This is a genomic window from Pedobacter alpinus (genome assembly GCF_042684645.1).
GTDB lineage: Bacteria > Bacteroidota > Bacteroidia > Sphingobacteriales > Sphingobacteriaceae > Pseudopedobacter > Pseudopedobacter alpinus.
The window spans coordinates 1-57,671 of record NZ_JBHULV010000056.1; the positions used below are offsets into that span (position 1 = coordinate 1).

Genomic DNA, 57,671 nt, shown 5'->3' on the forward strand with positions numbered 1-57,671 from the left:
TTAAGCAGAAACTAACATTATGTGAATAACCCTACGATTTTTTACTTTTTTCATGCGTTGACCCTGGGAATTTACTGATACTGGTAATTTATATTAGGATTTATTTTAGTGTTATGGCAGTAAAGACCAGGATGACTTAGCAAATTAATTTAAAAATTTCGAAAAAATATAAGGGTGGGTGTTAATGAAACTTAATTAAAGGATTGAAAAATAATAATACGATGTTTTGATATGAAATTTGACCTTTTTATTAGTTTAGCAAAAAAAGCGCTATCGTAATAGTTATTTCTTTTAGAGATAACATGTATGATAACGCCTTAAATTTTTGCTATTTTTTTTTGCTAATTTATTTCCTAAAAATTTTTAGTTCGGTGGATTTGTTTAGCTGCAATTAATAGCTGTAATGTTGAGCATTGCACAGTGCAAGTGTTTAAATACATCAACTAAAATTTAACAAAAAGGCTTAATGGCGATATTTCTCCTTTTACTTCTGACACCTTAGCCTCTAAAACAATCTCGTAATTACCAGCCGGAATTTCAGAAACTTTATCTAATCCATTTTTTTGGATGCTTGATAAAATGGAGATAAAATCAAAGGTTTCTACAGGCATCAGCATATCTCCAGGAAAAAACGGAATAGGTTTTCTTGGAATAGATGCGATAATTTTTCCGTCCTTTTTAACAGTAGTGATAAACTGAATATTTACAACTTGTTGTTTCTCTGAGTTATAAGGTAAATCGGCTCCTTTTAAACTGAATAAAATTGGATATTGATTTTCTCTGAAAGTGGCATAAATACTTACTACTTTATTGTTTTTTGCTTGAATTTCTACTTTAGATTGCTCTTTTATTTTGATTGCACCTGAAATTGATTGTGCTTTTACGCTTAATGAAGCGGCAATTATTGAAAATATGATTACTAATTTTTTCATGATATTGACTTTAAAACAACTGATTAACCATTGATTAACCAGCTGTTATTTTTGGAATAGCTGTTTAGTTAACTGGTTTGATACTATATAAAATACCAATGTTTTTGTCGCCTTTATTGAATCGAAAAAAACCTTTTCCTGTAGCTGCATTACTTGAATTTCTGGCACCATCAACATTTTTAGCACTAATGTTTGCGTCTTTCAAAAAGATGATTGATTCTGCTTTACCAATATTCTCATCGTTTGGCATTCTACGTAGTTTTACTTCTGCAACTATTTTAAAATAGGCGTTATCATATAAATCTGCCATGGTTTTGTAGCCATATCTAGCAGGCTCAAACTGGAAACGAACAGACGAATTCATAATAGATCTTACGCCCATATTTTTCATCTCAAAAGCGCCAGCTCTGCTTACTTCAAACACTCTTCCGTAGTTGCCAATGTAAGAGAAACCCGTAGGCTGTATTTGGTCATCATTACCTGTGTTTTTGTTTTTCACAAACAATCTTCAATAACCAATACTCATTACATTATCTGTAGTAATGTCTAACTTGTTGATTTTGTAAGCGGCAAGCCAATCAAACTTGAAGTCGTATTTTACGGTTTGAGGTAAAGTTTGGGCAAAAGAGTTTGCCGTTGCAATTAAAATTGCAATCAAAGTGATTTTTAAATTTTTCATGATTTTTTGTTTAAATATTAATTTTTAGGTGGGGTTAAATTGTTCATCATTTGGTTTCTGTCTACCCAATTGTAGCCTTCAACAGATATAGATATAGGGGCGGTTATTTTTTGGATGCTTTCTGCAATCATTTCGGTTGTACCACCAGAAGCTACGGTATTAAAAGCTAAGAAAAAGCCTTGATTATCATTGCTATATACCTTTTTATAAATGGCTCTTTCGGCTTCTACATATTTTGTGCCTGGCATAATGTAGCTTCCTGTTTTTAGGCTGTAACTTATCCAAATTTTAGTCGGATTGCCTTCTTCATCTTTTCCAGAAAACTCCTGACTTAAGTAGCCAGCTATCGTTTTAGATTTTCCAGTTGGTGTTAATTTATACTTTTGAATTTTTGAGAAATCTGGAGCAAAATCTCCAAACATACTCTTCTGATTTGCATTCATATCCATAGTTATCACCATATTTTGAGCTACACTGTATATTTTCTTCTCGTTAGCTTTATAAATCGAATAAAACTTTTGCCCTGTTTCGGGATCTTTTGCGCTGATGGTATAATTTGGACTTGTATCTGATAAGTACATATCGATTCTATCTGTTTTACCTTCATCCTTTATCAAATAAGTGATTTTATAACCTGCAGAGATTTCTAAACTTTTAATATTTGGTTTTTTCTCTCCTATTTCTAAATTAGTTTCTGGCTTGCTGACTTCTTCATTTTCTGGTTCTGATGTGTTAGGATAACTTCCTGTTTTTAAAAATTGAGCATATTCTTTACAAATTTTTATCTGGCTATCAATATTTGCCTCATATTGGGTTAGTTGCTCTTTAGTTAATTGCGTTTTATCTAAATCATTATACTGAGCGTTTAACAATTTAGAAAGTGTATCGCAATTTAATTGCTTGCTAATTTGTTGCATAGCCTCTTTTTGAGCTTTCTCAATCTCGGCAGGTGTTTGGGCTTTTAAAGCTCCAACCGAAACCATTGTCAGTATCAATAAAACTAATTTTTTCATATCAACCAGTTAGTTAGGTTTAATGGTAAAGTGGATGCGCATGGTATTTTTACTGGTCTTTAAGTCGATGTAGTTATCTCCGTTAACCAAATCTTTTAGGTATAAGTCTTTTGATGAGTCACCATTTTTACTTCCTAATAAATAATCAATTTCGGTTTCGCAACCACTTTCACCATCTATCAATGGATTTATTTCCATTAATTTCCCAAAAAACACGATTCTAGTTTGATTATAGTCTGCCGAAGCAACTTGAAAATTACTTTTATAAGTCTCGGTTGATAATTTTAGAGCGTTTAATTCTATAAAGTAGCTACTGAAAAGATTTCCTTTAAAATATTGACTAAATATCCTGCCTAAATCAGAATTAAGAGCAGTTGCAGATTTAAATATTTTTATTTTTATATCTCCAAAAAATTCAGCCTTGTTATTAGAAAACTCGCTTGTTTTCTTATTACAATCCTTATCATCGTCTACATACAATGTCTGGAATTTGACGTTAGTAATGTTATAAGAAGTGGCTATGGGTAGTTTTTTATTAGTACCATCTTCATTAACATCTAAATATTTTTTGATGATAGTGCCATTATTAATCAAATTTCCCGGTTGCAAATTAGTTGGTTTATTTGGATTTAGATTGTTATTGAAAATAGCTTTTTCATAAATAATACTATCTATTGTTGGATTTGAATTTAATAAAGTGCCATTTCTATCATATTCATAAACTTTTCTTACTACTCTTAACCTATTGTTTTGATTATAAAGGCGCACAAATACTTTTTTAGCGTCATATCCATACAGCTTTTTAATTTCAATTGGTAAAAGAGTTTCTAGTCCGCCGTTTGGAATAGCTTTTAAATTATACTCTATATGATTATTATTCGCATCTGAAATTTTAGCTTTGGTATTAGCTATTAAATTTACAAAGGTAATTTTGGTGTACTGAGTATTAGTTATTGGTGTACTTGGTCGCCATGTACCAAATAAGGCTGTAAAATTTTGTCCATAACTTACTTGTACTCCTGTCATCATTACCATAACGATGATCAATAATTTGATAATTTTTTTCATTTCGTTTTTTATTTAATTCTATTGTTTTGAGCCTTAAGTTGATAGCTCACAACTTTGGTTAATTTTTGATTTACCTGATATTTTATCTCGGCGTTCATCGTCGATTTATTATCTAATAAACTGATGGTTAATTGCTTTTTTATGTCGCCCATTGCATAAAAAGCTGTAATGGTGTTGTTCTTTTGTTGGTAACTGGTAATCCCCCAATCGCAATCTTTTGGTACACAACTTTCCCAAACCTTTAGCTTCTTATGTTCTGTATCAAGGCTGATTTTTGTGATGCCTGTATTACTTTTATTAGTTACCAAATAGGTATTGGCTAAAGTTTCTACAAAGCTTTCATCCTGCGTAAGCAATGAAAAATTAAAGCAAATAAAGAGCAACAGCTTAAAACCCATTATTATAGCTTAATAAATTCTACTCTTCTGTTATTTGCTTTGCCTTGTGGGGTTGTATTTGGTTCTGATGGTTCGGCAGCGCCTTTACCATCTGTTTCTAAACGGCTAGCATCCACACCAAAAACGGTACTTAAAGCATTTTTTACTGCCGCAGAACGTTGTTTAGATAAATCAAGATTTAAAGCTGCATTGCCATCACTATCGGTATGACCAATAATTTTTACTTTAACTGTTGGATTTTCCTGTAAAACAGCGGCTATTTCTTTCAAAACTCCATTTGATTCTGGTTTAATCTGATCTGAGTTTACATCAAACAAAATTCCGCGGGTTACAAATTTACCTTCAGTAATTAATTTACTTCTGGTATCAGCAGGTGCAATGGCGTATTTTATGTTGCCTATAAAAACATTGCATTCTCTAAAAAAATTCCTGAAAAAGGCAAAACCGTACACTTGGTTTTCGGTAAAAAAGCGAGGAATATCAATCAATTTATCTTGGTCTACGTAAACTCTCAGCCTTCCTTTTTGTCTCCAAATAGAAACTTTAGCAAAAGTTTTATTATTTACATCCCATTGTGGCATTGGTATTTCGTTAGAAATATCGGTTCCTTGAGTTGGTATAATAGAGATGGTAGCTTGTGCTGCCCCTGGGTGAAGGTAAACTATGGAAGTTCCCTTAGCAAAAAACATATCTTTAAAAAGTTGATCGTTATTGATGTTGAAGTTTAATCCCAAACCCGAGTAATTATTTGATGGATCTTTATCAATCCCAACCTCAAACTCTAGTGTAAAATTCTCTGGTAGGTTTTTAATATTATCAGGAATAAAAGCGCCGTTTTTAGTCATGTTGAGCCATTTACCTTCCTTGCCTTCTAAGGTTACCACTTCGCCACTGGCGTTGGTGTTAATATCAGCAGGAAAATCGCCTACTGCAACTCTGGAGAAATCATCATAATACAAAACCTTTTCTCCAGATATAAAATCAAATTTTGAAGTTGCCGAAATTTTAGCAGAAGGAGAGGTGTTTGCGTTGCTTGTGCCACTTTGATTTGAGGTATTGCTAGTTTCTTCAGTGTTTTCTTTGTCGGCTTTGTTTTTTTTCTCTTTACCTTCAATTACTCCATTTACACTTTTATCCAATTTCTCTTCGCTTTTTCCAAGTGCCTTATCAATGGTTTTTTCAATTTTTTGATCTTTTGCCTCTTTTAATTTTCTTGCGAGTTTTTCTTTTAGTGTTTCCGTTTGAGCCTGAGTTATCGCTACACAAAACATTAAAGTGGTTATTAAAGTTAACTTTTTCATTTGAGTATAATTTATTTCTTTACCCAAAACTATGTTGTTGGTAGCCTCTAAAAACAGCCAGTAAGAATTTGGAGATTATTGGACAGGATTTAACCTTCTTGAGTAAGTATTTGATTTTTAGTTCAAAATATCGGTTTTAGGCCCTCATTATAAAGAATTCCTAAAACCAGCTAAATACTCATTCAAATGCTACATATACTCATTGGGTATTGTTATTAGCCAGCAAATAAATTATTTTATGTGCATGTTCAGATGGATAAGTCCGTTTATTGTTTGTCTATTTAGTTTAGCAAGTTTTGCGCAAAACAGGCAAAACGCAATCCCACTTTCAGCGCTAAAAGGATATACTTATTTTTTTGATATGCCTGATGTCCAAGTTCTAGAAACAGAAAAAGGAGCAAGCATAAAGACGGTTAATAAACAATTATTTAGCAATGAAAAACGGAATATAAAAATCAATCATCAAAGTGCATATTGGTTTAAGCTTAACTTATATAACAATATTGATAGTTATAATGAATGGTACATTTACACCGGCAACAATGATTATGCAGAAATTTATCTTTTAGAAGGTAATATTTTGAAATTAAAAGGCAAAACGGGTACTTACTGCCCTACTCCACAGCTTCAAATACCTAATATTTCTTATTATTTAAATTTTAAGTTAGCACCGCAAAAAACTCAACAGGTTTATTTAAAAATTTACAATAAGAGAAATGTTAATCCCGATTTAAATATTACTATAGAAGATAAATCAACCTATAGTGAAGAAATTTTAAAATATCAAAACGCCAAGTTAAAAGAAACCTTCATCGTGATTTTGTTTATAGGCTCAATAGGTTTTATATTCCTTTTCATGATTTTTCTCTACTTTAAAAGCTACCAAAAACTTTATTTATACTACTCATTATACCTCTTAGGAACAATTATTTATGCACTTACTAGGCTTAACAAAATCACATGGATTGGAAGCATGATAGATTATTTCCCCATTATGCGGTCATATATAAATGAACCTATCCAATTCCTATTTTTTGCGGTTTACAATTGGTTTGTGATTGAGCTTTTAAATATTGGAGATTATGATACAAAGCTAGTTCGTTTCCTGAAAATATTAAGCTATTGCTATTTGGTTTATGCTGGACTTCATTTGTTTATGATGATTACCTTATTTGATTTTGAGCTTAGAAATATCTTATTTATTGGCACCAGAATTATTTTATTTCCATTAAATATTGGCTTACTTATTTGGGTGTATATCAAAGTAAAATCGCCAGTGGTTGATTACTTTTTTTTAGGAGCGCTATTCTATTTAATTGGCGGAATTATAGCTTCTTTGGCTGATGCAAATTTTAGGTTATTTGGCGATTATCAAATTGGCCTATCAGCAGCCAATATTTTTCAGTTAGGGATTTTAGCCGAGGTTTTATGCTTTTCTTTAGCCATTGGCTATCGAATAAAATTAAATGAAGATGAAAAAAAAGAGAGTAAAGATGCTTTAATCAATCAGCTCCAAATCAATCAGAAATTAATAAAAAACTCTAACGAAGAATTAGAACAAAAAATCAAAATCCGTACGGAAGAAATTATCCAAAAAAACCAAGAAATTGAAAAAGAAAAGATTACCACGCTACAGATAAATTACGAGAAAAAACTAGCTGAAGCGGAGATGATGGCATTACGCTCTCAAATGAATCCTCATTTTTTATTTAATAGTTTAAGCTCTATCCGATATTTTATTTTAAGCAACCAAAATGATAAAGCTGCTGATTATTTAAACAGGTTTTCTAAACTGATACGTTTGGTTTTAGAACATAGCAAAAAAGAATTAGTAAGCTTAAGTAGCGAGTTAGAAGCGCTTTCTTTGTATTTAGCTATAGAAGCCAACCGCTTTAACGATCAATTTTTTTATAACATAAATATTCATGATGATGTTGATACCAACGAAATATTTATCCCGCCTTTACTATTACAACCCTTTGTAGAAAATGCTATTTGGCATGGTTTACTACCCAGTTTAAATCCAACAAAAACATTAAACATTACGATAGAAAGTAATCCGGAAAAGAATAATTCTTATCATTTTATCATTGAGGACGATGGAATTGGCAGGGCTCAATCGGCTTTGCAAAAAGGTGAAACCCTTAAAAAACATAAATCATACGGTATGGATTTGACTAAGGAAAGAATAAAACTTTTTAATGAAAATTTCAGTAATTGTATATCTTACGAAATAAAAGACAACTTTGATGGTGAAATGGCTATAGGAACTAAAATATTATTTACAATAAGTTAAATTTGAATATGATTAAAGTTGTACTAATTGATGATGAATTGCATTGTACTGAATCTTTAGAAATTCTTTTAAAAAGCTTTGCAAAGCCTGTTCAAATTATTGGAAAGTTCAACAGCTCTATAGAAGCTTTAACGTTTATCAAAAAAACAGAATTTGATATTTTATTTTTAGATATTGAAATGCCTGGCATAAACGGATTTGAATTATTAGGGCAAATAGGAAATTTTAAATTTGATGTTGTATTTACCACTGCTTATGATCAATATGCGATAAAAGCATTCAAATATAGCGCACTAAACTATTTATTAAAACCTGTTGACGAAGTAGAATTATTAGAATGTTTGGTAAAATGGGAGAATAAATCGCAAAAAAACTTGGCAACAAACCATTTTAATTTTTTTATGGATGTTTTGCAAAACTCGCAAATAACCCGATCTAAAATTGCCCTGCCTACCACCTATGGATTAGAGTTTATAGAGATAAGTGAAATCATAAGGTGCCAGTCTGATAGTAATTACACCCACTTTTACTTAAAAAATAGAGAGAGCTATTTAATTTGCCGCACCTTAAAAGAAGTAGAAACTTTATTATCTACAAATGGTTTTATACGTATTCATCAATCACATTTAATTAACCCCTTGTATTTAAAAAAGTTTTTAAGAAACGATGGTGGCTATGTGGTAATGGAAGACGGGGAAAAAATCAGCGTGTCAAAAAACAATAAAGATAAAATTATTGATATTTTTAATCAGATAGAACGTAATTAATCAAGTTCTAAACTTATTTTCACTAAAGTTCCCGTCTCTTTAGTTTCTAAATCATGTTTATCCACTATAGTTAAATCAATTTTTCTGTTGTATAAACTGGTCCATTGTGCTAAATAATTTTTTGTTATTTCTGTTGCTCTTGATTTATAATCTGCTTGAGATAAATTGAGGTGTTTTTGAATACCAATACCATTATCTTCCACTTCAATAACTAAAATATTTAAATGCTCTGTAAATGATATTTTAATAGTTTTATTTACTGCTTGTTGATGAAAAGCATGTTTAATTGCGTTTTCTACAAACGGTTGTAGTAGCATGGGTGGCAAAAAAATTAAATCACCATTTTTAATCATGTTTTTGTTTATGCTGTAATTAATGCTTTCACCAAATCTTAAGCTTTCCATTGCCAAATACATTTCTAAATAAGTAATGTTTTCTTCTAAACTAATTTGTTTTCTGATGGAGTTTTCAAGTGTTAAACGCAGTAATTTGGAGAATTTTAAAAGATAACTTGACGCTTTATCATTTTGGTTTTGAAGTATTAAATTTCTAATTGCGTTTAAACAATTAAAAGTAAAATGCGGATTCATTTGTGCCTGCAAAGCCATCATTTGCACTTCTAAAACTTGCTTTTGATATTTAATTTTCTCTCTGCTTTCTTCAACCATTTTACCTCCTAAACCCAAAGAGAAAAAGCAAAGCTCAATAAATGTCCCAATTTGAGTATAGTTATTAGGGAGAAGCCCCAAAAATTTCCAACCAAAAACTTGGCTAAAAGTGCCTCCAATGTTTCCTAAATAAAAGAACAAAATTCCCCATAAAATATACTTGTAGAAATTATAATGCCTCACTCTAAATAACTTATAAATAATAAAAGCATAATACGGAATAACAGCAAAAAGCAGTACACTATTTACCTTAAAAGCTATATTTTGAAGCTTTAAATTGGTTGATATTAATAAGATGATATTGACAATAATAACTATCGAAAAAATGTAATTAATAATTGTTAAGCCTTTATTAACAGATTTTAAACGTTCTTTAAGCTTTAAAAATTTAATTAAAAATAGGTGGTAACAAATAAGGTAAGCAAAAACTAAAGTTTCTTTAGATTGGATAAAAACCTGTGGATAATCCCAAATAAAAAACGAGTTGAATTTTACCGGAAAATCGGCAATGATGCTAAAAGCTAATACAAAAATTAAGTAACCTGCATAGCTTAAAAAATCACTCGATTTATTTTGTAAATAAATTAAAAAACTAAATAAAGCCATGATTATTAAACTTCCTAAAAACAATAACGAAATGTAAAGACTGGTTTTAACCGCTTTGTCTTCTTTGTTCTTCAATTCGTAATAAGCTTCGGGATTGTAAATGTGGATAGTGTTATCTGCAGCTTTTAATTCAAAATTATTAATCGAAACTGATAGCTTTAATACTTGATTTGGTAATATCTCTACCTTAAAAGTTTGCAAATCTGGATTGTTGCTTCGTTGATGGTAAGGAGTTAATGGCCCATTTTGTACTTGGTTTTTGCTGTCAACTTTTAAAGTTAAGGCATAATTAAAACCTTGTTGTAACCTAAAAACATCAATAGAGTGATACTTATACAAGTTTTGTGTTCCTACCCTTATATAAACTATAGTTTTTAAGTCGCCTTGGTTTTTTAAAGTAAAGTTTGAAGTGTTTTTTAAAGAATGAAAATAAATTTGGCTTTTTTTAGAAAGAACGGTTGTTTCTATAATTTGTTCCGCAACGCCATCAAAACTCCATAAATTGATTAAGCAGGAAAAAAGAATTGCTAATTTTTTCAAAACCGTAAAAGTTATAGAACTAATTTACACCAAAATTTAATAAAAAGAGGATTACAAAAAAAAGCTTTACAAACTAATCTGTAAAGCCCTTCTCTATCTGTAAAGTTATTTACTTATAAATCTTATTTAAATAACCTGCTAGCCTAATTCCAGCTTTTTGCATTCTTTCTTTATAAATTTCTGAATGATTTGGATAGTAAGTATAATCAAAATCTGAGTTTTCTGCTGCTTCAGCATAAAGTAATGTTGCTATTTGGTATGATTCAAATAGCCAAACAGTTACATCGTCATTTTGCCATTGTTTAATTTTTTCTTCGCTCACATTATCAAAAGCTGTAGCCATTTCTGTAAAACTAAAGCCGTTATATTCTACCAAACCACTATCCCAAAGTGCATGTATGTTTGTTTCTCTACCTCTAAATTTTACTTTAATATCATTTCCTCCTTTATCCTCACCTCTGCCTACATGAAAAGGTTGGTGTAAATCTCCAATTAAATGAATAATAAATTTTAAAGCAAATACCTTTTCTTCTCTACTGCTTTTAGCATCTTTTAGCTGCTTTTCCATTTTTAGTAAAGCATTGTAAACGTTTGCTCCGGTATCTGCTTTTAAAGCCACAACATACTCTTGGTAATTTAAACCTTGTTTTAAATTGATATAGTGCCATGGAGCGGTGTAGGAAAATTCTTTTGCCGACCTCACCTCATCTGCATAAGTGCTTACTAGTGGTATTGTTTCTGTTCCAAGTAAAGCTGTAACCGCTATTTTGGTTTTCGGAGTTAAATGATTTTCTGCAATTTTAGCGATAGACCTATGCGCAACAACGCCCCAAGATACCAGAGACATGCTAGCAATTAATAAAGCGAAAGGAAATATATTTTTTTTAATCATCATGTTGAATTTTCAGTCAAATATAGCTTATCAAGTTTTTATTGCACTATTGTAGCAAATAAATAACATACAGTTTATAGCAGTATAACATCAAAATTACTTTGTCTTAAAGCACAAAACCTTACCTTTAAACTAAACACAAAAAAAATTTTATGTTAAAAGGATTTTTTAAAGTACCTACACCAACAAATGAACCTATATACAGTTACGCTCCTGGAACAAAAGAAAGAGCATTGCTTAAGAATGCTTTAGTAGAAGCTCGCAGTAAAGAAATTGATATACCAATGTATATTGGAGGCAAAGAAGTAACTACAAAAAATAAAAAAACAATATCTCCGCCACATAACCATAAACACAAATTAGGCGAATTTAGTTATGGGGATACAACACATGTTAAGCAAGCGATTGATGCTGCCTTAGCGGCAAAAAATGATTGGGAAAATTTAGCTTGGGAACACAGAGCAGCTATATTTTTAAAAGCGGCCGATTTAATTGCTACAAAATATCGTTACGAATTAAATGCAGCCACGATGTTGTGCCAATCTAAAAATGCTTTTCAAGCCGAAATTGATTCTGCTTGTGAGATGATAGACTTTTTGCGTTTTAATGTAAGCTACATGGCAGAAATTTATCAGCAACAACCACCAATATCGCCCAGTGGAGTGTGGAATAGGTTAGAGCAGCGCCCTTTGGAAGGTTTTATATTTGCGCTTACTCCATTTAATTTTACTGCAATTGCTGGTAATTTGCCAACCTCTTGCGCCATGATGGGCAATGTGGTAGTTTGGAAACCCGCCGATACGCAAGTATATTCTGCAAACGTATTGATGAAAATTTTTAAGGAAGCTGGTGTGCCCGATGGCGTTATAAATTTAATTTATGCTGACGGACCAGAAGTTGGCGAAGTTGTTTTTAACCATCCAGATTTTGCAGGGATACATTTTACAGGATCAACTGCGGTATTCCAACATATTTGGAAAACTATTGGGAACAATATTCACAAGTATAAAAGCTACCCTCGTATTGTTGGCGAAACCGGAGGTAAAGATTTTATTTTGGTGCATCCATCTGCCGATTGGCAAGCGGCTGTAACCGGCATAGTTCGTGGTGCTTTCGAGTATCAAGGACAAAAATGTTCTGCTGCTTCTCGTACTTATATTCCAAAATCTTTATGGTCAGCAATGAAAGAAAAAATGCTGGCAGATGTTGCTTCTTTTAAAATGGGAGGCACAGAAGATTTTAGCAATTTTGTGAACGCTGTTATTGATGAAAAATCTTTCAATAAGTTAGCTAAATATTTAGACCAAGCCAAAAAAGACAAAGACTCAGAAATAATTTGCGGTGGTAATTACGATAAAACAGAAGGTTATTTTATAGAACCTACTATTATATTAACCAGTAACCCAAAATACACCACCATGTGCGAAGAGTTGTTTGGACCCGTTTTAACTATTTATGTTTATGAGGATGATGCTTTTGAAGCTACATTAAAACTGGTTGATGAAACATCTCCTTATGCTTTAACCGGAGCTGTTTTTGCACAAGATCGTTATGCTATAGAGCAAGCCTCGGTAGCTTTAAGAAATGCAGCAGGTAATTTTTACATTAACGATAAATGTACCGGTGCAGTAGTTGGGCAACAACCATTTGGTGGCGCAAGAGGTTCGGGTACAAATGATAAAGCTGGCGCAATGGTTAATCTTTTACGTTGGGTTTCGCCACGTACCATTAAAGAAACCTTTAACCCACCAACAGATTATAGGTATCCGTTTTTAGCAGAAGATTAAATAGATGCTTAACACTTTTTAAAGGCGCAAAGCTTTAAACTAAAAGCTTAAACCGATATATAGAACATTAAACTGTTTGCTGAATTAATAATCAATCTCAGGTTTCAATGAAAATCAATTAATAAAAAAAGCAGGACTTTCATCCTGCTTTTTTTGTATCCTAAGAAATTAATATCGGCTAAGATAAAGTATCAAAACCGATATTTTTTAAAGTTTTAATTTAAAGATAAATCAAACCTATCAGCATTCATTACTTTTACCCAAGCTTTTACAAAGTCTTTAACAAATTTTTCTTTGCTATCATCTTGTGCATAAACTTCTGCATAAGAACGTAAAATAGAGTTAGAGCCAAAAACTAAATCCATGCGAGTGGCTGTCCATTTTACGGCTCCAGTATTACGGTCGCAAATTTCATAAAGTCCTTTATCTTTAGGTATCCAAGTATTTGCCATATCTGTTAAATTCACAAAAAAATCGTTGCTTAAAGTGCCTATTTTATCTGTAAAAACACCATGTTTTGTATCGCCATAATTTGTACCTAACATTCTCATACCGCCAACAAGTACTGTCATTTCTGGTGCAGTTAAACCCATCAATTGTGTTCTGTCAAGCATTAATTCTTCTGCACTTACCACGTAATCTTTTTTACTAAAGTTACGGTAACCATCAGCAAGAGGTTCTAAAGGCGCAAAAGAATCTGCATCTGTCATCTCATCAGTAGCATCTCCACGGCCAGCAGCAAACGGAACAGTAATATCAAAACCTGCGGCTTTTGCAGCTTTTTCTACACCTAAACTTCCAGCTAAAACAATTGCATCGGCAATGCTCATTCCGCATTCAGCCGCAATAGGCTCTAAAACTGATAAAACGTGGGCTAAACGCTGTGGCTCATTACCTTCCCAATCTTTTTGAGGTGCTAAACGAATACGAGCGCCATTTGCTCCACCACGCATATCTGAACCGCGGAAAGTACGAGCACTGTCCCAGGCTGTAGCAACCATTTCTGAAACTGATAAACCAGATTCAGCAATTTTTTGCTTAGCTGCAGCTACATCATAATTAGTATTACCAGCCGGAATTGGGTCTTGCCATATTAAATCTTCTTGTGGTACATCGGTACCAAAGTATCTCACTTTTGGCCCCATGTCTCTGTGGGTTAATTTAAACCAAGCTTTTGCAAAAGTTTCAGAAAAATATTCCTGATCGTTCATAAATTTTAAAGATATTTCCCTGTAAATCGGGTCCATCTTCATCGCCATATCAGCGTCAGTCATCATCGGGTTATGGCGAATATTAGCATCTTCAACATCTACTGGTCTGTCTTCTTCTTTAATATTTATTGGTTCCCATTGCCAAGCACCCGCTGGGCTTTTACGTGGTTCCCAATCGTGGTTAAACAACATCTGAAAAAATCCATTATCCCATTTTGTTGGGTTCGTAGTCCATGCACCTTCTAATCCACTGGTTACGGTATAACGACCTTTACCTGTATTGCTTGGATTTTTCCAACCTAAACCTTGGTCTTCAAAACCTGCTGCTTCTGGCGCTGCGCCTAAAATACTCGCATCACCGTTACCGTGTGTTTTACCAACAGTGTGCCCGCCTGCTGTTAAAGCCACAGTTTCCTCGTCATTCATAGCCATTCTAGCAAAGGTTTCACGTATATGTGCAGCAGTTTTTAAAGGATTTTGTTTTCCGTTAACACCTTCTGGGTTCACATAAATTAAACCCATTTGTACCGCAGCTAAAGGATTTTCCATGGTACTTGGGTCATCCACATTAGTATAACGCTCATCACTTGGCGCTAACCATTCTTTTTCTGCTCCCCAATAAGTGTCTATTTCTGGGCTCCAAATATCTTTACGTCCAAATGCAAAACCATAAGTTTTTAAGCCCATATTTTCATAAGCAATAGTTCCTGCTAAAACCATTAAATCGGCCCAGCTTACTTTATTGCCATATTTTTTCTTAATTGGCCATAATAATCTTTTTGCTTTGTCTAAACTCACATTGTCTGGCCACGAGTTTAAAGGCGCAAAACGTAAATTTCCGGCACCACCGCCACCACGACCATCAGAAATACGGTAAGAACCAGCCGAATGCCAAGAAAGACGTATCATTAATCCTCCGTAATGCCCCCAATCTGCCGGCCACCAATCTTGGCTATCCGTCATTAAAGCATGCATATCTTCTTTTAATGCTGCTATATCTAATTTTTTTAGTTCTTCATAGTAATCAAAATCTTCACCTAAAGGATTTGTTTTTGTATCATGCTGATGCAAAATATCAAGATTAAGTGCATTTGGCCACCAATCTTTTACAGATGCTTTGTTGGATGTATTTCCACCATGCATTACCGGGCATTTAGCTGCAGATGAGTTTTGAGAAGAGGAATCATGGTTGCCTTCAACAATCGTAGTTCCCTCGTCATCTTTTTGTTTCTCTTGACCGTGATTAAACGGGCATTTACCTTCATCATTAGATGAGTTTGGATATTTTTGATTTTCCATTTTTGAAAAGGTTTATAATTAAAGAATATCTATTTATCCAAATTTAACTTAATTCTACTCATAAAGTGCATTACTTTAATCCTATTAATTGATAGAAGTATAGAAAAAATTTATACTTATTTTAAAGAGTATGTTTTTTATGTTTTGTAAGGGAAAGGGGTTACTACTATTTTCCGCTAGCCCGGCTATACGTTACAAGTCCGCATTCCGCAAGCTACATTGTGGGCTTTTCACTACTATCCGGTTTATTTACAAAGGTTATACAAAAAAATAGTCCATTTGATAACAATTTTTTGTTTTCTAAAAAACTGCACAGTTTTTGAATTACAAATAATCTGATATTATAAAACAAAAAAATATTTTATGAAAAACTTTAAAAAACATATTACTATATGCTCATTAGCATTGGCATTTATTTTAATGTCATCTTTTAAAACACAAGATGCTGATGCAATTATTGGTACTTGGAAAGAGCAAGGTGGTACAAAAACTATCCAAATTTATAAGGTAGATGAATTTTATTTTGGCAAGCTAACAGAAAACTTAAGTACAGACGAAAATAAAATAAAACCAGGTACTATTATTATGAAAAACTTTGTTTACGAAAATGGTGTGTGGGAAGGAACAATTGAAATACCCAATAGAGATATGAGTTTGAAAGGAAAAATTGTTTTAGAGAACGAAAATCAGATGAAAGCAATTGCCACTGTAATTTTTGTGGGTAAATCAAAAGTTTGGGATAGGGTAAAATAGGAGCTTTGCTTTATCTATAAAGCGATAACACCTACCAAATTTAAAATCCAAAAAACATCATAATTTTTAAGCAGGATTCTTTAATAAAGAGTCCTGTTTTTTTTGCACCCCTTTACCATTCATTTATCAACCTGAGTTCGATAATTGATGATTAAATTAATATGATTTGGGCGTTTTAACACGCTGTTCGCTGTATCTTTTTGGCTATCATCCTGTAAGGAGTCGAAAGAAAGTAAAAAATGAGGTTAATTCCATCGTTAACGCTTTTGTACATTTCAAAACCAGGCTTGAGACATTATAATCTAACTATAATAATCCAACTCAGGTTATATGGATATATGTCTCAAACAATTTACCCAGCATTTGTAGCAAAGCGTAAGGGTATTTAAGGCAACCTAAAATCTAAATATGACCACCGATAAAACCTTTTTTTAAATAGCCGAACTAAATAGAAGGCTTACATCATTTACTTTCTATTTTGAAATAATAAAGATTTATAAAGCAAATAAAATAAAACGCTCCTCCAACCTAAATATGGCATCAATAAAAGATATTTAATTTAAGATTATACCCTTAAAAACTTTAAAAAATACACCTTCAAAAAAGCACAACTGTTTACTTTAGTGAAACCAATTAATGCCTTTTAATAAGTCAAAATTTTAACTAAAAAACCTTTTTTAATAAACATTTTGATATAATTAAAATATACCCTACTTTTGGTAAACCAATTTTTGGTAAACCAATTAGTCGGTTTTAATAACCGTTGTAAACCAATTTAATAACCAATAATAAATTATGAAGTTTAAAACTTACATTTCAATCATGGCTTATGGCTTTGTGTTTTTATTATGCTTTGCAGCAAAACAAAGTATAGCTCAAACAAAAATTAAAGTTCAAGGCATAGTAAAATCAGTTGAAGGGGAGCCGTTGCCTGGAGTTTCTGTATCTATTAAAGATACAAAAACTGGTACAACTACAGATTTAAACGGTCAATTTACCATATCGACAGAACCAGGGAAAATTTTAGTTTTTAATTACTTAGGCTTTAAAACGTTAGCTAAAGGAGTTACAGATCAAAAAGTAATGAATGTTACTTTAGAAATTGAACGTAGCTTAATGGATGAAGTGGTAGTAATTGGATACGGTACTCAAAGAAAATCTTCGGTTACAGGTGCGGTAAGTAAATTGGTAAACACCAATTTAGACGAGATTCCTACCTCCAGGTTAGACAATGCCTTAATAGGCAAAATTGCTGGGGTTAGTATCCAAAATGTAACTTCAGAAGTTGGTGCCGACCCAGTAATTAGGGTGCGTGGATTTGGCTCTATTAGTGCAAACTCTTCTCCTTTAGTAGTTGTAGATGGTTACCCAGTTCCAGACGGACTGTCTTTTGTAAACCCACAAGATGTAGAATCAATTGAAGTTCTAAAAGATGCCGCTTCTGCTGCAATTTATGGTTCAAGAGGTGCAAACGGGGTTATTTTAATTACTACAAAACAAGGTGTTGCAGATAAACCTCGGTATTCTGTTAAAACTTTCTCGGGAATTAGAGAATCTTACGCTTTAAATCCTATTATGAGTATTACTGAATACGCACAAGGGCTTTATAGAGAAGCTGCTTTGCGAGAGCAAGACCCTTCAGTGCCAGTAAATTCTCGTAATCTAATCACTCCAAACGAAAGAGCGATGTATGTAATCGAGAATCAAATTTTTGGGCAACCTACTAATTGGCAAGATGTGGGTTTAAGAAACAATCCGATAATTAACAACGCTCAATTAAGTATTTCGGGCGGTAAAAAAGATTTGAAGTATTTTATTTCTGGAAATATTACACAAGACCAAGGAGTGATGAAGTTTAGCGATAATACTAGAGCTTCTTTTAGAACAAGATTATCGGGAGATTTGAGTAAGAAAATAAAATTTAATATCAACATAAACCCTTCCTATAACGGAACTACACGGCCAGCAGCTAACTATACGGATTATTTTAGATTCTTTTCTTTCTTACCAGAAAGACATAATGATTTTACAACGGCATTTGTTCGTCAAAATCCTCAATGGGCTGGCATTAACACCGGAGACTATGCGCAAGCTCGTCATTTTAGCGGCTTAAATTATAGCGGTATGATGCCAGATGGTTCTTTATGGACAAGCTCTGGAACGGTAATTCCATGGAGTACCAATAACAATTCGCCAATATCTATTGCCGATAGACAAGATATTACTAGAACACAATATAGAATGTTAGGAAGTGGTGATTTATCTTATGAAATTATCCCTAAATTAATTTTAAAGACATCTATAGGTGGCTATTATACCAATCAGGATGATTTAGATTTTACTTTAAGCAACGCAAGGCAAGATGGAGCGGTAAACGAAGCCGACATTAGAAACCGAGTATTTAAAGATATACTTTGGGAAAATACATTGAATTATAATTTCACAAAAAAGGACCACTCTTTTGGATTTTTAGCAGGTTTTACTACACAGCAAACTTTCACCAACTCTTCAAGATATGTGGGTAGAGATTATCCCGCCGATCAATTAAATACGCAGCCCTCCCAAATTGATTTAGCGCTGTCTGTTCCATTCCAAGATCGCGTTGGATTAATTTCCTATTTAGGTAGGTTTAATTACGATTATAAAAGCAAATATTTATTTCAAACCAGTTTTAGGACAGATGGAAGCTCCAATTTTGCACCAGGGCGCAAGTGGGGATATTTTCCATCGGTTTCTTTAGGATGGGTAGCTAGTAACGAAGATTTTTTAAAAGACGCCAGATGGTTAAGTAATTTAAAATTAAGGTCAAGTTATGGCGCAACGGGTAATAACAGAATCAATAGTTTTGCTTTTACCAACTTACTTTATCCATCTAATTATTCTTTTGGTGGTGGCACCGGATCACTTGGTTTAGGTTTATCTCCAAATGGAACAGTTTTAGCGAACCCAAACATTACTTGGGAACGCACATTTGCCTATAATACAGGTTTAGATTTAAGTGTTTTAAACAATCGTTTTGGTTTAACCGTAGAATATTATAGTTCTACTACAGATCGTTTATTATATAACCAAGCGGTACCAGCCATTACAGGTTCTAATGAGTATGTTAATAACGTAGGTAAAGTCAGAAATCGTGGTTTAGAGTTTGAAATTACTTCAAACAATTACCGATCTAAAAATTTTGAATGGTCAACAAGTGCAAACATATCTGCAAATAGAAATACCTTACTGGCTTTAGGTGGCGAGCCTTTTCAAAACAATTTTGGCGAACGTAACGAGATCTACTCGGCTGTGGTAGGTAAACAAGCCATTCAGTATTTAGGCTTTAAAACAGATGGTATATGGACTTCACAAACTCAAATAGATGAAGCTAGAGCTGCCGGTCAATCTTCTTTGTTAGCTAGGTATTATACACCGGGTGGGTTAAAATTTGTAGATGTTAATGCAGATGGCATTATAGATAATAACGATAGAACAACCATTGGCTCCCCCTTTCCCGATTTTTTATGGGGAGTAACAAATACGTTAAAATATAAAAGTTTTGATTTAAGTGTTTCAATTCAAGGTTCGCAAGGTGGGCAGTTGGTTAATGGAGATTATAATTATTTAGAAACTAAAAGACTAAATAAAAATTTCAATAATGAGAACAGATGGATTAGTGAGCAATTCCCAGGCGATGGTAAAACCCCCTATAACGATTTTGGGTTTAACGGAATGCTAACAGATTTTGTTGTGGAAGATGCTTCTTACGCGTCTATTAGAAACGTGATTATAGGATACGGACTACCAACAAAATTCACCAAAAAAGCAAAAATTAGCAATATGCGTGTTTATGCTTCGGCAGAAAACCTATTGTATTTTATGGGGAAAAATTATAGAGGAATCAATCCTGAGGCTAGAACAACTTCTTCGGCTTATGCCTCGCCACTTATTGATGGTTACCAAAGAGGTGCATTCCCAATAATGCGTACGATAACTTTTGGTTTAGATTTTACTTTTTAAGTTAATTATAAAGGATATGAAAAAGATTAAATACATATTATTAGCCGCTGTACTTTCATTTACAGTAACATCTTGCGAAAAAATTATCGAGATAGATCCAATATCTAACGTAGGTGCAGATGCCTTTTATCGTAACTTTACAGAAGTTAATACGGCATTATCTGGATGTTACGGAGGTTTACATGGTCCATTGTATAACGAATGGATGTTCACCGAATTACGTGGAGACAATACTAAACAAGGTTTAGCTACAAGTTCGGCCGTTCAAAATATAGAATTTAACGAATTGGATATGTTTGTTTTAAACAGTACACATCCACAAGTTTACAATTACTGGTTAGCAACCTATAAAAATATTAGAGCTATAAACTTTGTACTAGCTAGCTTAGGTGTAACCTATAGCAATGGGCAAATTACAGTTGAACAAGGAACTGCAACGTTAACCTCAGCACAAAAAAATCAAATTATTGGCGAAGCTTTATTTTTAAGATCTTATCACTATTTCAATTTAGTAAGATTGTTTGGTGGTGTAGCTGCCGTAACCGCTCCGGTTGCTCCAGAAACATCTAAACAAATCAATAGAAATACAGTTGCCGAGTGTTTTCAACTAATTACTGCCGATTTAAATTTGGCTAAAGATTTATTGCCAACAAATACTTTTAACACCATTGCTAACGCTAATTTGGGTAGGGCAAATGCTTGGGCTGCTAAATCTTTATTAGCTAAGGTTTACCTTACTTTAAACAGAAATTCTGAAGCATTACCATTATTAAACGATGTAATTAATAACAGTGGTTATGGTTTGTTAAATAGCTATGCCGATGTTTTCTCTATTGGTAATGAGATGAATAGAGAAATTATTTTTGCAGTAAGGTACAAAGCTGGTGGCTTAGGAATTGGTTCTCCATTTGCAAATTTATTTGCACCATCCGGTAGCGGTAATGCAGTAATAAATAACGATGGTAATGGTTTTAATTTTCCTACCGAGAGTATAAAAAATGCATACATTACACCAGTTTCAGGTTTTTCTGATAATAGAAAAGCCGTTAATATTGCCCAGTTTACCGCATCTAGACCTTATACCAGAAAATACTTATCTCAAGTAATTAATAGATATGATGCGGAGAATGATTTTCCTGTAATTCGTTTTGCCGATGTTTTATTAATGAAAGCAGAGGCTGTAGGTTTTGATGGGGCCGCTGGGTCATCTGTAACCCTTATTAATCAGGTAAGAGAAAGAGCAGGAGCGGGAGATTTTTCTGGATCAGGTTCTTTTACTTCGGCATTTTTCGTTTATCCCGCATCTGGTGCAGGTGCCATTACTGATGCTGCTTCCTTTAAAACTGCTTTATTTAAAGAAAGGAGATTAGAATTAGCTTTCGAAAATCAACGTTATTTTGATATCATACGTACTGGCGATGGAGCTAATGTGATTAAAAATCATATTGCAGAAGAGTACGATGTTCATTATAGAAATTATCGTCCAGTTTTAACTTTAGACTTTATTCAGTCTAATATAACAACAGATAAATTATTGTTACCTATTCCACAGCGGGAGATAGATACCAATGATCAAATTGTTATAGCGCAAAACCCAGGATATTAAATCATTTTTTAAATAAAAAGATTATGAAAATTTTAAATAAAAATATCTTTTACACTTTTACAATCATTATACTAGGTTTTTTAGCATGTAAAAAAGATAAAACAACCAATGGTTTAAATTTAAAAGACAATGTTACCGCTTCAGATTATGTTTATAATCTGGCTACTAAAAATTTAACACCAAGTGCTAGTATTGCAATTAATGTTAAATCTGAGGTAGGTGTAAAATTTGTTTACAACTATTTAATGAGAACTGGTCTTCCAGATTCCTTAATTAATATTACATACGCTACTGCCGATAATCAAAAGGATTTAAACATAGATATACTTGCTAATATATTTGAACAAACAAATATGACAAATGCTAGCGGTATAAAATCAATGATAAAAAGGTTAGATAATAGTTCTGACGAAGCAATTATTAAGTTAACATCTTTTCAGCCACCATTGCCAATCTTAGCAAACTTCCCGGCTAGTAAACTGCCCGATGCTAATGATAAAATTTTGATTACCGGTAATGCTTCGTCTGAAACGGGTTTAAATAAAATCGAGATTTTGGACGATTCATCAGGTTCTTTTACTGTTGTTACCACAATTGATAATTTAAACGGAGCTAAAACTTATGATGTTAATTACGATTATACCTACAGAGCAAATACTGCAAATGTAAAATTGATAGTTTATGATACTTTTGGAATTACCGCAGAAGTTATCATCAGCGTACCCGCTTTGCCTTATACTTTGTACCAAAATATAAGCATGGGTTCGCAAGGTACAGCTACAGAAACTGTTTTAAATAATCATTTCTTTACAGTTTCAGGCTTAACAGCTGGTACTTGCGATTTGCCAACCAATGAAACTGCCTTAGATTTTCTATACTACGGAACAAATAACGGAGGAACATTTTATGCACCAACCAACGTAACTAATGTACAAAATAATTTCAGGTGTAATGGCGTAAATAATTATTGGGCACCAAATGCAGCATCGTTAAAACCTACTCGTTTTAGAGTTTTAGTACCTGATAATGGTGGCGCTATTGACGCATTATATGCCAAATTTAATGCAAATACCATTGCTGATTTAAATGATGATGGGTTTTTTAATGGTATATCAGTTCCAGGTGGAAGTACCGCTAGGTTTGGACCTACAATTTCTCCAAGTACAACTGCCATTTTTAATGCCACTACAGCTTATTTAATATGGGTTAGAGTTCCAACAACTCCCGCAGCAACGGTATATAAAAATTGTATTATCAGAGTTAGAGAAGGGGTTAACGCTTCAACGGCAGCGCTTTCTACTATCAAATTTGATATTTACGTTCAAAAATAAATTATAATTGGATCATTTAAGTACAGAGGTTTTTATCATCCCTCTGTACTTTTCTGTTTTAGGCTATTGTTAATTGTTTACACCTAGTCTAACGCTTTAAAAATATCGCTTCAAAATTTATGAAAAAAATATACTTAATAATGGTACTTTTCTCAGGTGCTTGTAGCGCAGAAAAAAGTATAACGGCGCAACAAACGAAATATCCGTCTCAGGTATTAAACTTAACAAACTGGAAGTTAAATACCCCTGTAGATACACAAAAACCTGGAAATGTAAATAGTTATCAGCAACAAGAGTTAACTACTTTTTCAGATCCAAATTGGTTTCACTTAAATCAAAAAAAAGATGGTGTAGTTTTTAAAGCCAACGCTGGTGGAGTTACTACCTCTGGTTCTGGTTATCCTCGTAGCGAGTTAAGAGAGATGACAGCAAATGGAACTAAAAATGCTTCTTGGGGTTCTTCTTCTGGTGTACATTCCCTGTTTATTGAACAAGCTATTACTCATTTGCCAGATGTAAAACCACATATTGTTGTGGGGCAAATACATGATGCAAACGATGATGTTATTGTTTTTAGGTTAGAGCGTAAAAAATTATTTATCGATTTAAATGGCGATGATGGACCAACGTTGGATAATAATTATACCCTTGGTAGAAAGTTTACTGTAATGTTTAAAGTGCATGATAATAAAGTGGATTGTTATTATAACGATGCCCTTGTTTACACTTATAATACTACATTTTCTGGTGCTTATTTTAAAGCAGGTGCTTATGTTCAATCATCCTGTAAAGGAAAAAAGAAAGTAACTAATGAAAGTTGCGACGCTTACGGGGAAATGGAAATTTATAAGCTATGGGTTAAACATGAGTAGTGGCACCTCTAAATTTTATGATGATTAATGTTGTTAAAACTCAAAATTCTTTCGATAAAGTTTTGAGCTTTTTGCAGAAAGAATCTGTTTTTTCCTACAAATATAGCTTCCATCAATGTTACGTTAAGATTTATGGCCAATTCTTTAAAATTTTCACCCAACTGGGTGTCTAATATAGTTTACTTTAGCAACACCAAATTATTATAAAATCATAAATTTAATGAAGCGAATAATTGTACTTCCAGTAATACTTTTTGTATTTACAATCTTTAGTAGTAATGCGCAACAATCTCAAAGACTCAATAACGATTGGGAATTTTTGAAGAGCGATTTAGGAGGTGTATGGGAAGCTGTTCGTCCTGTGGTTGCTGGCAGTTCTGAAAGTGTGCCACTTTGGACAAAAATAAATTTGCCCCATAGTTTTAATGCAGAAGATGCAGTTGACCCAGATGTTAATTACTATCAAGGTGCGGGCTGGTATCGTAAAAATCTTAAAATTGAAAACCCTTACAATAACGGACGTACCATTTTACATTTTGAAGGTGCAGGGCAAAAAACTGCCGTTTATGTTTATAACACAAAAGTAGCAGAGCATGTTGGTGGTTATGATGAATGGACAGTTGATATTACTGACGCTGTTGCAGATTTTAAAAAAGACTCTGCATTTACAAAACGCTTTGCAGGTAAAATTCCTATTGCTATCCGTACAGATAATACCAGAGATTTAGAAATGATGCCCTCAGATTTATCAGATTTTAATGTTTATGGAGGCATTTACAGGTACTTAAATTTGGTTTATACACCATCTTTAAGTTTTGATAAGGTTTTTGCTTTGGCCGAAGTTGATGCTGCTGGTAAATTAGGAAGTCTAAAAATATTTTCAAGGTTTTATAATCCTAAAAATATAAATAACGCTAAAGTCAACATTAAAGTAACAGACCCTAATGGTAAAATTATCAGCGAAAGCGGAAAACAATTTAGCGATTTAAAATTACAGGAAGAGATAGCACAAATACAAGTTAAGAAACCAATTTTATGGTCGCCAAATGCTCCAAACTTGTATTTAGTGGAAGTAACTGTTGAACAAAATGGAGAGAAAGCAACTCACAATGAAAATGTAGGTTTCCGCAATTTTGAGTTTGTTAAAAAAGGTCCATTTATGCTAAACGGAAAACGTTTGCTTTTAAGAGGAACCCACAGACATGAAGACCATGCCGGTGTTGCAGCTGCAATGACGGAGGAAATGATTCGCACAGAAATGCAAATGATGAAAGATATGGGCGTAAACTTTATTCGTTTAGGTCATTATCAACAATCACGTATTGTATTAAATCTTTGCGATAGTTTAGGGATTTTAGTTTGGGAAGAAATTCCTTGGTGCCGTGGTGGTTTAGGTGGTGAAGTTTATAAAGAGCAAGGAAAAAGAATGCTTACCAACATGATTGAACAGCATTATAACCATCCTTCGGTTATTATTTGGGGTTTAGGGAATGAAAACGATTGGCCTAATGATTTTTCTACTTTCGACAAAAATGAAATTAGAGCTTACATGAGCGAATTGAATGATTTAAGCCATAAATTAGACATTACGCGTAAAACTGCTATTCGTCGTTGCGATTTTTGTAAGGATATTGTAGATGTTTATTCCCCATCAATTTGGGCAGGTTGGTACCGTGGTATTTATACCGAATACAAAGAAATATCCAAAAAAGAATTTGATACCGTTGACCGTTTTTTACATGTAGAATGGGGTGGAGATAGTCATGCCGGTCGGCATTCAGAATCTCCGGATGATGCGCTAAGCAAAGTAAAAAAAGCTGGTAACGGAGACGAAAGAGCTGGAGATGCGTCACTTTATGGCGGTGGTGCAAGGGTTTCTAAAGATGGCGATTGGAGCGAATCGTACATCTGTAACCTGATAGATTGGCATTTAAAAGAGCAAGAAACCATGCCTTGGTTAAGCGGTACAGCTTATTGGCCATTTAAAGATTTTTCTACGCCGGTACGTCCAGAAAACCCAGTTCCTTACATGAACCAAAAAGGTGTGGTAGAAAGAGATTTTACAAAAAAGGAAGCTTATTATGTTTTTCAATCGTATTGGACAAATAATTTAATGGCTCATATTTATGGGCACAGTTGGCCAGTACGTTGGGGCAATACAGGTGAAACCAGAATGGTTAAAGTATATTCAAATGCTGATGAAGCAGAGCTATTTGTAAACGGCAAAAGCCAAGGAGTAAAAAAACGAAACAGTCAAGATTTTCCTGCAGCTGGCTTACGCTGGATGGTAAAATACAAAGAAGGCACAAATACCATAAAAGTAATTGCGAAAAGGGGAAAAGAAACTGTAATTGATGAAATAACGCAGCAATACCAAACAGATAAATGGGGTAAACCAGCCAAATTGGTTTTACAAAAAACAGTTGATGCGGATGGCAAAATAACTATTGAAGCTAAATTATTAGACGCCAATAATGTATTGTGTTTAGATGCAAGAGATTATGTTGAGTTTGGTTTAACCGGAGACGGAGAATTGATTGATAACCAAGGCACATCCTCTGGGTCTCGAAAAGTACAGTTATACAATGGTAGGGCGGTAATTAGTTTATTTACTAATGGCGGAAAAAGTGTTGCAACTGTAAAATCAGTTGGAATACCAACAGCGTTTATAAACTTATAAATTATGCAAAAGGCTTTATTTACATTTTCATTATTCTTAGTTTTAATTGGCTGTTCGCCGAAAATCAATACGGAAAGTACTTCAATTGCAAAACAAGCAGAAGAAGTTTTAAAAAAACAAACTTTAGCTGTAGCTGATTGGGCAATGCAGCAAAAACCAGAAACGGTAACAGCTGCATCGTCACCTCGTAGTGCTGGCGGTATTAACGATTTTTATTCGGAAGGGGATTATTGGTGGCCAAATCCCGAAAACCCTAATGGTCCATATATTCAAAAAGATGGATTAACCAATCCAGATAATTTCACAGCACACCGTTTTGCGATGATTAGGTTCAGTAAAATTATTGGTGCTTTAGCTTCAGCCTATAAAATAACTGGCGATGAAAAATATGTTAAAAAAGCTGTTTTACATCTAAAAGCGTGGTTTGTTAACAAAGAAACGTTAATGAATGCGAATTTAGAATATGCACAAGCTATCAAAGGTTTGCATAAAGGGCGTGGAATTGGAATTATTGATACCATTCATTTATTAGATGTTGCCCAAGGAACTTTGGTAATGAGTGATGAGATTAATACAGCAGATTTGGAAGCCATCAAAAATTGGTTTGCCGATTATTTAAAATGGTTAATGAATAGCAAAAACGGTTACGATGAAATGAATGCCAAAAATAACCATGGCACTTGTTTTACTTTACAAATTGGAGGTTTTGCGAAATTAACAGGCAATCAAGAATTGTTAGATTTTTGTATCAATCGTTATAAAAATGTTTTATTGCCAAATCAAATGGCTTTTGATGGAAGTTTCCCTTTAGAAATGGCTCGTACTAAACCTTATGGTTATGCTATTTTTAATTTGGATGCAATGACTATACTTTGTCAAATTCTTTCGACTCCGCAAAATAACTTGTTCAACTACGTTACTGATGATGGTAAATCCATTAAAAAAGGAATTGAATTTATGTATCCTTTTATAGCAGATAAATCTAAATGGACGCTTAAACCCGATGTGATGTTTTGGAACGAATGGCCAGTAGCACAACCATCATTAATTTTTGGAGCAAATGCTTATGGACACCAGAATTGGTTTAACACCTGGAAAAGTTTAGAACATCAACCAAAAGTGAATGAAGTAATCAGAAATTTACCAATAAAGTATCCGTTGCTGTACTTATAGTTTTTTAACCGCAGAGAGTTGAAAAAAAAAAGAAAAATAAAACCACAGAGCACACAGAGCTAAAAGGCACTTAGCCACTCAACTCCGTGACCTCTGAGCCCTCCGTGGTTAAAAATAAAATAAAAATAAATGGTCTGTGAGGACACAGACCATGGGAAAATAAAAGTAGATGAAGTAATAAGAAATTTACCGATTAAGTATCCGTTATTGTATTTTTAAAAGTAAAAAAATCAATCTAACTCTGTGACCTCCGAGCCCTCTGTGGTTAAAATTAAAGCACATGGTAATAAAAACCACAGAGTCGTAAAGAGAAATCACTAAGAACACAAAGGAAAAAATTATACGCCCAGCTCAGCGAACTCAGTGAGAAACTCCGTTCCCTCTGTGGTTAACAAAAAACATAATATGAACATTAAACAAATATTAACAGTCGCTATTACCATAACAACCCTTAGCAGTTGTACCCAAAAACTCCACTTCCAAAAAGAAGTAAGCCATGCAGAAACTCAAACCAAGCTCATGCTTCAAGAAATCCCAAAAGCAGAAAACAACGGTGGCTCATTAGTTTCTCCAAGAACTTTAGAAAACGGCGAATTAAAATTAGTTGCATCAAAAGACTGGACAAGCGGTTTCTTCCCCGGCCAGTTATGGTATTTATATGAGTTAACCAAAAACGATAAATGGAAGCAAGAAGCCATTAAATATACTGCGTTTATTGAGCAAGAAAAAACAAACGGTAAAACCCACGATATGGGCTTTAAAGTATATTGTAGTTTTGGCAATGCTTACCGTTTAACCAAAAACGTACATGACAAAGAAGTGATTATGCAAGCTGCAAAAACTTTAGCCACAAGATATAACCCTAAAGTTGGAGCCATAAGAAGTTGGGATCATAATGCAGATAAATGGGATTTTCCTGTAATTATTGATAACATGCTTAACCTAGAGTTGTTATTTGAAGCCACAAAATTATCAGGAGATTCTAGCTTTTATAAAATTGCAGTTAACCATGCAAACACCACTTTAAAAAATCATTTCCGCAAAGATTTTAGCACTTGGCATGTAATAGGTTATAATCCCGAAACTGGAGCAGTAGAAAAGAAAAACACGCACCAAGGTTATAGCGATGCATCTGCTTGGGCTAGAGGACAGGCTTGGGCAATTTATGGTTATACCTTATGTTACAGATACACCAAAAACCCTGTTTATTTAAAGCAAGCACAAAATGTTGCAAGTTTTATTTTAAATCATAAAAATTTACCCGAAGATTTGGTGCCTTATTGGGATTTTGACGCTCCAAATATCCCAAATGAACCACGTGACGCATCTGCTGCAGCGGTTATTGCTTCTGGATTGTTAGAGTTAAGCACTTATACTTCATTTTCAAATGAATACTTAGAGAAAGCGAATCGAATTTTAATTTATCTAACTTCAAAATATAGATTTAAAGAAGGCGAAGGCAAAGGTTTTATTTTAAACCATAGTACAGGTTCAAAACCACATAATGGCGAAATTGATGTGCCATTAAGCTATGCCGATTATTACTATTTAGAAGCTCTAACCAGATCAAACCGATTAAAAAATAAACAAACTGTTATTCAATAAATTGATGAAAAATAAAATCAAAAAAATATTGTTAGGGGCAGCTTTTTTAGCGCTTTTTAATCCTGTAAATGCTACAGAATATCGGGTAAATAACGCTCAAGAAATTTCTGCTCTTAAACTACTGCCCGGAGATAAGGTAATTATGAATGCTGGTGATTGGAAAAACCAACAAATTGTTTTAAAGGGAAAAGGCACAGAAAAACTTCCTATTACTTTATTAACCGAAAGGTCAGGACAAATAATATCTGGAAACTCAACCTTAAAAATTGATGGCGAATATTTGGTGGTAGATGGTTTAGCTTTTGCTGATGGTTACTCTGAAAAAGATGCAATTATTACTTTTTCTAAAAATTCTGCTCATTGCCGTTTAACAAATTCAAGTATCATTAATTACAACCATCCCGATAAAACATTTGACTATAAATGGATTTCTGTTTTTGGTACTTATAACCGAGTTGACCACTGTGAATTAACAGGTAAAACTCATCAAGGCACAACCTTGGTGGTTTGGTTATCAGAAAAGCCAAATTATTCGCAAATAGACCATAACTATTTTGGTCCACGTCCAGATTTAGGTGTAAACGGAGGTGAAACCATTAGAATAGGAACGAGTGATTGGTCTATGTATGATTCTTTTGCAAAAGTTGAAAATAATATTTTTGATAAATGTAATGGAGAAGCTGAAATCATTTCTATTAAATCTGGTCGTAATTTAATTTCGAATAATTTGTTTTACGAATGTGTTGGTACGCTAACTTTTCGTCACGGAAATAATTCTAAAGTGGCTAATAACTTTTTTATAGGTAATAAGGTTAAAAATACTGGAGGAATTCGTTTAATAGGCGAAAATCAAAACGTACATGATAATTATTTACAAGGTTTAACAGGTACAGCTCTTAGATCGGCAATTTCTATAATGAATGCTTTAGAAGCCCCAAAACCTAATGAATATTTTCAAGTTAAAAACGCTGTTGTGAAAAACAATGTGATAGTAGATTGTAAAGAAGCAATTGTGATTGGAGCAGGTAAAAATAGCACAAGGACAGTTCCTCCAATTAATTTAATAGTAGAAAGTAACGTTATTATAAATTCAGCAAAACTGATAACTTATACAGATATACCCTTAAATAGCACCATTAAAGATAATTCAGTAAAAGGATCACCATTAGAAGAAGGTTTTATAACGCTAAAAGAAAATGCAGTTAAGGCTAATGATGATTTGATGTTGAAAACTCAAAATTTGAAAAACTTTTTATTAAATGAGAAAGTTGGACCAAGTTGGAAAAAAGAAAAACCTAATTTGAATATTAGGTAAAAGAAAAATCCTCAAAATTACCTAAACTAATTTGAGGATTTTTTGGTTTTAATAAAAATGTTTTTGTTAGAACTTGAAAATCTAAAAAACTCAAATTTGGTTTTAAAGTATTACGATGTTCTTTTTTACAGAAAATGTTAATTAGGGTTTAATTTACGGTCTCATAAACATATATACAATAAAAAGTATCACCAATATTATTGGTATTATCCATTTCATTGCCTGCCCTGCACCTTTTTCATTCTTTTCTAAAACTGCTTCTTCAGACGGGCCTGGATTTTCTTTATGTTCGTTATAATCATGTTCAATACCTTGAGGTGATTTTCTGTTTTCTTCTTCTCGATTTTCCATAATATTTAGTTTTTACAATAAGTTAAACAATTTTATTGCCAAAAATCTTTATCGTAAATACAATCATTCTTTGTAATTTCAGTTTTTAAACCCTCATGCAATGAAATTTTTTCTAAAAATTATAGGTGCTGTATTTCTGTTATTGGTATTTATTGTTCTTTTCAAAACATTCACATTTAAAAGTAAGCAAGTATATCCGCCTCAAGCTAAAGAATTAATTTTAGATGATTCCTGTGTGCAGAGATTCCAAAAAGCTATTCAATATAAAACCATTTCTTATGACAACGCTTCATTAATAGATAGTGCTGCTTTTGAAGGTTTCCAAGTTTTTTTAGCAGAAAGCTATCCTTTGGTTTTTACAAAAATGGAACTTGAAAAAGTGAATACTTTTGGCTTAATATTACATTGGAAAGGAAAACTGCAAAACAGTAAACCTGTAGTTTTAATGGCGCACCAAGACGTAGTGCCTATTGAAGAAGCCACAAAAGATAAATGGACAGTTAATCCTTTTTCTGGAGAAATTAAAGACGGTTATATTTACGGTAGAGGCGTAATTGACGATAAAGGGAGTTTGATTGCTTTGTTAGAAAGTGCCGAAATTTTATTGCAACAAGGCTTTGTACCACAATCTGATATTTATTTCGTTTTTGGCCACGATGAAGAAATATCAGGATTAAAAGGAGCTAAAGCAATTGCAACCCTTTTTAAAGAAAGAAAAATTGAACCTGCTTTTGTTTTAGATGAAGGTGGGATAATTACCGAGTTTAAAGTGCCAGGTTTAAATAAAAACGCTGCCGTTGTAGGTATAGCCGAAAAAGGATATCAAACTATAGAGCTTAAAATTAATATTCCGGGTGGGCACTCATCAATGCCAGAAGATAAAACTGCAATTGATGAATTAGCAAAAGCGGTGGTAAAACTTAAAGAAAATCCTTTTAAAGCAGAATTAAGCCAAACAGTACAAAACTTTTTAAGCTACATAGGTCCAGAAATGCCTTTTGTAAGTAAAATGGCTATGGCAAACCAATGGTTATTTGCACCAATGATTAAAAGCACATACAGCAAATCTGGTGCAGGCAATGCAACCATAAGAACCACAACAGCTACAACTATATTTAATGCTGGTTTAAAAGAAAACTTAATTCCAGGCGAAGCACAAGCTACAGTTAACTTTAGAGCATTACCTGGGGTTACCCGTGAAGACGTGATTGCTCATGTAAAAAAAGTGATTGAAAACGATAGTATTAAAATTACACCAATAGGTTTAGGAAATGAACCTAAACAAGTTGCTAATGTAGATAGTGAAGAGTTTAAAAAGCTTCAAAAAACAATTAGTGCATTTAAAAAAGATATTGTGGTAGCACCATATCTAGTTTTGGGAGCTACAGATGGGCGTTACTTTGGAGACTTAACAACTCAGGTATTTAGATTTATCCCTTTCACAGATCCCGAAGGTTTCCACGGAGTAAACGAACGTATTAAAGTAAGCGAATTTAAAAAAGGAATTAGTTTTTATTATGAATTGATGAAGGGGATTTAGGTGCTTTTGAATAATTATTTATGAGCTTTTAGCCTTATGCTTTTAGCTTTTAGCGAATTTAAAACACCCTTCTAAACCCCATCAATTTCCTTTGGTAATAAGAACTCATATTTGTAAGTCCAACACCGTTTATCTTACCCGAACTAGCATGTATAAAACTAATTGGAGCTCCTTTTGGAGAAACAACAATTCCAATTTGGTAAACAGCTTTTTTTACACTATCAGTTTTAGAAAATAGAATAATATCTCCTTCACCCAATTCATTTATTGGCACATTGTTGCCAGTGGCAATAAATGAAGCAGCGTATTTAGGCACTTTAATGTTAAAGTGTGAAAAAACGTGATTCACAAAGCCCGAATTATCAAAACCTTTTTCTGGCGTATTAACCCCATAAACGTAGGGCTTACCAATCATGGTTTTTGCATAATTAATTATTTCAATGGCTTTAGAATTTATTGTTGCTGTAGGCATAACCACCGGTTTAGCTGGTGCAGGAATGGTGTCTGGTTTTACTTCAACAACCAAACTATCAAATTTTATTGTTTTTACACTATCAACAGTGTCTTTAGTAATTGCGGCAGTATCTTTTTGAATAATAATATACCTTAAGCCAGTATCAATAATATTTTGCTTTGCCGCAATAATATTGCTTCTATTAGGCACATAATCACAGGCATAAAAACAAAAGGCCAAAAAAGTAAATGCGATAAAAGATAAAATTTGTTTTTTCATTAAAAAGCCGATTTATAATTATTATCTCTTATATAGAGAGTTAATTAGGGTAATGTTTTGTTATATAGGGTTTAAGCTTTGAAATTTATTAGTTCTGCATTAGCCTTTATATAATCTTTCTAAAATTACGATTGTTAAATTAATTAATATCAGCAAATTTCTATTTTTATATGGTAGCACCTAAAATTTTTTATCTTTGCCCATGCAAGAGAAAATCCTTATCCTCGATTTTGGTTCTCAATACACTCAATTAATTGCAAGAAGAGTGCGTGAGCTAAATGTTTATTGTGAAATACACCCTTTCAATAAAATCCCACAATTAGATGAATTTACAAAAGGAGTTATCCTTTCAGGTAGCCCATCATCTGTTCGCCAAGAAGGCTCACCACAAGTAGATTTTAACCAGTTTCATGGTAAATTACCTTTGTTAGGTGTTTGTTATGGCGCACAATATATCGCTCAACACTCTGGTGGCAGCGTAATTCCCTCAGAAATTAGAGAATATGGAAGAGCTAATTTAGAATATATACATAGCAATAATCCTTTAATGAAAGATTTGCCAGTACGTTCACAAGTGTGGATGTCTCATGGCGATACCATTAAAGATATACCTTCAAATTTTGAGATTATTGCAAGTACAGATTCTGTAAAAGTTGCGGCATATCATATTAAAGATTCACAAACTTACGGCATTCAGTTTCATCCAGAAGTAACACACTCTACAGATGGTAAACAATTATTGCAAAACTTTTTATTAGATATTTGCGGTTGCAGCCAAGATTGGACACCTTTTGCTTTCGCAGAAGAAACAATAGATGCGCTAAAAGCACAATTAACCAATGATAAAGTAGTTTTAGGTTTGTCTGGCGGAGTAGATTCATCCGTAGCAGCTTTAATATTACACCAAGCAGTAGGTAAAAACTTACATTGTGTTTTTGTTGATAACGGTTTGTTGCGTAAACACGAGTTTGAATCTGTTTTAGATTCTTACAAAGAATTAGGTTTAAACGTTAAAGGCGTAAATGCAAAGCAAAAATTTTATGATGCTTTAGCCGGATTAACAGACCCCGAATTAAAACGTAAAGCAATTGGCAGGGTTTTTATAGAAGTGTTTGATGAAGAAGCAAACCAAATCTCTGATGTAAAGTGGTTAGCACAAGGCACCATTTATCCAGATGTAATTGAGTCTGTTTCTGTTAACGGTGGTCCATCGGCAACTATAAAATCTCACCATAATGTGGGTGGTTTACCAGATTTTATGAAGCTTAAAGTGGTAGAGCCTCTAAAATCTTTATTTAAAGATGAAGTACGTAGGGTTGGTAAAGCTTTAGGTTTGCCAGCTGATATTTTAAACCGTCACCCATTTCCGGGCCCAGGTTTAGGTATTCGTATTTTAGGAGATGTAACACCAGAAAAAGTACAGATTTTACAAGATGCAGATTATATCTACATCAAAAATTTAAAAGAATCTGGTTGGTATGATAAAGTGTGGCAAGCAGGCACCATTTATTTACCTATTCAATCTGTAGGTGTAATGGGTGATGAGCGTACTTATGAAAACGTGGTTGCGTTAAGAGCAGTGGGTTCTGTAGATGGTATGACGGCAGATTGGAGTCATTTACCTTACGAATTATTGGCGAAAATCTCTAACGAAATCATCAATAATGTAAAAGGAATAAACAGAGTAGTTTATGATATCAGTTCAAAACCACCAGCAACAATTGAATGGGAATAAAATGTTGAAATTAAAAACAACAGTGAAAGCAATTAAGCTTTCACTGTTTCGTAAACACTACTCATCTTTTAAATTAAAAAATTTGAAACTTTCAAGGCTTTCACCATTCCATACTAACTATTCACCTCTAAGTATCCAAATAAAGCCCATATACTTTTTACTTTTACCTTTTTATTTTATAACAGCCTGTTCTCCTAAAACTACACCTGTAAACAAACAGCCAGAATTTCCCAAAGTAGAGCAAAAGGTTGTGGTGAAAGAAGTTCCAAAGCAACAAGAAGTACCTGTTCAAAAAGCAAAAGATAAGTCAGAAATGATTGTCTCTTTAATTTTACCTTTCGAATTAAGTAGTATTGATTATAAAACAGCCACTTTGTCTGATATAAGGAAAGCTGAAATTGCAATAGATTTTTACCAAGGTTTTAAAATGGGTTTAGATTCTGTTGCAGCCACAAAAGGAGCCGTAAATTTTAAATTGCAAGTTTTTGATTCAAATGATAATCCTGCTAGTTTAGGTACTTTAGCTTCAAAAGGAGCTATCAAAGTATCCGATTTAATTGTTGGTCCAGTTTTCCCAAACGGAGTAAAAGCCTTTTCTGCATACAGCAAAAACATGAAAAAGCCAATGGTTTCGCCTTTGGCAGCAACAGATCCGGAAACTTTTAATAATCCGTACTTGATAACAGTAAATAATGCCATAGACCAGCATGCTTTTAAAGCAGTTACATTTATTAAAACGGAGTTAAAACCTAAAAAGGTTATTATAATTAGAAGTGGCCAAGCCGATGAATATAAATACGCTGTGCCTTTTAAAAAAGGGGTAGATAGTTTGGCAAAAGGAATGCTTTTATCAGAGATTGGAATAAAAGCAATAGGTTACGAAAATGTTTATAAATATTTAAATCCAACAGGTTTAAATGTAATTGTTTTGCCTGCAACTGATAGGGTGTTTTTACTAACTATTTTTAAAGAACTCGAAAAATTAAGTAGAACATTTAAGATAGCGGTAATTGGTCATCCGGGATGGAAAAAAGCAGCATTTTTAGATTTTCAGCAACTCGAACTATTAAATACGTACATCACTTCTTCCTATAAAATAAACTATCAAACTTCTCAGGTTTTAGATTTTATAAAATATTACCGCTCAAATTTTTCTGTAGAACCAAGTGAATATGCTTTTAAAGGTTTCGATATTGGTTATTATTTTGGACTTTTGATGAATGAAAAAGAACATGACTTTATGAAAGCTATCGGTACTTCTTTTAACGGTATTCATAATGATTTTAATTTTATCCAGAATAGTAAATACGGATACTTTAACACAAGTTTAATGGTTATGAAATATGAGAACTCTCAACTCACTAAAGTAAACTAAAGATGAAAGCAATTCATCAACTCAGTACTTTTCAAAATATATTAAAGCAATATTCTCAAAACGAGCCTTTGCATAGGTTTTTGGCAACTTATTACCGTCAAAATAAGCAAATGGGTTCTAAAGATAGACGCACTGCTAGCCGTTTAATCTATAATTATTTTAGATTAGGTAAAGCTTTGGTAAACGAACCTATTGAGGAAAGATTAATAGTTGCCGAGTTTTTATGTAATACAGAAACAAATGACTTTATAGCACATTTTAAGCCTAATTGGAATCAATTAGTGCCTTTGCCCTTAAAAGAAAAGATTAATTTGGTAAAAGCAGAATATCCTGATTTTAACTTAGCAGATGTTTTTCCTTTTCAAAACTATATTTCTGATAAAGTTGACCAAGAAGCATTTTATCAATCTTTTTTCATACAGCCAGATTTGTTCATCAGAATGCAACGTGGGCAGGATAATAGAATCATCAATCAGCTCAAAGTTGCAGATATAAAATTTACCCAAGTTGGACCTCAAACATTAGCTTTTACTAATAGCACCAATTTAGATCAGGTTTTAACTGATAAAGGAATTTACGAAGTTCAAGATTTATCATCACAAAAAGCGTGTACTTATTTTAAGCCTCAAAAATGGGATAAATGGTGGGATTGCTGCGCTGCATCTGGCGGTAAATCTTTGTATTTACACGATGAAGAGCCCACCGTCAAATTGCTAGTGTCTGATAATCGAGCATCTATTTTAGAAAATTTAAAAGAACGTTTTTCTTTAGCCAGAATTACCAATTACCAGCGAAAAGTTTTAGACTTAACACTTAATCAAGCTTTGTTTTTACATGATTATGAGTTTGATGGAATTATCTTAGATGCACCTTGCAGTGGTTCGGGTACTTGGGGACGCACACCCGAAATGATTACACAAACTGAAGAATATAAAATTAAATTTTACACGGAGTTACAGCGTAAAATCGCATTAAATGTGGTAAAATATCTAAAAGTAGGAAAGCCTCTTATTTACATTACTTGTTCTGTATTTAAAGCAGAAAACGAAGAGCAAGTAGAATGGTTATGTAAGCAATTTAATCTGGTAGTGGAAAGCCAAGAATTAATTACTGGTTACAATTACAAAGCAGATACTTTATTTGTTGCCCGATTAATTAAATAATTATTGAAACTTTTTTGTGGCTCTGTTGTTGTTAAGTTGAACTCATTGAAAACCAGTACGTATTTTAATGCGTACATGGGAAAAGAAACTCTTTAGAAAACTAAAAACACAAAAAATGAAAAAAACATTCCTTAGCTTATTAATGGTAGTAGCATTAATAGGTACAACAATGACAGCATGTAACAGCAACAAAACTGCTGATGAAAATGCAGATTCAATGGCAATGGATAGCATGGCAATGGGCGATGGTATGGCAGAAGAAGGTGTGATGGTAGGTGGAGCAATGATGGTTCCTTCTAAAAACATTGTTGAAAACGCAGCAGGTTCTAGTGAACATACTACATTAGTTGCAGCTGTAAAAGCAGCAGAATTACTTGAAACATTAAGCGGAACTGGACCGTTTACAGTTTTTGCACCAACAAATGCAGCGTTTGATGCTTTACCAGCTGGTACAGTAGATAATTTGCTAAAACCAGAAATGAAAGGTGATTTAACTAAAGTATTAACTTACCACGTAGTTGCAGGTGCTGTTAAAGCAGCAGATTTAACAGACGGTATGGAAATTACCACAGTTAATGGCGAAAAATTAAAAGTTACTATTAAAGATGGTACTGTAATGATTGGTAATGCAACAGTTACAACTGCAGATGTAATTTCTAGCAATGGAGTTACACATGTTATTGATGCAGTATTATTACCATCAGGTAAATAAATTTCAAGTATTTTCAGATTAATTTTTTCACAAAAATCCCTCTCATTTTATAATGATTGGGATTTTTGTTTTTATATGAAAAGTGTTTTAAATAAAAACTACATTTTTTTACTAACCATTATTGCAGGGTTTTAGCTTTAAGCTTTTAGCATATAATAACCTAAGTTTATAAGTCCGATTGTAGCGGCGTCTTTTTGCTGATTAGCAAAAAATACAGCGGAAAGAGGGACTGCTACTCCCCAAAAACTACTACTTTTCGCTTTCAAAAAACAAACAAAATTTGGCCTTTAATTGTTACGAAAAAATTATCCACAGAGGGTGTCTATTAGTACTAATTTGTTAACTTCGCAAAACACTTTTTTTAAATTGTTTCCAATTTAGATTTTAAATAGAATATGGCTGAAGAAACAGATCAGAACGAAGGATTACAACACGACAAAATCATTAAAATAAATATTGAGGAAGAAATGAAATCAGCTTACATCGATTATTCGATGTCTGTGATTGTTTCTAGAGCGTTACCAGATGTTAGAGACGGTTTAAAACCCGTACACCGAAGGGTGCTTTACGGTATGCTCGATTTAGGTTTGGCAAGCAATAAACCATATAAAAAATCGGCCCGTATTGTTGGGGAGGTTTTAGGAAAGTATCACCCACACGGTGATAGTTCTGTTTATGATACTATGGTGCGTATGGCGCAACCTTGGTCTTTACGCTACCCTTTGGTAGATGGGCAAGGAAACTTTGGTTCTATAGATGGCGATTCGCCAGCTGCAATGCGTTATACGGAGGCTCGTTTCAAAAAAATGGCCGAAGAAATGTTGGCAGATATTAACAAAGACACCATTGATTACCGCTTAAACTTTGATGATTCTTTACAAGAACCAACAGTTTTGCCTTCAAAATTCCCTAACCTTTTGGTTAATGGAGGTTCTGGTATTGCAGTAGGTATGGCAACAAATATGGCTCCCCATAACCTTTCTGAGGTTATAGATGGCATTGTAGCATATATTGAAAATAACGAAATTACCATTCCGGAGTTAATGCAATTTATTAAAGCTCCTGATTTCCCCACAGGCGGTATTATTTACGGTTACGATGGCGTTAAAGATGCTTTTGAAACTGGCCGTGGTAGGGTAATGATGCGTGGTGTTGCAGAAATTGAAACTTTACCAAACGATAGAGAACGTATTATTGTGACTGAAATACCTTATCAGGTAAATAAAGCCATGATGATTGAGCGTACTGCTGATTTGGTAAATGAGAAAAAAATTGAAGGAATTTCTGAAATTAGAGATGAGAGTGATAGAGAAGGAATGCGTATTGTTTACGAAATTAAACGTGACGGTAACGCAGCCATCGTATTAAATAACCTTTATAAACATACCGCATTACAAACCTCTTTTAGTGTAAATAACATTGCGTTGGTTAAAGGCCGTCCAATGATGCTAAACTTGAAGGATTGTATCCGTCATTTTGTGGATCATCGCCATGAAGTTGTTGTAAGAAGAACCAAATTTGAATTAGCCGAAGCAGAAAAAAGAGCACACATTTTAGAAGGTTTATTAATTGCTTTAGATCATTTAGATGAAGTAATTAAATTAATTAGAGCTTCACAAACACCAGAAGAAGCTCGTGAAGGTTTGATGTCTCAGTTCGGTTTGTCAGATATTCAATCTAGGGCTATTTTAGATATGACGCTTCGTCGTTTAACTGGCTTAGAAAGAGATAAGATTAAAGACGAATATGCTGAATTGATGAAAACGATTGATTACCTAAAATCTATTTTAGGTGATGAAGTTTTAAGAATGCAAATCATTAAAGATGAGCTTGCAGAAATGAAAGAAAAATACGGTGATGCCCGCAGAACCGTAATTGTACACTCGGCAGCAGAAATGATGACCGAAGATTTTATTGAAGACGAAGAGGTAGTAATTACCATTTCTAGAGAAGGTTATATCAAAAGAACGGCACTTTCTGAATACCGTACACAAGGTAGAGGAGGGAAAGGAAGTTTAGGCTCTAACTCTAGAGATGATGATTTTATTGAATATATTTTCTCAGCATCTAATCATAACTATTTATTATTCTTTACAGATAAGGGTAAATGTTATTGGTTAAGGGTTTTTGAAATACCAGAAGGAAGCCGAACTAGTAAAGGTAGAGCCATCCAAAATATCATCAATATAGAAAAAGATGAACGCATAAGAGCTTATATCAAAGTTGTTAATCTAAAAGATCAAGATTATTTAGAGAATAACTTTATTATTATGTGTACTAAAAAAGGTACCATCAAGAAAACTACCTTACAAGCTTACAGTCGCCCACGTTCTAATGGTATTAACGCCATTAATATTAACGATGGAGATGAATTATTAGAAGCTAACTTAACTTCTGGTTCATCAGAAATCGTAATGGCATTACGTTCTGGTAAATCTATTAGATTTAATGAATCTACCGTGAGGCCAATGGGACGTACCGCTACTGGTGTTAGAGGTATTAGATTAGCACATGATAAAGATGAAGTAGTTGGCATGTTAAGTGTAGAATCTAAAGAAAGTACGATCTTAGTAGTATCTGAAAAAGGATACGGTAAACGTACTGATGTGGAGGATTACAGAGTAACCAATAGAGGTGGTAAAGGTGTTAAAACCATTAATGTTACAGAAAAAACCGGACAATTAGTTGCTATAAAAGACGTTACTGATAATGATGATTTAATGATCATAAATCGTTCTGGAATTGTAATTAGAATTGCGATGCAGCATCTGAGAGTAATGGGAAGAGCCACACAAGGGGTGAGGTTAATTACCTTGAAAGGAGATGATTCTATTGCTTCTGTTGCTAAAGTACAGCATGACGAAGAAGAGGAAACAGTTGTAGTAGTAATTGATGAAACTGATGTTGTAGAAGCTGGGGTAGATGAAGAAGAAGAGGATGATGACGAAGCTGCTGATGATAAAGAAGTAGATGATGAAGATGAAGCCGATGATTCTACAGAAGATAAAAACGAAGAATAATTAAAAATTAAAAATCAAATAGTTCAAGAATGAAAAAGACAATTTTAAGCATTTTATTAGCCTCTTTCTTTTATGTAGCAAATGCTCAAAAAAGCGAGATTGCCAGTGCAAAAAATAACTATGCACTTTATGAGATTAGTATGCAATCTAAAGGTCCTTTAAACAAAAAGTTAGAAACATTAAATCTTGCAAAAGCATCAACTGATAAAGCAATATTATTTGAGAAAACAAAAAATGATGCAGAGCTTTGGGCATATAGAGCATTAATATATTCTAGTATTTCTGTTGCCGATACCGTAAATGTGAATAATGCTTCCACTGCTTTCACAGTAGCTCAAGAAGCAATTACAAAAGCCAAAACTTTAGACACAAAAAGCGAAAATAAAAACACAATAGAAAGTGCTGAAAGAAACTTAACTATTATGATGCAGAATAAAGGTATTACTGCATTTAATAAAAAGGATTATAAAGAGGCTTACAACTCGTTCAAATTTATATCTGACGTAATGCCTACTGATACTCTCTTTAGTATGTACACTGCAATTGCAGCTAATAGTTCTCAAATGTATGATGAGTCTGTAAAATATTATAACAGAACTTTAGAAAACAATAAATCAAATGCTGGTTTATACCAAGAGTTAGGACGTATTTATTTAACTAAAGCAGATACTGCAAATGCTTTAAAAACTATTGAAGAAGGTAGAAAACAACACCCAGAATTTATGGGTTTAATTTTTGATGAACTTAATATTTATTTGAACAGAGGTGAAGCTGCAAAACAGATTACTAAAATTGAAAATGCAATTGCAAAAGACCCTAAAAACAAAACTTTAAGATTTGTATCTGGAATAGCATATTCTGCTAATAAAGATATGGATAAATCTGCTGAAGCTTATAAAGCAGCTTTAGAAATAGATCCAAATTATACGGATGCAATTTACAATTTAGCCATAATTTATATAAACAAAGGTAATGATCACATTACAGCGGCAAATAAATTACCATCTAATAAAGCTTCTGATGCTAAATACAATGAGCTAAAGAAAAAATTTGATACTGAATTGGGCAATGCATTACCTCTTTTAGAGAAGGCAAAAGAGTTAAATCCTAATGATTTAAATACATTAACTACTTTAAGAGAAGTTTATGTTAAACTAAATAAATTGGATAAAGCTGCTCAAATTAAAAAACTATTAGATCAGAAGTAATAGTTAAGAAAAATGTAATAAAGCCCTGATGTTGAAAAATATCAGGGCTTAATTTTTTTGAAAGAACTTCCAAATTATAGTTTAATTAATTTTGTGTTTTTTAAGGTTATAATAAGAATCATATTATCTTAAGGAGATTCAGAAATCAATTTTAATTTTCCTTAAATAGAGAACATCTTTATTAGCCTTCTTTAAAACTATTAAACTTAGGTTTTGGGTTATCTAATTTAATAGTTCGTTTTGATAAATCTAAGCTGGCATTTAATTCAAAACCTATTAGCAAAATTAAAGAGTTTAAATAAAGCCAAATCATTACCACTAATAATGTACCTATAGAACCGTAAAGTTTGTTATAAGCACCAAAATTGTTAATGTAAAAGGAAAAAGCTAAAGATGTTAATACTGCTAAAATTGTAGCAAACCAAGAGCCTGCACTAAAGAATTTCCATTTTTTAGAATTTGCCGGCCCATACCTGTACAATAACGATGTTGTTACAAAATATACAATAATAATGATGAGCCACCTGCTCACCATAATCAAATAAATAAAGAAAACACCGTCTTGTAGGTTAAGTTCTTCTCTTAAAAAATTTACTACAAATTCGCCTATAACCATTACAGAAACACCTATAATCAAAGAGAATGCTGTGAGTAAAGTAAGATTTAAAGCTACATATCTTTGCTTAAGCCAAGTACGGGTTTCTACAATAAGCGATGCCTTGTTAAAAGCCTGCATTAGTGTGCTGATACCGTTTGTGGCAAAAAATAAGGCTAAAATAAATCCAATAGATAATAACTTTCCGTTTTGATTTTTTACAATATCTTCTAATGTAGATTCAAAAGCTAAATAAGCGTTTTCTGGCAATAACAATGAAATTATTGCCATTAGCTGATTTTGGAAATTCTTTATTGGGATATAAGGAATTAGCGTAAATAAAAAAATGATGGAAGGGAATAGCGCCATCATAAAATTATAAGCTAAAGAAGATGCCTTATTAATTAAAGAATCTTTTTGAATTTCTTGAAAGAAGAAAAGACCAACGGTGTAAAGCGGTATTGGACTAAATCCTGGTAGAATAATAAATTTTGTCCACTCTATAAAAGAACGGTAAAATTTAAACTTAAACAGGAAATCGTGTACCCACTGCATCAATCTAATTTATGAAAAATAAGTTTCAATCCTGTCCAAGAAATTTTTTGGAGCCACACAGGGTTTATTTTTAGCAATATCTACAAAAACTAAAGTAGTTTCTCCTAAATTAATCAGCACTTTATCTTGATTATAAAGTTCGTACTTAAAAATAATTCTTACACCGGGCTTCTCTTCAATAATCACTTTTACAGTAATAATATCATCATAAAGTGCAGGTTTTATGTATTTACATTTAAGTTCTAAAACAGGCATCATCACACCATCTTGCTCCATAGATTTGTAGGTCATACCTAAGCTGCGCAACATTTCTGTTCGGGCTACCTCATACATTTCGGCATAGTTGCCATAATATACATAACCCATTTGGTCTGTATCAGCATAACGTACTCTAATTGTGGTTTCAAAACTAAACATATTATTTTTTTATATTTCTTTCGTTTAAAGCCTGCTGAAATCTTCTGGCGTTGGCTGTATGTTCTGATAAGTTAGTTGCAAAGTTATGGTAGCCAGAAAAATCTTCTTTAGCGCACATGTAAATATAATTATGCTTTTCTGGACTTAAAACTGCATCAATAGCGTTAATAGAAGGCATTGTTATTGGCCCTGGAGGCAAACCTTTATTTCTGTAAGTATTATAAGGAGAATCTTTAGTTAAGTGTCTATTTAATACTCGCCTAATTGTAAAATCATTATTGGCAAATATTACAGTAGGGTCGGCCTCTAGTTTAATGCCATTATTTAAGCGATTTAAATATAAGCCAGCTATGGTTGGCATTTCTTTATCCATCAAAGCTTCACTATCAACAATTGATGCTAAAATGGTAACTTCTTGTGGAGTTAATTGTAAATCAGCTGCTTTTTTTAAGCGATCCGTATCCCAAAACTTGGTGTATTCCTTGTTCATCCTTATAAAAAAGTCTTGGGCGGTAATGTTCCAATACATTTCGTAAGAATTTGGGATAAACATGGTGTAAATATTATCGGTGTTAAAACCATAAGATTTCACAAACTCTGCAGAGTCTAACAAAGTAACTAATGTTGCGGAATCAAATTCTAACTTTTTTGAAACCATGCCGGCAAGGTTGTTTTTTAGCCTCACATTACGGAAAGAAATTGCAACTGGTTCTTGGTTACCAGCTACCAACATATTTAAAATCTCCCGATTATTCATCCCTTTTTTAAAGGGATATTTACCTGGTTTTATTTTACTACCATAATCTCTATCTTTTGCAAGCCCATAAAAAGAGCTACTATCTATTAATAAATTATGCTTTGCAATAGAATCTCTTACTTGATCAAAATTTGCGCCTGTTGGTATGTATAAGTATGTTTTTTGTTCAACGTTGGTATTCTCTTTTATAAACTTTACATAAAGTTTTGGGATAATAATTGCAGCGGTAATTACCAATATTAATACTAAAATAATACCTGCTATAGTTCCTTTTTTTAATTTATTAGCCATTAATAATTATGTGATGAATGTTATTTTGTATTTAAAACTCTTTGTAATTTTAATAAACCACCTATTAAATTTCTTGTTTGGTGGTAACCAGCATTTTCTAAAATTAACTTGGCGGTTTTACTTCTTAAACCTCTTTGGCAAATTACAATAACTGGTTGGTTTGGGTCTAATTCTAAATCATCTTCTTCAATTAATCCACTTAAAGTTCCTAACGGAATATTGAGTCCGCCAATATTATAGGTATGGTATTCCAATTGCTCACGCACATCTATTAGTTGTAATTTAACTGATGATTTCAACAAATCTGCAAATTCTTCAACTTGTATATCTTCCATTAATTTTGGTTACTTAAAACTAAATTAATTTTGGTGCCAATACTTACTTTAGCCAAAGAATCTGGTACATAAGATGGATATTGATACTTAATTACAGCATTTGCAGAATCTTGTACAACCCCCTCATAACTTAAGTCTCCAATTGTTAAAGACGCACCTTTAATAGAAAACATGGCTTCGCTTAAAGTTAGCCCAACTAAATTAGGTAATTCTACCTCGCTGGCTCCATAACCATCACCTAAAACCAAATCAATTCTGCTGCCTTTTGGTATTTTTTGCCCCACTCTTAGTGTTTGACCAGCATAGCTAAATGATAATACTGCATCTCTAGCAATATCTGGTTTGTAAGAAGTATCACCCAATTTAAGTCCGTAATTGCTTAACATAGCTCTCACTTCAATAAAGGTCTTGTTCTCAATATCAGGGAAATTAACATCTGGGGTTTGAGAGCTCACAATGGTTAAATAAATCATCCTGTTTTCTTTAACATTGGTATTAGGATCTGGGTCTTGTTCTGTAACTAAACCTGCTGGTTTATCTAAAATAAAAACCGAATCTATTTGATACCTAAAACCTTGCTCTTCTAAAATTTCAATAGCTTTTTCAATATTCAAACCTCTAAAATTTGGTACTGGCTTACCCTCACCATGGCGAGTGTAATATCTCAAACTAAAAAACAGTATAAAAAGAAATATTGTAAGCACCGTAAAAGCAATTATTGCTTGCTTTCTGAATTCTGGAGTTGCTAAGTATTTAAAGAATTTACTCATTTACGGGATTTATTTATTTTTCAAACTTAGCCAAAATTAAAGATAAAATTTATATTTGAGCTATAAACAGCATTGCTCAATTGGCAATCAATTAATTAATTTTAATGAAAAAAAACATTGCTCTGCTAGCGGGCGGATATACTGGAGAATCTGTGGTTTCTTTAAATAGTGCTAAACAGATAGAAACGCAATTAGATTATAATTTGTATAATGTTTACAAAATAATTATTAGCGATGAGGAGTGGTATTATTTATTGGATAATAACCAAAAAGTGAATGTTGATAAAAATGATTTTAGTATTTCTGTAAATGAATCTAAAATTAAATTTGATGCTGTTTTCATTATTATACATGGTAGCCCTGGCGAGGATGGTAAATTTCAAGGTTATTTTGATTTATTAGGAATTCCATATACTACTTGCGATGCAACAACATCTGCCTTAACAATGAATAAAGGTTATACAAAAGCAGTAGTAAGCGGCATTAATAGTCTTAATGTAGCGCAATCTATACAACTTTTTGGTGAGAACGAAACACAAGAACAAGAAGTTAAGAGCCAGTTAAAACTACCTCTTTTTATTAAACCAAACAGCGGTGGCAGCAGCATTGGAATGTCAAAAGTAAACAAATGGGAAGAGTTAAGGAGCGCTTTAGCAAAAGCTTTTGCAGAAGACAGTCAGGTTTTAGTAGAAGAGTTTATTAAAGGCAGAGAATTTACTGTTGGTATTTACAAAACTAAAGGAGAAGTGGTTGTTTTACCAATTACTGAAATAAAGTCTTCAAAAGAGTTTTTTGACTTTGAGGCTAAATACACTACTGGAATGACAGAGGAGATTACTCCAGCAGTTTTACCACAAGAAACAACCGATAAAGTAGGTGAGATTGTAAAGGCTGTTTTTGCAAAGCTAAATTGCCGAGGTATGGTTAGGGTAGATTTTATTTTACAGGATTTCACTGAAGATTTTTATTTCATTGAGATTAACACCGTTCCTGGGCAGTCAGAAAATAGTATTATTCCGCAACAGGTTAGAGCTGCCGGAATGAAAATGAAAGACTTTTATAGCCTGTTAATTGAAGAAGCTTTAGTTGGTTAGTTGGTTGGTTTGTTAGTTTTTAATTGGTTGGTTAGGTTGTTAGTTTTAATTAGTTAGCGTTTGCATTAACTCCCTCTCCTTCGGAGAGGGTTGGGGTGAGGCTCTTAAATACTATAAAGTTGAATCATTTCTTCACTTACTTCAACGCCTCTTCCGGTTTTTAAATCAATCATTACAAAATCAAACCAGCCGCTTGTGCTGGTTTTTTTCGTTTTCAGATTTACAATATCAAAGGTAATTCTGCAACCTTTTTTATTAATTTCTGTAATTCCTGTTTCAACAGAAAAAGTATTTCCTAATTCTAAAGGGCGTTTATAGTCTATCTGAACCGTTTTTACTACCCAACCAAATCCCATTTCTAAAAACTTTTCCATAGACATACCGTAACAGGTTTCCATTTGCTCGTAACGGGCGGCTAATACATAATCTAAATAAATACTGTTGTGTACATGGTTAAACATGTCAATATCATCCGGGCGGACTTTGTGTTCTGTAGTAAATCTTGAGTATCTTATATCCGTCATGTAATAGTATTTTTTATATCAAATAACATTATTTCTAAGTGTTAATGATGTTATTTAGCTTTTTTTAGTATTAATGTTATTCCACTTCTTAATCCGGGCGGAATTATTTTTTTAAACATTCGGTAAGTTTTGGAAAGTAAAGATGGATATTCAAAATATTCATCTTGTATTACTGTATCAATAGTAAAGCCACTTTTTAGCGCCATTGTTTTTAGCTCTTTTAATGTGTACTCTCTATAATGACCAGGATTTTCCAAATTTTCTCTAGGAATTTCAAAGGGGTTTTTGCCAAATACCATCAATAACCTTTTGCGTAAAGCTACCGCATTTGGGGTTTGTATAATTAAATAGCCTTCTTTATTAATTAGCGAAAATAGGTTTCTAAATAATTTATTTGGGGATGTATATAAATGTTCTAGCACTTCAGCACAAATAATCAGATCAAATTTTTCTGTGATTTTATGTGTATCTAAAAAGTTTAAATCTTGCGCAATAAAATTTGTTTTTTTGATGATGGTATTACTTACTAAATGGCCACCTAAACTATTTTCACTATCAAAACCCATTAAATAAAGATGATGTTGAAATTTAGGATACAATAATTCGCTCAAAAAAGAAGGGCCAATATCTAAAGCAGTTTTTAAATCTTTATTTCTTAACCAATTTAAAATAATCTCGAACCTCTTACTATGCACCGTTAAATAAAGTTTTTGTTCTTTATTAAGTGCATACAAATTGTTAAAGTGAGTGATGATTTTGCTTTTTTGCATTATAAACCGAAAGTAAAAATTTATTGAATAGGAATAAGTATTTTAATTATGTTTTTGATTCAGGTTTTCGCTGTTCGACATGTTCCAAAGGGCATGTCGAACTCATAAATAAAGGGGATTTCCAATCCCCCAATAACCAATTAATTTGCATATTAAATTTTAAAACGCAATATTTAAATATGGCTTTACCTATAGAATTTACAACCAACAAGGTATTTATTTTATTACTTGTTCAGTAAACCAATGGGTGGATGTTTTTACACGAAAAGATTATGTGAACATATTGTTAGAAAGTCTAAAATATTACCAAAAAAATAAAGGTTTAGAGATATTTTCATAGGTTGTGATGACAAACCATATTCACTTCATTATTGGTACAAATAAGGATAATTTGAGTGATATCATTAGAGATTTCAAAAAATTTACGGCAACCAAAATTACGGAGGCAATTGAAGCCAACCCCAAAGATAGCAGGAAAAACTGGATGTTATGGTTGTTGAAAAAGGAAGAATCAATTTTATTTTGGCAGGAAGGTTATCACGCAGAAGAAATAATCGAATTAAAATTTTTTAATATTAAGCAAGATTATATTCACTTTAACCCAGTTAGAGCAGGTTTAGTTGAAAAAGAAGAAGATTATCTTTATAGTAGTTGTGGGCAAATTTATGGTGTTAGAGAAGGTTTATTAGAACTTGTTAATTTTGGTTAAGTGGATTACAAATCCACCTTATTAAAAAGTTCGACATGCCCTTCGGAACATTTCGAACAGCTGGACATGTCGAACAGCTGGTTATCACATTAAAAGCTGTATTTAAGTAAAATTTCGCTTTACAGGTAAGTTGATTTTTTGTTCTTTCTTCATCATAAAGAATGATTAGTTTTAAGGCTAATTAAAATATGATATATTGCCTATTTCATGCACTTATAAAAATCACTTGTTATTTCTATTTCAAGAAAATAAGGTTATTCAATCCTGATAAATTTGAAAACAAGCATCCTGTTATCATTTGCGCAAACCATGGTAATTCTTTTATGGATGCTATTTTGATTGCTATAAACTGTAAAAGAAAATTGCATTTCTTAGTAAGGTCTGATGTTTTTAATACCCCTTTTAAGCGTTGGTTTTTTGGACAATTAAATATGATGCCAATTTATAGAATTAGGGATGGGAGAGAAGCACTAAAGAATAATGATGCGGTTTTTTTGAAATGCCAAGAAATTTTAAGTAATAATGGAGCAATAGTGATTTTTCCGGAAGGAAATTGTGTGATTGAAAAACGGTTAAGAGCTTTTAAAACAGGTTTTGTTCATTTAGCGTTTAATGCAGATTTGCCTAATTTAAGAGTGCAAGCCATTACCTTAAATTACAGCAAACCAGATGAATTTTATACCGAAGCAAGTTTAACTTTTGCTGAACCTATTTTAGTAAACGACATTAAAGTTTTAGCAAACAAAAACGAATTTGAATTTAATAAACTGTTAATGAAAAGCACTTACGATTTATTACGTAAGAATATGGTTTATATAGAAAAAATTGAAGATGATTTTTTTTATGAAGCTGTTTTAGAAATGAAAAGAAATGATGATTTGCTATTAGAGGAATCATTTTTAAATAAGCAAATCGCAACAATAGCAGAGTTAGAAAATTTAAGAATTAGCGATATGCAAGTTTTTGAAGAAATAAGACAAAAGGTGCTACTCTATTTCAATTATTTAAAAACCGAAGAAGTTAAAGATGCGGCTGTTGCTAAAAATAGCTTATCTAAATTTAAAGCCGGATTAACTTTTCCTTTTTATATACTTGGTTACATACTCAATGCTATTCCTTCTCATTTTTTAGAAAACACTATCAATACCAAAATAAAGGAAAGACAGTTCAAAAGTTCTGTGCGTATGGTTTTGTCATTGGCTATGTATCCACTCTACATATTTACCATTAGTTTTTTTCTGAATTATGGGTTTCATAATTACTTGTTTTCAGTAGCAATTATAGCAGGTTTGTTTGGCTTGTACTATATTAACTTCTCAGAATTTAATCTTTTTAGACAACAAAATAATCCTAAAATAAAGAAGGAAAAAATAGAAGAACTAAAAAGATTAAGAGGAGAAATTACAAAATATATCAATCTTTAACTCTGGCAAAAGCCAAACATTTCACCAACCAGTTGGGTAAATTTTTATCAGGATTTCTGTTTCTCAGGTTTAAATAGATTCCTAATTTTTTTAAAATAGGTACTTTGTGGGTTTCTACAAATTCTATTAATGTACCATCAGGGTCGGCAATGTATGCGAAATGACCAGCAGCTTTACCCATATCGAAACTATTTTCACTATCAACTGTAAAGTTAAAACCGGCTTTTGCACATTGTTGTTTTAAAGCCTTCATGCCAATTACATCAAAACAAACATGTATAAATCCTACATCACCCCAATAACGGTTTTTGTAAATTTTAGTTGCAGTGTTATCTGTTCTTTGTAATAGCTCTATTTCTGTATCACCATAAAGCCTACTAAATCCTCCAGATTTTGTTTCCGAGTGTTTAAGTAGTACTCTTCTAAATTTTGTTTTAGCTTCGTTTAAATCTTTTAAATCCTCAAATTCATCGGTTTCATCATAAACAATTACATCGTAACCTAAAGCATCTCTATATAATTTCAAAGATTTTTCTATATCAGAAACACCGATGGTAATACCACAAACACCACCCGTTAAATTCTTGTCTTTACTAAACCAACTTTCGCTTTCTGTAATTTCGAATAAATTTTGGTAAGGGTCTGCAATGTAAAAATGTAGTTTACCTTCCGGCGATTTTTGTAAACTGCTTTTAAGGTTCAGATTTTCTTTTTTAAAAGAATCAAAAGTTTGGGCTACGTCTCTGCACTTAATTTTAATCATGTTGATGCCAAAATCTCCAATCTTCAAATCTTGGGCACCTATTGCAGGTTTACGATTGGTAAATTGCCAAAGTTCAAAACCACCTCCTCCTTGCATATTCATGGCTAAAATGGCATGGCGTTTATGCACTTTGTTGCCTGTATATTGTGTCATCAAAGCGGCTTCTGCTATATCTTCAAAAACAGGGACATCCATATTAAAATATTTACGATACCATTTCCACGATTGTTGAATATCACTACATCCTAAACCTATTTGCTGTATGCCACAAATCTTTTTCTCCATAAATTAATATTTCAATTCGTTTTTTTGATGATTCAATAGCTTTTTGTAAACACTTATGATCCTATCATGATCTGCTTTTGCGTAATACATTGTAAAAGCAATTAAGTTAGCAATATTCACTTTTAGGTAACTGTTAAAATCGTACTTTCTAGCAGAAACTATTACATCTTTGGGTATAATTTTAAAGCGTTCTGTTTTTCTGGCTCTTATAATAATGTCATAATCTTCCATTATTTTATGATTTTCGCAATAACCACCCAATTGTGTAAATAACTCTTTAGTAATAAAAAGAGATTGATCTCCCCCTCTAAACATTAACCTATCAAAACGAGTGCAAAATGCATTAAACTTTAACATTTTTTTATTAGAATTAAACCTAAAGCGGTAACATCCTATCTTAAATTTTTCTGATAAAGCATTTTCTATGTCTTCTAAATAGCTTTCTGGAGGCAAAGTGTCTGCATGTACAAAATATAAAACATCTCCTTTGCTTTTGCTTGCACCATAATTTAATTGCAGTGCTCTTCCTTTTCTTGGCGATTTGTAAAATTGAACGCCTAAAGAATTTACTACAGCTTCTGTATTATCTGAACTTCCCCCATCAATTACAATTAATTCTAAGTTTTTATGGTGAGATTTTTGTAATAGCGTGATAAGATTCGAAATATTTTCGCTCTCGTTATATGTTGGAATAATTATACTTAAAAACATATTAATAATTGCCCTTTGTAATTTACAATTTGCGTAAATAAAAAACCAAGTTATATTAAATTACGTCTTTATATAAAAATAAGATTCCAAATTATGAAAATTAATACAATGAAAACTTTAACAATTCTTATTGTTTTTGCTATTATGGGCAGCTGCGGTATTAAAAAACCATCAGTAAATGAAAATCCAATTGCAACAACAAAATTTAACATATTATCAGAAAATCTTTTAAGCAACTTAAAAGCTAATAAAGATGTTGCCGCTATTCAAACAACCTTGGCAAATATTAGTGAAAAGGAATTAGAAGAAGGTTTACCATTAGATGAACAAAGAAAAGCCTTTTGGATAAATATTTACAACGGATATATTATAGCTATTCTTAAAAACGATAAAAAACTATTTGACGATAGAACTGCTTTTTTTGGAAAAAAACAGGTTGAAATTGCTGGCAATGTTTTAAGTTTTGATGATATTGAGAATGGAATGATTAGGAAATCTCAGTTCAAATTTGGTTTAGGTTATGTTGGCAAGTTATTTCCATCAGGCTTTGAGCGAAATTTGAGAGTTAAAAATAGAGACTATCGTATTCATTTTGCAATTAACTGCGGTGCTAAAAGTTGCCCGCCGGTTAGAATTTATGAAGCTAAAACAGTTAATAACCAATTACAAAATGCTACAAAAGTTTACCTAACCCAATATACCAAATATGATAATGCTAAAGATGTTGTTACCACATCTACACTTACAAGCTGGTTTAGAGGAGATTTTGGTGGAAAATTTGGCACTAAGAAAATTTTAAAAGAATTTAAATTGATACCAGAAGAAAGCAACCCTAAATTAAATTATGGTAGCTACGATTGGACTTTAGATTTAGATAATTTTGCCAATTAATTGTTTGAATAATAAATAAATAAGCTTACATTTGCAGCCTGTTAAAAAATGAATTTTAACAACTTTAATATTATTCAAGAATGTATTTAAGTACAGAAAAGAAGAAAGAAATCTTCGCACAACACGGAGAAGTAGAAACTAACACAGGTTCTGCAGAGGGTCAGGTAGCATTATTCACTTACAGAATTGCACATTTAACTGGTCACTTAAAGAAAAACAAAAAAGATTTTTCTACTCAGTTATCATTACAAAAATTAGTAGGTAAAAGAAGAGCTTTATTAGCTTACCTTTTCAAAAAAGATATTAACAGATACAGAGCTATCATTAAAGCTTTAGGTTTAAGAGATATCATTAAGTCTATCTAATTTTAGATTTTCTTTAAAAAAGCCATTTCGATTTTTCGGAATGGCTTTTTTTTTATCGGCTTTTGCGAAGGGGATATATTATTGATATGATTACATTAAAACACCATCTGCATTTGATTTTATTTTCTCTGGTAAAGATGGTTCTTCAATACTTTCCTTTAAGTCTCTTTCTATTGCTGTACAAAGTGCAGTCATAGAAACATCTTCTAATCGGTTTTCAAAAGGATCTTCTGTTCTTTCGCCAATTAAATCTAAAGCTAAAAACACAAAAGAAATAGCTACAGAAATAGGAATCATTGCTAAATGCAAATCACCACTTACAAAAGCAAAAGGAATTAAAGACGCGTGTATAAAAACAAAAACTCTTGAAAAGAAACTATATTGTCTCAAAAAAGGTGTGTTTTTTATTCTCTCGCACATCCCTTGAATGTTATTAAACTCAATTAAAGTTTCTTCCAATCTTATTAAATGATATTCTTTAATCCAGTTTTTATCGTAAGCATTTTTTAAATCTTTTCCTTGTTCGTTTAATAAATAATTTGGGGGGTTATTTTTGTTGTAAAAATGAACAAATTCTACCGGATCGAGGTAGTTTTTAACTTCTACATATTGATTTTCTTCTTCAAATAATTCAACTTTTTTATTAATAAAGCCATTAGTTTTACGTAAATAAACACGCAATGCATTTACAAAACCAATATGCCTAAAAACTAGTTTTCGCTTTAAAGAGTTAATCTCTGTTTGGTCTTCCAAATCATTTTTGCCAATTAAAATCCTAACTTCACGTTCCCAAACCCTACTGTAATTTACTAAAAGTCCCCAAACTTTGCGGGCTTCCCACCATCTGTCATAAGCATAGTTGTTTTTAAAGCCTAAAAATATTGCTAAAGCAGTACTTAAGGCGGTAATGGTGTTAAAGGGAATACTTAAGTCAATTATTTTATAGTAATCATGCAATAAAAATACAGCAATGGCTAACAAAGTGTAATACAATAAACTCTTCCATGTGTAAAATAGGATAAGTTTTAGTTTTAAATTTCTACTAATTAACATAACAATATTTTAGCTTACAACTGTTAAATTTTATGCCAAAAAATTTAACTTCTAATAAAAATTAGGTTACGGTATAAGTTTATAAAAAAAAGAAAGATGGATTAGCTAATACTTAGCTTTTCGCTAATATTTAATTTGGAAATAGCCCATATTTTATCTTTAAACCCAATAATGTTTTTGATAAATCAGATTGTTAAAATAATGTTTGTTTTTATATTTTATGCGAGTTTAACTAAAGTAAAACAGCCTTAATTTGATTAACTTTATCACATGTGGTATAATAATATATTAGAAACAATAGGAAATACACCTTTGGTTAAGCTCAATAAAATTGTTAAAGAAATTGACGCAACTGTTTTAGCCAAGGTAGAAACTACAAACCCAGGAAATTCTATTAAAGACCGTATGGCTCTAAAAATGATTGAGGAAGCTGAAAAAAGCGGTGCTTTAAAACCAGGCGGAACAATTATAGAAGGTACGTCTGGCAACACCGGTATGGGTTTGGCCATTGCAGCAGTTATTAAAGGCTATAAATGTATTTTTACAACAACAGATAAACAATCAAAAGAAAAAGTGGATGCTTTAAAAGCTTTTGGTGCCGAGGTGGTGGTTTGCCCAACAGATGTTGAACCAGATGACCCCCGTTCCTATTATTCTGTATCATCAAGGTTAGAGAAAGAAACCCCAAATTCTTGGAAACCAAACCAGTACGATAATTTGGCAAATTCTTTAGCGCATTACGAACAAACAGGGCCAGAAATTTGGGAACAAACAGAAGGTAAAATCACGCATTTGGTGGTTGGCGTTGGTACTGGCGGTACAGCATCTGGAACAGGGAAATATTTGAAAGAGAAAAACCCTAACATTAAAGTATGGGGAATTGATACCTATGGCTCTGTTTTTAAGAAATACAAAGAGACGGGTATTTTTGATGAAAAAGAGATTTACCCTTATATCACTGAAGGAATTGGAGAAGATTTTTTACCTAAGAATGTTGACTTTAACATTATAGATAAATTTGAAAAAGTAACCGATAAAGACGCAGCTTTAATGACGCGAGATATTGCCCGTAAAGAGGGGATTTTTGTTGGAAATTCTGCCGGAGCGGCAATTGCTGGTTTATTACAATTAAAAGCTCATTTAAAAAAGGATGATGTGGTGGTGGTTATTTTTCATGATCATGGAACACGTTACATGGGTAAAATGTTTAATGATGATTGGTTGCGAGAAAGAGGTTTTTTAGTAGATGAAAAATTAACTGCAAAATCTATTTTAGCCAAAAGAGAGCCTCAAGAAATGGTCACTATTGATAGCGATAAAACAGTTTTGGAAGCCATTAATACCATGAAATCTTTAAATATTTCTCAAATACCGGTTACACAACAAGGTATGGTTGTAGGTAGAATTACTGAAAGTGATGTTTTAAATGCATTATTAGAAAACCCCGCGGTAAAATCTGCTAAAGTAGAGAGTATCCAAACGGCTTCTTTTCCTTTTGTAGATTTAAATACATCTATTGATAAAATATCTGGCTTAATTAACAAAGAAAATTCTGCTGTTTTGGTAGAAGATACCTCCGGGAAAATTGAGATTATTACGCAGTATGATATTATTGATGCTATTTCTGGGTAGTTAGTTTTTAGTTAGTTGGTTCTATTGCTTTTTATTGGAGCTATCGTAAAAAAGTAGATAATGATTGAAATCAAAATTAAGAGAAAAAATAGGCATTTATATTTGGCGGTGCACAGCCTATTTTAATTTTGGCTAAAATTGCAACACTAGCCACTTTAATTTTGCAATGCATTTTTATATTAGTCCATGTTACAGCAACTCCATAATTTTAAAGGGAAAGCTTCCAATTTTGGAATTGATGGTTTCTTAATCGCCATTATTGGGATGATTGTTTTAGCTTTTGTATATCCATTTGGAGGTTCTTCTGAAAGCCCGGTCCCTTTAGCTAAAATAGCGAATTATGGTGTGTCGGTGATTTTCTTTTTTTATGGATTAAAGCTCAATCCCGAAAAGCTAAAAGCTGGTTTATCTAATTGGAAACTTCACTTAATGGTTCACTTTTCCACATTTGTGCTGTTTCCGCTATTGGTATTGCTGCTGCATTATTTATTCCCAAGCTTGCAAAGTCCGTCTGTTTGGTTGGGTATTTTTTATTTAGCCGCATTACCATCAACAGTATCTTCATCCGTGGTGATGGTTTCTATTGCTAAAGGGAATATTCCAGCAGCTATTTTTAATGCCAGTATTTCTAGTCTGTTGGGCATTTTTATTACTCCTTTATGGATGGAGGTTTGGATGAATGACGAAAGAACAGGGCAAGATTTTCCGTTAGGGGGTATCATCATAAAATTATTTGTGCAGATACTGCTCCCTGTCATTTTAGGTTTTTTGTTGCACCAAAAGTGGGGAAGCTTTGCAGAAAAGCATCATACATTACTTAAAAAATTTGATCAATCCATCATCCTCATTATTGTTTATACAGCCTTTTGTGAATCCTTTAGCACACATATTTTTGATGCTTTACAGTTGAAAGATTTAGCAAGCTTGTATGCATTTGTAGCGCTCTTGTTTTTTGCTGTCTTCATCCTAATTATTATTTCTAGTAGGTTATTAGGCTTTAACCGAGAAGATCGGATCACCTGTTTGTTTTGTGGTTCAAAAAAATCTTTGGTACACGGAACGGTGATGTCTAAAGTGTTGTTCCCTTTATCACCACAAA

At 32.7% G+C, this 57,671-nt stretch carries 48 protein-coding genes (1 of these 48 running past the window's edge); 26 read left to right on the top strand and 22 right to left on the bottom strand.

What is annotated here, in order from left to right:
- Window positions 1-443: 443 nt before the first annotated feature.
- The 7 genes from ACFSSE_RS17385 to ACFSSE_RS17415 form a co-directional block, all read right to left on the bottom strand.
- The gene (locus tag ACFSSE_RS17385) at window positions 444-932 is read right to left on the bottom strand and encodes a hypothetical protein (RefSeq protein WP_379045225.1); all 489 of its coding nucleotides are present in this window, start codon (window positions 930-932) and stop codon (window positions 444-446) included.
- A gap of 64 nt (window positions 933-996) precedes the next feature.
- Window positions 997-1,431, bottom strand: a complete 435-nt coding sequence (locus ACFSSE_RS17390; protein ID WP_379045222.1) for a hypothetical protein — start codon at window positions 1,429-1,431, stop codon at window positions 997-999.
- Window positions 1,432-1,440: 9 nt separating this feature from the next.
- Entirely contained in the window at window positions 1,441-1,611 is a 171-nt protein-coding gene (locus ACFSSE_RS17395; protein WP_379045220.1) for a hypothetical protein, read from the bottom strand.
- 17 nt (window positions 1,612-1,628) lie between these two features.
- Window positions 1,629-2,624 (bottom strand): hypothetical protein, encoded by a 996-nt coding sequence (locus tag ACFSSE_RS17400; RefSeq protein WP_379045217.1) that lies wholly within the window; start codon window positions 2,622-2,624, stop codon window positions 1,629-1,631.
- A gap of 9 nt (window positions 2,625-2,633) precedes the next feature.
- Entirely contained in the window at window positions 2,634-3,692 is a 1,059-nt protein-coding gene (locus ACFSSE_RS17405; protein WP_379045214.1) for a hypothetical protein, read from the bottom strand.
- A gap of 8 nt (window positions 3,693-3,700) precedes the next feature.
- Window positions 3,701-4,048 carry a hypothetical protein gene (locus ACFSSE_RS17410; protein WP_379045211.1) on the bottom strand — a complete coding sequence of 116 codons (348 nt, stop codon included), beginning with the start codon at window positions 4,046-4,048 and terminating at the stop codon, window positions 3,701-3,703.
- Window positions 4,049-4,092: 44 nt separating this feature from the next.
- Window positions 4,093-5,391 (bottom strand): OmpA family protein, encoded by a 1,299-nt coding sequence (locus ACFSSE_RS17415; protein ID WP_379045208.1) that lies wholly within the window; start codon window positions 5,389-5,391, stop codon window positions 4,093-4,095.
- Window positions 5,392-5,635: 244 nt separating this feature from the next.
- Between ACFSSE_RS17415 and ACFSSE_RS17420 the strand changes: the two genes are divergently transcribed.
- Both ACFSSE_RS17420 and ACFSSE_RS17425 read left to right on the top strand, forming a co-directional pair.
- Window positions 5,636-7,687, top strand: coding sequence for a histidine kinase (locus ACFSSE_RS17420; protein WP_379045205.1), 2,052 nt, complete (start codon window positions 5,636-5,638; stop codon window positions 7,685-7,687).
- A gap of 8 nt (window positions 7,688-7,695) precedes the next feature.
- Window positions 7,696-8,454: a LytR/AlgR family response regulator transcription factor gene (locus ACFSSE_RS17425; RefSeq protein ID WP_379045202.1), complete on the top strand. Its 759-nt coding sequence runs from the start codon at window positions 7,696-7,698 to the stop codon at window positions 8,452-8,454.
- Here ACFSSE_RS17425 and ACFSSE_RS17430 read toward each other — a convergent pair.
- Complete coding sequence (locus ACFSSE_RS17430) at window positions 8,451-10,268, bottom strand: sensor histidine kinase (RefSeq protein ID WP_379045199.1); 1,818 nt, start codon at window positions 10,266-10,268, stop codon at window positions 8,451-8,453. The genes ACFSSE_RS17425 and ACFSSE_RS17430 overlap by 4 nt on opposite strands.
- Window positions 10,269-10,377: 109 nt before the next feature.
- Entirely contained in the window at window positions 10,378-11,163 is a 786-nt protein-coding gene (locus ACFSSE_RS17435) for a S1/P1 nuclease (protein ID WP_379045196.1), read from the bottom strand.
- Window positions 11,164-11,312: 149 nt separating this feature from the next.
- Between ACFSSE_RS17435 and pruA the strand changes: the two genes are divergently transcribed.
- Window positions 11,313-12,947, top strand: coding sequence for an L-glutamate gamma-semialdehyde dehydrogenase (gene pruA, locus ACFSSE_RS17440; protein WP_379045193.1), 1,635 nt, complete (start codon window positions 11,313-11,315; stop codon window positions 12,945-12,947).
- Window positions 12,948-13,162: 215 nt separating this feature from the next.
- On the opposite strand, the gene katG is transcribed toward pruA, so the two are convergent.
- Window positions 13,163-15,457, bottom strand: coding sequence for a catalase/peroxidase HPI (katG, locus tag ACFSSE_RS17445; RefSeq protein ID WP_379045190.1), 2,295 nt, complete (start codon window positions 15,455-15,457; stop codon window positions 13,163-13,165).
- Between the two features lie 363 nt (window positions 15,458-15,820).
- On the opposite strand from katG, the gene ACFSSE_RS17450 reads away from it, so the two are divergent.
- From ACFSSE_RS17450 to ACFSSE_RS17490, 9 genes are all read left to right on the top strand, one after another.
- Entirely contained in the window at window positions 15,821-16,210 is a 390-nt protein-coding gene (locus ACFSSE_RS17450; RefSeq protein WP_379045187.1) for a DUF2147 domain-containing protein, read from the top strand.
- Between the two features lie 795 nt (window positions 16,211-17,005).
- On the top strand, window positions 17,006-20,212 hold the full coding sequence (locus ACFSSE_RS17455) for a SusC/RagA family TonB-linked outer membrane protein (protein ID WP_379045184.1): 3,207 nt from the start codon (window positions 17,006-17,008) through the stop codon (window positions 20,210-20,212).
- Window positions 20,213-20,228: 16 nt separating this feature from the next.
- Window positions 20,229-21,818: a RagB/SusD family nutrient uptake outer membrane protein gene (locus ACFSSE_RS17460; protein ID WP_379045180.1), complete on the top strand. Its 1,590-nt coding sequence runs from the start codon at window positions 20,229-20,231 to the stop codon at window positions 21,816-21,818.
- 23 nt (window positions 21,819-21,841) lie between these two features.
- Window positions 21,842-23,149 (top strand): hypothetical protein, encoded by a 1,308-nt coding sequence (locus tag ACFSSE_RS17465; protein ID WP_379045177.1) that lies wholly within the window; start codon window positions 21,842-21,844, stop codon window positions 23,147-23,149.
- Window positions 23,150-23,268: 119 nt separating this feature from the next.
- The gene (locus ACFSSE_RS17470) at window positions 23,269-24,021 is read left to right on the top strand and encodes a polysaccharide lyase family 7 protein (protein WP_379045174.1); all 753 of its coding nucleotides are present in this window, start codon (window positions 23,269-23,271) and stop codon (window positions 24,019-24,021) included.
- 220 nt (window positions 24,022-24,241) lie between these two features.
- A complete protein-coding gene (locus ACFSSE_RS17475) occupies window positions 24,242-26,701 on the top strand; it encodes a glycoside hydrolase family 2 TIM barrel-domain containing protein (protein WP_379045170.1) in 2,460 nt (819 codons plus the stop codon).
- A 3-nt stretch (window positions 26,702-26,704) separates the two neighbouring features.
- Window positions 26,705-27,874 carry an alginate lyase family protein gene (locus ACFSSE_RS17480; protein ID WP_379045167.1) on the top strand — a complete coding sequence of 390 codons (1,170 nt, stop codon included), beginning with the start codon at window positions 26,705-26,707 and terminating at the stop codon, window positions 27,872-27,874.
- A 405-nt stretch (window positions 27,875-28,279) separates the two neighbouring features.
- On the top strand, window positions 28,280-29,479 hold the full coding sequence (locus tag ACFSSE_RS17485) for a glycoside hydrolase family 88 protein (RefSeq protein ID WP_379045164.1): 1,200 nt from the start codon (window positions 28,280-28,282) through the stop codon (window positions 29,477-29,479).
- 4 nt (window positions 29,480-29,483) lie between these two features.
- The gene (locus ACFSSE_RS17490; RefSeq protein WP_379045161.1) at window positions 29,484-30,794 is read left to right on the top strand and encodes a polysaccharide lyase 6 family protein; all 1,311 of its coding nucleotides are present in this window, start codon (window positions 29,484-29,486) and stop codon (window positions 30,792-30,794) included.
- 153 nt (window positions 30,795-30,947) lie between these two features.
- Here the strand turns inward: ACFSSE_RS17490 and ACFSSE_RS17495 are convergent, their stop codons facing one another.
- A complete protein-coding gene (locus ACFSSE_RS17495) occupies window positions 30,948-31,145 on the bottom strand; it encodes a hypothetical protein (protein WP_379045158.1) in 198 nt (65 codons plus the stop codon).
- Window positions 31,146-31,245: 100 nt separating this feature from the next.
- Here ACFSSE_RS17495 and ACFSSE_RS17500 point away from each other — a divergent pair, with 100 nt between their 5' ends.
- Window positions 31,246-32,685, top strand: coding sequence for a M20 family peptidase (locus ACFSSE_RS17500; RefSeq protein ID WP_379045155.1), 1,440 nt, complete (start codon window positions 31,246-31,248; stop codon window positions 32,683-32,685).
- 58 nt (window positions 32,686-32,743) lie between these two features.
- Here the strand turns inward: ACFSSE_RS17500 and ACFSSE_RS17505 are convergent, their stop codons facing one another.
- Window positions 32,744-33,418 carry a C40 family peptidase gene (locus ACFSSE_RS17505; protein ID WP_379045152.1) on the bottom strand — a complete coding sequence of 225 codons (675 nt, stop codon included), beginning with the start codon at window positions 33,416-33,418 and terminating at the stop codon, window positions 32,744-32,746.
- 202 nt (window positions 33,419-33,620) lie between these two features.
- Between ACFSSE_RS17505 and guaA the strand changes: the two genes are divergently transcribed.
- From guaA to ACFSSE_RS17535, 6 genes are all read left to right on the top strand, one after another.
- Complete coding sequence (gene guaA, locus ACFSSE_RS17510) at window positions 33,621-35,153, top strand: glutamine-hydrolyzing GMP synthase (RefSeq protein WP_379045149.1); 1,533 nt, start codon at window positions 33,621-33,623, stop codon at window positions 35,151-35,153.
- Window positions 35,110-36,528, top strand: a complete 1,419-nt coding sequence (locus ACFSSE_RS17515; protein ID WP_379045146.1) for an ABC transporter substrate-binding protein — start codon at window positions 35,110-35,112, stop codon at window positions 36,526-36,528. The genes guaA and ACFSSE_RS17515 overlap by 44 nt, the downstream gene beginning before the upstream one ends.
- Before the next feature lie 2 nt (window positions 36,529-36,530).
- The gene (locus ACFSSE_RS17520) at window positions 36,531-37,691 is read left to right on the top strand and encodes an RsmB/NOP family class I SAM-dependent RNA methyltransferase (protein ID WP_379045143.1); all 1,161 of its coding nucleotides are present in this window, start codon (window positions 36,531-36,533) and stop codon (window positions 37,689-37,691) included.
- A 115-nt stretch (window positions 37,692-37,806) separates the two neighbouring features.
- Window positions 37,807-38,403 carry a fasciclin domain-containing protein gene (locus ACFSSE_RS17525; protein WP_379045140.1) on the top strand — a complete coding sequence of 199 codons (597 nt, stop codon included), beginning with the start codon at window positions 37,807-37,809 and terminating at the stop codon, window positions 38,401-38,403.
- A gap of 395 nt (window positions 38,404-38,798) precedes the next feature.
- Entirely contained in the window at window positions 38,799-41,423 is a 2,625-nt protein-coding gene (gene gyrA / locus ACFSSE_RS17530; RefSeq protein WP_379045137.1) for a DNA gyrase subunit A, read from the top strand.
- Window positions 41,424-41,452: 29 nt separating this feature from the next.
- Window positions 41,453-42,631, top strand: coding sequence for a tetratricopeptide repeat protein (locus ACFSSE_RS17535; protein WP_379045134.1), 1,179 nt, complete (start codon window positions 41,453-41,455; stop codon window positions 42,629-42,631).
- A 181-nt stretch (window positions 42,632-42,812) separates the two neighbouring features.
- Here the strand turns inward: ACFSSE_RS17535 and ACFSSE_RS17540 are convergent, their stop codons facing one another.
- From ACFSSE_RS17540 to ACFSSE_RS17560, 5 genes are read right to left on the bottom strand one after another with little or no spacing between them, the layout of a single operon-like run.
- Window positions 42,813-43,781 carry a YihY/virulence factor BrkB family protein gene (locus tag ACFSSE_RS17540; RefSeq protein ID WP_379045131.1) on the bottom strand — a complete coding sequence of 323 codons (969 nt, stop codon included), beginning with the start codon at window positions 43,779-43,781 and terminating at the stop codon, window positions 42,813-42,815.
- A 9-nt stretch (window positions 43,782-43,790) separates the two neighbouring features.
- Complete coding sequence (locus tag ACFSSE_RS17545; RefSeq protein WP_379045128.1) at window positions 43,791-44,198, bottom strand: acyl-CoA thioesterase; 408 nt, start codon at window positions 44,196-44,198, stop codon at window positions 43,791-43,793.
- A 1-nt stretch (window position 44,199) separates the two neighbouring features.
- Entirely contained in the window at window positions 44,200-45,246 is a 1,047-nt protein-coding gene (mltG, locus tag ACFSSE_RS17550; protein WP_379045125.1) for an endolytic transglycosylase MltG, read from the bottom strand.
- Window positions 45,247-45,266: 20 nt separating this feature from the next.
- On the bottom strand, window positions 45,267-45,581 hold the full coding sequence (locus tag ACFSSE_RS17555; RefSeq protein WP_379045122.1) for a rhodanese-like domain-containing protein: 315 nt from the start codon (window positions 45,579-45,581) through the stop codon (window positions 45,267-45,269).
- On the bottom strand, window positions 45,581-46,351 hold the full coding sequence (locus ACFSSE_RS17560) for a PASTA domain-containing protein (RefSeq protein ID WP_379045119.1): 771 nt from the start codon (window positions 46,349-46,351) through the stop codon (window positions 45,581-45,583). Before ACFSSE_RS17560 ends, ACFSSE_RS17555 begins: the two co-directional genes overlap by 1 nt.
- Before the next feature lie 104 nt (window positions 46,352-46,455).
- On the opposite strand from ACFSSE_RS17560, the gene ACFSSE_RS17565 reads away from it, so the two are divergent.
- Window positions 46,456-47,445, top strand: coding sequence for a D-alanine--D-alanine ligase (locus tag ACFSSE_RS17565; protein WP_379045116.1), 990 nt, complete (start codon window positions 46,456-46,458; stop codon window positions 47,443-47,445).
- Window positions 47,446-47,549: 104 nt separating this feature from the next.
- Here ACFSSE_RS17565 and ACFSSE_RS17570 read toward each other — a convergent pair whose 3' ends face one another.
- Window positions 47,550-47,969: an acyl-CoA thioesterase gene (locus ACFSSE_RS17570; RefSeq protein ID WP_379045113.1), complete on the bottom strand. Its 420-nt coding sequence runs from the start codon at window positions 47,967-47,969 to the stop codon at window positions 47,550-47,552.
- 50 nt (window positions 47,970-48,019) lie between these two features.
- On the bottom strand, window positions 48,020-48,739 hold the full coding sequence (locus ACFSSE_RS17575) for a class I SAM-dependent methyltransferase (protein WP_379045110.1): 720 nt from the start codon (window positions 48,737-48,739) through the stop codon (window positions 48,020-48,022).
- Between the two features lie 346 nt (window positions 48,740-49,085).
- On the opposite strand from ACFSSE_RS17575, the gene ACFSSE_RS17580 reads away from it, so the two are divergent.
- Together ACFSSE_RS17580 and ACFSSE_RS17585 are read left to right on the top strand one after the other, a co-directional pair.
- On the top strand, window positions 49,086-49,448 hold the full coding sequence (locus tag ACFSSE_RS17580; RefSeq protein WP_379045107.1) for a transposase: 363 nt from the start codon (window positions 49,086-49,088) through the stop codon (window positions 49,446-49,448).
- Window positions 49,449-49,636: 188 nt separating this feature from the next.
- On the top strand, window positions 49,637-50,872 hold the full coding sequence (locus ACFSSE_RS17585; RefSeq protein WP_379045104.1) for a 1-acyl-sn-glycerol-3-phosphate acyltransferase: 1,236 nt from the start codon (window positions 49,637-49,639) through the stop codon (window positions 50,870-50,872).
- On the opposite strand, the gene ACFSSE_RS17590 is transcribed toward ACFSSE_RS17585, so the two are convergent.
- The gene (locus ACFSSE_RS17590; protein WP_379045101.1) at window positions 50,862-51,920 is read right to left on the bottom strand and encodes a VOC family protein; all 1,059 of its coding nucleotides are present in this window, start codon (window positions 51,918-51,920) and stop codon (window positions 50,862-50,864) included. The two genes, ACFSSE_RS17585 and ACFSSE_RS17590, sit on opposite strands and share 11 nt — an antisense overlap.
- 3 nt (window positions 51,921-51,923) lie before the next feature.
- A complete protein-coding gene (locus ACFSSE_RS17595; RefSeq protein WP_379045098.1) occupies window positions 51,924-52,631 on the bottom strand; it encodes a TIGR04283 family arsenosugar biosynthesis glycosyltransferase in 708 nt (235 codons plus the stop codon).
- A 108-nt stretch (window positions 52,632-52,739) separates the two neighbouring features.
- On the opposite strand from ACFSSE_RS17595, the gene ACFSSE_RS17600 reads away from it, so the two are divergent.
- On the top strand, window positions 52,740-53,522 hold the full coding sequence (locus ACFSSE_RS17600; protein ID WP_379101057.1) for a DUF547 domain-containing protein: 783 nt from the start codon (window positions 52,740-52,742) through the stop codon (window positions 53,520-53,522).
- 80 nt (window positions 53,523-53,602) lie between these two features.
- Window positions 53,603-53,887 carry a 30S ribosomal protein S15 gene (gene rpsO, locus ACFSSE_RS17605; RefSeq protein ID WP_379045092.1) on the top strand — a complete coding sequence of 95 codons (285 nt, stop codon included), beginning with the start codon at window positions 53,603-53,605 and terminating at the stop codon, window positions 53,885-53,887.
- Between the two features lie 90 nt (window positions 53,888-53,977).
- Here rpsO and ACFSSE_RS17610 read toward each other — a convergent pair whose 3' ends face one another.
- Window positions 53,978-54,940 carry a bestrophin family protein gene (locus tag ACFSSE_RS17610; protein WP_379045089.1) on the bottom strand — a complete coding sequence of 321 codons (963 nt, stop codon included), beginning with the start codon at window positions 54,938-54,940 and terminating at the stop codon, window positions 53,978-53,980.
- A 270-nt stretch (window positions 54,941-55,210) separates the two neighbouring features.
- On the opposite strand from ACFSSE_RS17610, the gene ACFSSE_RS17615 reads away from it, so the two are divergent.
- Both ACFSSE_RS17615 and ACFSSE_RS17620 read left to right on the top strand, forming a co-directional pair.
- Window positions 55,211-56,572: a pyridoxal-phosphate dependent enzyme gene (locus ACFSSE_RS17615; RefSeq protein WP_379045086.1), complete on the top strand. Its 1,362-nt coding sequence runs from the start codon at window positions 55,211-55,213 to the stop codon at window positions 56,570-56,572.
- Between the two features lie 186 nt (window positions 56,573-56,758).
- A protein-coding gene (locus ACFSSE_RS17620) for a bile acid:sodium symporter family protein (protein WP_379045083.1) crosses the window boundary here: on the top strand, window positions 56,759-57,671 show its 5' portion. 92 nt of this gene lie beyond the right edge of the window; only the first 913 of its 1,005 coding nucleotides appear in the window; the start codon lies at window positions 56,759-56,761; its stop codon lies off the right edge, out of view.

Coding starts and splice junctions, on each gene's coding strand:
- ACFSSE_RS17385 (WP_379045225.1), bottom strand. CDS start 932: ATGAAAAAATTAGTAATCATATTTTCAATAATTGCCGCTTCATTAAGC.
- ACFSSE_RS17395 (WP_379045220.1), bottom strand. CDS start 1,611: ATGAAAAATTTAAAAATCACTTTGATTGCAATTTTAATTGCAACGGCA.
- ACFSSE_RS17400 (WP_379045217.1), bottom strand. CDS start 2,624: ATGAAAAAATTAGTTTTATTGATACTGACAATGGTTTCGGTTGGAGCT.
- ACFSSE_RS17405 (WP_379045214.1), bottom strand. CDS start 3,692: ATGAAAAAAATTATCAAATTATTGATCATCGTTATGGTAATGATGACA.
- ACFSSE_RS17415 (WP_379045208.1), bottom strand. CDS start 5,391: ATGAAAAAGTTAACTTTAATAACCACTTTAATGTTTTGTGTAGCGATA.
- ACFSSE_RS17420 (WP_379045205.1), top strand. CDS start 5,636: ATGTTCAGATGGATAAGTCCGTTTATTGTTTGTCTATTTAGTTTAGCA.
- ACFSSE_RS17425 (WP_379045202.1), top strand. CDS start 7,696: ATGATTAAAGTTGTACTAATTGATGATGAATTGCATTGTACTGAATCT.
- ACFSSE_RS17435 (WP_379045196.1), bottom strand. CDS start 11,163: ATGATGATTAAAAAAAATATATTTCCTTTCGCTTTATTAATTGCTAGC.
- pruA (WP_379045193.1), top strand. CDS start 11,313: ATGTTAAAAGGATTTTTTAAAGTACCTACACCAACAAATGAACCTATA.
- katG (WP_379045190.1), bottom strand. CDS start 15,457: ATGGAAAATCAAAAATATCCAAACTCATCTAATGATGAAGGTAAATGC.
- ACFSSE_RS17450 (WP_379045187.1), top strand. CDS start 15,821: ATGAAAAACTTTAAAAAACATATTACTATATGCTCATTAGCATTGGCA.
- ACFSSE_RS17455 (WP_379045184.1), top strand. CDS start 17,006: ATGAAGTTTAAAACTTACATTTCAATCATGGCTTATGGCTTTGTGTTT.
- ACFSSE_RS17460 (WP_379045180.1), top strand. CDS start 20,229: ATGAAAAAGATTAAATACATATTATTAGCCGCTGTACTTTCATTTACA.
- ACFSSE_RS17465 (WP_379045177.1), top strand. CDS start 21,842: ATGAAAATTTTAAATAAAAATATCTTTTACACTTTTACAATCATTATA.
- ACFSSE_RS17470 (WP_379045174.1), top strand. CDS start 23,269: ATGAAAAAAATATACTTAATAATGGTACTTTTCTCAGGTGCTTGTAGC.
- ACFSSE_RS17475 (WP_379045170.1), top strand. CDS start 24,242: ATGAAGCGAATAATTGTACTTCCAGTAATACTTTTTGTATTTACAATC.
- ACFSSE_RS17480 (WP_379045167.1), top strand. CDS start 26,705: ATGCAAAAGGCTTTATTTACATTTTCATTATTCTTAGTTTTAATTGGC.
- ACFSSE_RS17485 (WP_379045164.1), top strand. CDS start 28,280: ATGAACATTAAACAAATATTAACAGTCGCTATTACCATAACAACCCTT.
- ACFSSE_RS17490 (WP_379045161.1), top strand. CDS start 29,484: ATGAAAAATAAAATCAAAAAAATATTGTTAGGGGCAGCTTTTTTAGCG.
- ACFSSE_RS17495 (WP_379045158.1), bottom strand. CDS start 31,145: ATGGAAAATCGAGAAGAAGAAAACAGAAAATCACCTCAAGGTATTGAA.
- ACFSSE_RS17500 (WP_379045155.1), top strand. CDS start 31,246: ATGAAATTTTTTCTAAAAATTATAGGTGCTGTATTTCTGTTATTGGTA.
- ACFSSE_RS17505 (WP_379045152.1), bottom strand. CDS start 33,418: ATGAAAAAACAAATTTTATCTTTTATCGCATTTACTTTTTTGGCCTTT.
- guaA (WP_379045149.1), top strand. CDS start 33,621: ATGCAAGAGAAAATCCTTATCCTCGATTTTGGTTCTCAATACACTCAA.
- ACFSSE_RS17515 (WP_379045146.1), top strand. CDS start 35,110: ATGATATCAGTTCAAAACCACCAGCAACAATTGAATGGGAATAAAATG.
- ACFSSE_RS17520 (WP_379045143.1), top strand. CDS start 36,531: ATGAAAGCAATTCATCAACTCAGTACTTTTCAAAATATATTAAAGCAA.
- ACFSSE_RS17525 (WP_379045140.1), top strand. CDS start 37,807: ATGAAAAAAACATTCCTTAGCTTATTAATGGTAGTAGCATTAATAGGT.
- gyrA (WP_379045137.1), top strand. CDS start 38,799: ATGGCTGAAGAAACAGATCAGAACGAAGGATTACAACACGACAAAATC.
- ACFSSE_RS17535 (WP_379045134.1), top strand. CDS start 41,453: ATGAAAAAGACAATTTTAAGCATTTTATTAGCCTCTTTCTTTTATGTA.
- ACFSSE_RS17540 (WP_379045131.1), bottom strand. CDS start 43,781: ATGCAGTGGGTACACGATTTCCTGTTTAAGTTTAAATTTTACCGTTCT.
- ACFSSE_RS17545 (WP_379045128.1), bottom strand. CDS start 44,198: ATGTTTAGTTTTGAAACCACAATTAGAGTACGTTATGCTGATACAGAC.
- mltG (WP_379045125.1), bottom strand. CDS start 45,246: ATGGCTAATAAATTAAAAAAAGGAACTATAGCAGGTATTATTTTAGTA.
- ACFSSE_RS17555 (WP_379045122.1), bottom strand. CDS start 45,581: ATGGAAGATATACAAGTTGAAGAATTTGCAGATTTGTTGAAATCATCA.
- ACFSSE_RS17560 (WP_379045119.1), bottom strand. CDS start 46,351: ATGAGTAAATTCTTTAAATACTTAGCAACTCCAGAATTCAGAAAGCAA.
- ACFSSE_RS17565 (WP_379045116.1), top strand. CDS start 46,456: ATGAAAAAAAACATTGCTCTGCTAGCGGGCGGATATACTGGAGAATCT.
- ACFSSE_RS17570 (WP_379045113.1), bottom strand. CDS start 47,969: ATGACGGATATAAGATACTCAAGATTTACTACAGAACACAAAGTCCGC.
- ACFSSE_RS17575 (WP_379045110.1), bottom strand. CDS start 48,739: ATGCAAAAAAGCAAAATCATCACTCACTTTAACAATTTGTATGCACTT.
- ACFSSE_RS17580 (WP_379045107.1), top strand. CDS start 49,086: ATGACAAACCATATTCACTTCATTATTGGTACAAATAAGGATAATTTG.
- ACFSSE_RS17585 (WP_379045104.1), top strand. CDS start 49,637: ATGATATATTGCCTATTTCATGCACTTATAAAAATCACTTGTTATTTC.
- ACFSSE_RS17590 (WP_379045101.1), bottom strand. CDS start 51,920: ATGGAGAAAAAGATTTGTGGCATACAGCAAATAGGTTTAGGATGTAGT.
- ACFSSE_RS17595 (WP_379045098.1), bottom strand. CDS start 52,631: ATGTTTTTAAGTATAATTATTCCAACATATAACGAGAGCGAAAATATT.
- ACFSSE_RS17600 (WP_379101057.1), top strand. CDS start 52,740: ATGAAAACTTTAACAATTCTTATTGTTTTTGCTATTATGGGCAGCTGC.
- rpsO (WP_379045092.1), top strand. CDS start 53,603: ATGTATTTAAGTACAGAAAAGAAGAAAGAAATCTTCGCACAACACGGA.
- ACFSSE_RS17610 (WP_379045089.1), bottom strand. CDS start 54,940: ATGTTAATTAGTAGAAATTTAAAACTAAAACTTATCCTATTTTACACA.
- ACFSSE_RS17615 (WP_379045086.1), top strand. CDS start 55,211: ATGTGGTATAATAATATATTAGAAACAATAGGAAATACACCTTTGGTT.